This window comes from Enteroscipio rubneri, from assembly GCF_002899715.1.
Classification (GTDB): Bacteria; Actinomycetota; Coriobacteriia; order Coriobacteriales; family Eggerthellaceae; genus Enteroscipio; species Enteroscipio rubneri.
In genome coordinates this window covers 1-57671 of record NZ_PPEK01000011.1, presented here as the reverse complement: position 1 = coordinate 57671, position 57671 = coordinate 1, and the positions used below count along the sequence as shown (strand labels likewise).

Genomic DNA, 57671 nt, shown 5'->3' with positions numbered 1-57671 from the left:
CTGATAGTCAGGCTGTTGCCCGTCTCGTCCTCATCCAAGTCCTCGTTGTCCTCCGTGAACACGACCGCTCCGCTCGAGCCGTTGCCGCCCGGGCTTTCCAGCCACGTTTTCGGGACCTTGAACGTTATGTCCTGCACGGTCACTTCGCGGTCCAGACTCGCTCCGCAGCCGGCGAGCGCGCAGGCGGCAAACGCGGTCAAGGCGAAAGCGGCTGCCAGGGTGCCTATCCTCTTCATGTTCATCGACCTCTTCTCCCTTCGAAAACCCTTGGAACTTAGTTAATGTACTTATGTACACTACAAAGCATAGCAGCTGGAGAGTTAATGTTCAAGTGTACATTAAGAAAAATTTCGATTAGAATGGGATCACGGAGACAGCAGTAAGACAGCGGACGGCACAGGAGGTTGCCCGTGGAAGAAGACACGACGAAGACAGAGAGGTCCGGGAAGAAGCCGAAGAAGCGCGCGCCGCGAGACCCTGCCGGTCGACGGCAGGCCATCATCGACGCCGCTGCCAACCTCATAGCACGCGAGGGGAGCAGTAAAATCACCAACAGGCGGGTGGCGGAAGAGGCCGGCGTGCCCTTGGGCTCGACCACCCAGTATTTCAAGAGCATCGACGAGTTGCGCCGCGAGGGCTTAGCCGAGGTCGCCCGCAGGATCGAGCACGAGTACGACGAGGCGTTCCGCGTCACCGAGCAGGGAATCCAGAACGCGACGGCGCTTGCCGATTTCATCAACGAGTATCTCTCGGACCAGCAGCGGGTGCACGCCGACGCCGCCCTCTATGCTGCGGCGATCGAGGATCCCGAGGTGGAGGACATAACAAGGAGCGCCTTCGAGTCGTTTTTGCGCAGGTGCGCGCCGTTCATGGACGAGCAGCGCGCGAAGATCCTCTGTGCGTTCATGGAAGGCGCCATCATCAACTCCTGCTTCATGGGGGTACCCTACGACCGCGAAACCATCCAGAAAGCCGTGAGCCTCATATTGAAGGACGCTGAAGTATCATCTTAGGCGTCGAAGGGCGCGCTCACGAGCGGCGCCCTTGCTCGCCCGCGGCGTTTGTGCCATCCTCTTCTTTTCAGCACCTTGGAAGGAAGCGGGCCTATGGTTGAGACGAACGGCAATCAAGAACAAGCCGCCGAGCAGCTTCCCAAGGAGCACGCCATCATCAAGCTGTCGAGGCAGTCCCTCGTCAACCATTTCGTGACGCGAAACATGGACGTCGCATTGGCGCACATGGCCGACGATGTCGAATGGCTGGGACCGTTCGCTTGCCAGACTGCCTCCAGCAAGAAGGCCATGCAGGACATTCTCCGCCCCGAATACGGCATCCGCCTGGCCTTGGCCGACGAGCGATGGCGCGCACGCAAGCGGGCGGGCACGTGGATTGTTTCGGCCTGCTACACGCTACTGGTCGTGTCGACCGACGGAGAGCGGAGCATTCCGTTCGAGCAACGCGCGACCTACGTTTGGGCCCCGACGCCGGACGGACCGCGCATCGTGCATCTGCACGTCTCGAACACCACCGATGCGAACACGCTTCTGCCGTCGCTCGACACGGGGAAGAACGCCATCGAGTTCCTCTACGAGCATTTCGATGACCAAGGATCGGGCACGGGGAAAATCAGCTTTCGCGACATCGGCGGAGACCTCCATGTCCTGCACCCCAACGAGCTGCACGCCGTCGAGTCCGAAGGCCCTCGATGCGTCGTCAAGCACGCCCACGGCGAGTTCACCGTGCGCGCGGCGTTGGCGGACATCGAAGAGGAGCTGCCCGCGCGAGACTTCCTGCGGCTTCACCGCAGCTGCCTCGTGCACCGGGGCCGCATCGTCAGCATCGAGGGCTATCGGGCCAAGCTCGACGACGGTTCGGAGTACCCCATCGCCGAGCGGCGCTATCGAAGCGTCAAGCAAGCGCTCGCCGCGCCGCGTGCGCAGTGCTAGAAAGCACGGCCCCTCCCCGCCTGTCGTCTCCGGTCGACAGCGGCACTCGGCCGTGATACCGTAGCGGATCTGCTTGCGCGAACGAACACCCGCCGAGGCGCAACGAATGACCGCGTCGAGCATGCGAGCACCGCGCGTCTCATGCAGGGAGCACCGCGTTCGTTTCGCAAGGCGGGGCGTTCGTGTTGCCGGCATCAAGACAAAGGTCGCTCGAACACGTTGCCCTTCTATACTGGACCGCATGGTCGAGCCGCTCGTCTCGAAGCGGTGAAGCAAGTGCGCGAAGAAGGAATCGCTCATGAAGAAGCCCTCCTGCAACCCGTTCGGCGCTCTTGGACGCGCCGCGCTCGCCCTCGCGTTCGCGGCGACACTGCTCCCCGTTCCCGCCTTCGCCGAGCCCGACAGCGCCGCCGATCCCGCCGGCACCGGCTCGAGCGCCAGTGTCGGCACGCTCCAGCCGCTCGGCCGCATGGTGGAAACCGAGCGCGGGCCTGTGTTCAGCCTCAACGACCCCTCCCTGCTGAACCCCGCATCGGGGGCCAACGCGCTTGCGGCCCTCCCCGACTCCTACGACCTGCGCACGGCGGGAGCGGGTGGGGCGAGCCTCTCGACCAGCGTCAAAGACCAGTACCCCTTCGGCGACTGCTGGTCGTTTGGCGCACTGTCGTCGCTCGAGTCGAACCTGCTGGTCACGGACCATGCCACAGGCGCTCCCAGCAGCCCCGACCTGGCCGAGCGCCATCTGGCATGGTTCGCGTACAACGGCGCGGACGACAGCGCCGACGACAGCCGGTGGGCGGGCGGCGACACGTTCCTCAACACCACCGGCCGATCCGACTACGACGCGGGCGGGGCTCGAAACCTGTCCGCCGCCACGCTCATGCGCTGGTACGGCGCCGTGGACGAGCAGAAGGCCCCGTACATCAACGATGCCAGCATGGGCGCACCGGACGCCGCCCTGCGCAACCAGTCCGACGTGCACGTGCAGAACGTCATGTTTCTTCCCGAGCCCAACGTGTACACCTGGCAGGAGCACGAAGGCGGGTCGCCCACCTTGGAGCACCGTCGCGATCCCAGCGCCGTCGACGCCATCAAGACGTGCCTCATGGAAAACGGCGTCGTGGACGTGTCGTTCTACGCCGACAACGCGATCACGAATAATATGACGGGGCGGGGCACGTGGAACCCCGCAACGAGCGCCTACTTCTACAGCAAGACGGCCGACAACGCCGAGATGCTGGCGAATCACGAGGTGAGCATCATCGGGTGGGACGACAGCTTCCCGAAGGAGAAGTTTTCCACCCAACCGGAAGGCGACGGCGCTTGGATCGTCAAGAACAGCTGGGGCTCCGGGACGAGCGGCCACCAGGACGGCTGCTTCTACCTGTCCTACTACGACACCAGCTTCTCGAATCCCACGTCTTACCAAGCAGAACAGGCAACCTACGACGCCGACGGCACCGACCACGCCTACGACGGCATCTACCAGTACGACGGGGTGGGCGTCGGCGAGACGGGGTTCAGCAACACCCAGCGCATCCAGTTCGCCAACGTATTCGAGGCGCGCGGCAGCGAGACCGTGCAGGCAGTCAGCGTGTTTCTACCAACGGCCTGCTCCCAAGTGGACATCACCGTCTATCGCAACCCCACCGGCCTGACCGACGGCGGGACGCTGAACCCGCAAAGCGGCACCCTGAAGTGGCATACGACGCTTACCGGGGCCAACGCAGGCTACACCACCATCGACCTGGGCAGCGATGCGTTTCCCGTCATCGCGGGCGACACCTTCTCGGTGGTCGCTTCCGCACAGGAGCCCAACGGGAACTACCTCATGCTCGCCGAAGTCGACGATGCGAGCCAAGAGTATGCCGCCATCGACTGCGCGGCCGGCCAAACCTACTACACCGAGGGGACGTCCGACTGGCACGACATGGCCCGCGAGAACCTGTTCGAAGACGGGGCCGGCTACACGGCGGGAAACGCCCTGCTGAAGGCGTACACCACCGAAACGCCCGCCGGGCCCGACACGCCCATCGCCATCCTGCACACCAACGACGTGCACTGCGGCGTCGACCAGACCTTCGACGAGGACGGCACGGCTACGAGCATCGGCTACGCCGGGGTTTCCCAGGCGCTCAAGGACGCGGAAGCGGCCTACGGCGCCGACAACGTCACCCTCGTGGACGCGGGCGACGCCGTGCAGGGCAAGCCCCTGGGAACGCTCTCGCAGGGTGCCGACCTGGTGGATATCATGAACCAGGTCGGCTACGACCTGGCCATACCCGGCAACCACGAGTTCGACTACGGGATGGATCAGCTGCGCAGGCTCGTCGACCGTTCGAACGCCACCTACCTGTCGTGCAACTTCGACAACCTGGAAACGGGCGCAACCGAGTTCTCGCCTTACACGATCGAAACGTACGGCAACGTGCGCGTGGCCTACGTGGGCATCTCCACGCCCGAGTCGCTGACCAAGTCGAACCCGGCGCACTTCAAGGACGCGAGCGGGACCGACGTCTACGGCTTCTGCGAAGACGAGACGGGGCAGATGCTCTACGACCGCGTCCAGCAAACCGTCGACGAGGCCCACGCGAACGGAGCCGACTACGTGGTGGCCCTCGGACATTTGGGCCAGTCGGGCGTCGCCGCCCGTTGGCGCTCGGACACCGTCATCGCGAACACCACGGGCATCGACGTGTTCATCGACGGCCACTCCCACGAGCAGTACGAACAGCGCGTCGCCAACAAGGCGGGCAGGGACGTGCTTCTGGCGCAAACCGGCACACAGCTGCAAACCTACGGCGAGGTGATCATCCATCCCACGACGGGGAAGATCGAAACGCGTCTAGTGAAGCCTCCCGTGGCGCAGGACCCCGACACCGCCGCCTTCATCAAGGACATCGAGGACAGGCTGAGCAAAACGCTGGACAAGGTGGTCGCCCGCACCGAGGTCAAGCTGGTGGCCGTGGAGAGCGACACGCAGCATAGCTGGGCCGTGCGCATGCGCGAGACGAACCTGGGCGACCTTGCAGCCGACGCCGTGCGCGCATCGCTCGGCGCCGACATCGGCTTCATGAACGGAGGCGGCATCCGCTCCGACGTGGCCGTGGGCGACATCACGTACGGCGACGCCATCGCGGTGCTGCCGTTCGGCAACACGCTCTGCAAGGTGGAAGCCACCGGCCAGACCATCGTCGACGCGCTGGAAATGGGCGCGCGCCTCTACCCCGAGCCCAACGGCGGGCTGCTGCAAACCTCGGGGCTCACCTACGAGATACGTTCCGATATCCCCTCGCCCGTGAAGCTGGACGAAAAGGGTGTGTTCGTGGGCATCGAGGGCGCGCGGCGCGTGCAAAACGTGCGCGTGGGCGGCGAACCCATCGATCTGGGCAAAACCTACACCGTCTCGTCCATCACCTACCTGCTGCAAGACAGCGGTGACGGGTTCTCCATGTTCAAGGATGCGAAGGTGCTCGTCTCCGAGCAGGGCTTGGATTACGAGGCGCTCATCTCCTTCATCAAGGACGATCTGAGCGGCGTGATACGGGCCGATTCCATCTACGCCGACGAAAACGGCACCGGCCGCATTCTGGTGAAAACGGGGGCGGCAGTCGAGCCCGAGCCCATCCCGCAACCCCAACCGACGCCCAACGCCACAGAAGGGGGCGCCACGCCGAAGCCCCTCGCACGCACGGGCGACACCGCAGCGCCGACGGCGGCGGCGACAAGCGCCCTGGCGCTGTCGGCCTTGACGTGCGCCGCCATCGCGACACGTGCTGTGCGGCGCCGGCGTCGCACAGCAGCCGAAACCCTATAGCTCCACCCAATCGGGGCTGTCTGCAAGAACGTTCAAGTAATAGACGGGGTCATTGACCGCCGGGTACACGTGCGCGATGTCGTTGAGCCCCCAGCTGTTGGTCGAAGAATAGAGGAACCGCCTGCGCGTATCCGAAGCAAGGTTCGGACCGTACTCCAAATCAACGAATACGCCCTGCGCGCACGTCACGATGCTCGAGACGTCCACGGCGGGCTCGCCGCACCTCAATCGCGTGAGGCATTGGCAATCGTCGGGATTGGCCAGGTAGAAGCCCGGCCCCATGCAGGGACAGTCCAGTATCGTGTCGCATGGCTCGTACAATTCAGGATCGCCCATCGAGCAGTCGCAATACAGCGACTCGTCGCTCTCGACAAGATGGCACCAGTCCTGGGGATCGAACCTGCTCCCTATCGACGAGTTCCAGTCGGACATGCCCCGGCGAAGGTTCTCCACCTCGCTGTTCAAAAGGCTCACCATGTCGTTTCCGAATTGCGACCAGCCCTCCTTTTTCTCGGGAAACTCCCCCTCGAAGACTCTGGTGAGACGCGCGAGAGAAGCTACCTGCATCTCCGACTGGGGAACGGGCAGACCGCTCCTGCCTTCCTCCTCGTTGTGCGTGACCGCGCGCCATAGGTCGAACATCACGCTGTTCAGCTGGGCGGGGTCGGCTGGAACCTCGGGGTCGGGGCTTCCGCCCACGTAGAGGTTTATCGCGTTGACCACCAAACGCTCGATATCGACGAAACTGAGAGAGTGGCAACGGGCTTCGGTCGGCGGGAGCGTGAGCGCTTCGATGACGCACCTGTCGAACGACGGGCGCCCACCCCTCGTCTGCACGACCACCGGCTCACCCGGGCTGATGCCCTGGAGCGGTAGCGTCCCGAACCCGAGGACGGCGGTTCTCAGCGCCACGCAACCCGTCGTGCCCGGCGCGCACAACAACGTGCGGTACGTGGAAGCGCTCACTCCCGCCACCGCGTCGGTCTTCTCCGACCCGAGGGAGAACGGCAGGCCGGTGGCGGAAACCCGCGCTCCGGAAGCATCGACCGGCTCGAGGTACGCGTCGTAGATGCGATCATGCGAGCCGTCTTTCACGCAGGTCACCGGGTAGGTTGCTGCGGTCAGCGAACGTTCGACCGCCGTCTCCCCAAGCCGGTATGCCGCGCGAACCATCAGGCCCCCCGTGCCGGCCAAGCCGCTCAACTCGGCCAGGCGCACCTCGGCGAGCCCTTCCATGCGTGCGAGCGCCAGCGTCAGGCCCGCCAAATCGAGCGCTCCCACGGCAACCGGGGGCGCGGCGTATGCCTCGAAGAAGGAAGCAATGTCGAACAGCAGGTTGCGATGCTGCTTGTCCCAGTGCACGAACGCCGGGCCGTCGGTCCAAGGCCGCCCGACCAGCTTCCCTGCAGCAGCTTCTGCGCGTACCCATGCGACGAACTGGCCGCAGAACCGCCGGCTTGCCTCCTCCTCAGTGCTTTCCTGCGCCTGCACCGCCTCGGCCATCCGGATGGCGGGAAGGGTCGGCAATTCGCCTTTCCCCGGCTCGTTCGACCACCGCGGCAACGGGCGCGCGGCCAGCACGTGCACCTCGTGCTTGGTGGAGCCCAGCAGCTTGTCGCCCGCGCGCCATTGGAAAAGCACGTTGTGGGACCCGAGGTCGGCGGCTCCCAGGGCATGGTGCGCCAGGGGGAAATCGACCGTCACGTCGCCCACGGCTGCAAGGGTCACGTTCTGCGCATCGAGCGACCCCAACAGCCCGTCGCCCTGGGCCGTCGCCTTCACCTGCACCGTCGTCGGAGCATCGAGCGCCGAGACGGCAAGCGTCAGGCGCAGCACCGGTCGGGCATCCGCGCCGACGCGCCAGTACGCCGACTGCGATGCGGTGCAGCCCTCCGTCCACTCGGGTAGCACGGGCGAGGCATCGAAGTCCGGGCGGATGCACACCGCGCCGCAATCCTTGGAGGCGTCCGAGTAGAAGGCGAGCGACTTCAGCGCGATCGTGGCCCCTTTCGTCTTGCTCTCCCGGGGGTCGGGAGAAGGCCGGGCGGCAAGGGTAATAGTGGCGATCGCGGCCGCTGCGGCGATCGCTTTCGATACCTTGCTTTTTGCGACGGGCGACAATATGCGCACGTATCTGAGAAAACGCGCGATCCGGTACGGGTTCTGCCAGCGCGCGCCCGATAGGTAGAAAGCCTCGAAAACGGGCCACAGGGCCGCCACGCCCGACACTGAGGCGAATATCCCTATCAGCACGTCGCGAGTCACGGAGCCCTCGTCCTCGATGGATTTCATGCGCGCATCGGCGGCAAGCGTCACGTAGAGCGCCTTCGCCATCGAGCCGTTCAGCTTGCCCTGGCCGCCGCCGCTGAACCCCGACACCGCCTCTTGGCCGGTGAGCGCCTTCACGGTTTCCAGCAGCACGGTGGCGGCCGCGCGGCTCTCCCATTCCTCCACGTCGGTCATGCCGGTGGCTACGTCGGGCAGGGCGAATGCGAGCGTGGGCGGATTCGGATCGAGCACCGTGTTCTCGCGCAGCGCCACGGCCGCGCCGCCCGCGTAGAGCATCTGGCCATCGAGCACGACTTCGCGCGGCGCTTCGTCGGAAAACAGCCACGACGCCGCCACGCCATCGTCGAAGCGATACGGCGCCACGTCGGCATAGCCGGCCAGCCGATCGGCGTCGAGCGCCCGATCGAACACCGTCACCGCATCGATGAACCCGGGGAAACCCATGACCGCAACGCCGGCAGCGTCGGGCGCGTTGCCAATCATCACGTCGGCAGGCTCCGTGCGCGCAAACGGCGCCGCCAACGTCGCGGTGCCCGTCGGAACGCCGTCGACGAAGAACGCGGCCTGCGCGCCCGATACGCTGACGGCGAGGTCGCTCCACTCGTTGACGGGCAATGTGGCATCGAACGCGAATCGCTCTCCGCCGATGAGGCAAAACGGCTTCGTCTGCTGCTCCGTCACGCCCAAGGCGAACCCCTGCGCATCGCCAAGCGCGCCGTTCGCGAACACGTAGCCGTCGCCCATCTCGGGCGAGACGGTGGGAAACACCTTCGCCAGAACCGTGAAAGCGCCCGTTGAAAACGCGCCCGGGTTCGCCGTCGTGCGCGGCGCCAGCACCGAGCCGGCCGTTCCCGTTCGCAGCGCCGGCACGAGGTTGACCACGTCGCAGTGGCCCACCAGCTGCAGCGGCAACGCGTGACGCCCTGCGTCTCGCGGGTCGAACGCGTCGAAGTCGGCGCAAAGCTCCAGTTCGCCGTCGGGCACCACGTGCTCTATCTGGTTGAACCGCACCTCGTCGTCGGTGAAGGAGCGCGCCGCCAGCGTGACTTCCTGCACGTAACCGTCCAGGTCTCCCATCTGCCAACGCGTCTCCCCATCCACGAAGCGCTCGCCCGTCGCGTTCGCCTCGTAGACGGGGATACCCTGGATGTACAGGCGCAACACCTCCCCATCGTACACGGCGTCGATGCGGTTCCACTCGTTCTCGAGCAGGTGCACACCGGCCGGATCGCTGCGATGCCGCCCCAGGTTCTTCGACTCGAACAGCACGGCGCCCCCGTCGTAGCCGAACCGGAACGAGCCCGGCTGCTCGACGACGGTCTTGTCGCTGCCATTGTGCGGCACGAACACCGTGGCGCCGAGCGAGAACGCGTCGCCGCCCGAAAGCGAACGATCGGGCACTGCGGCGCAGAAAGCCAAGTCGGGAGGGGCGCACTTCAGGGCGAAGAAGCTCCGGCGTTGCGTGCTCATGAGCGCCCCCCGTTCCAGCGGCGGTTCTTCTCCTCGCACTCCGCGAGGAAGGGGTTGTCGGCAAGCGCCTCCTTGCTCTGCCCCCAGGCGAGGAACGCCTGCATGTTGTTGTCGCCCACGAGGATGTTCTCGGCGAAGAACGTGCCGCCTTCGCGCCCGGAGCCGTCCGCCGCCTCGTCGAGGCACAGGTTGTACACCTCGTCGCCCGGCACGTCCCAAATGCCGTTCAGCACGAGCGCCTCGCCGCCCGGGCCGTACAGGCGGCAGTTGCCGCGCACCTGCTCGGCCGGCAGCGTTCCCTCGCTTGTGACCAGGGGATGGTTGCGCGAGCACACGAGCTGGCGCCCGTCCACCGTGCTGAACGCCACGAGGTTCTCCTCGAAGCCCCTCACCACGTCGCTCACTGCGGCAACGCCTCCCTGAGCGTCGCGTTGCACGAGATCGCCCACACGCACGCTTTCCACCGGACGCTGCGAGCCGTCGGCCATGAGCACGCGCGTGTCCTTGCGCAGGCAGCCCCACAGCAGATTCATCCAGTCCACCTTGCCGACGTTCGCCTGCGACCGATCGGCCATCGTCGTGAGCTCGATCGTCCCAGGGTCGCCGCTCTCGTGCTCGAACTTCACTTCCATCAGCATGTCCACGCGGTCGCGTGCAGGCCAGCGCCGCGAGGGCACGTTCGCTTTCCAGTCGGGATCGAGATCGAAGCTGAAGCCACTGGCATAGGTCTTGGCCGCGTCAGGCTGCGCGACGAAATGGTGCTCCACATTCGTCTCACGCCCTCTGATTTCGTAGCGGGAGATGCCGTTCTGGCAGTCCATCTTCAACTTGAACGTGGTGATGTCGATGCGTTTGAACGAATCCTGGCGCCCTTGCTCGTCCAGCTCGAACTCGACCCAGGCGGACACGGGAGCGAACAGGCGCTGCTGGCCGTTGTAGGGATCGAACACCTTGCCCTGGTACAGGTAGTCGACGTCCTCTTCGCCCAGCGGAAAACGGTTGTAGCAGATGTTGATCGGCGCGGCCTTGCCCTGCACCCTCTTGACAGGGCTCAGCACGTGCACGGCTTTGACCCGCGTGGAAAGATACGCTTCTTCATGCGCGTCTTTGCTGGTGAGCATGGTGTTCAGGCGGCGATTGCCGGCGGTCACCCAGTTGGAGACGTAATCGATCTCCAGCACGGTGGATGAGAACTCGGCCGGATCGAAATCCGTCTCGAACACCAGCTCGCTGTGGCACGTGTCCGTCGTGGACTGCGCGAAACCGCCCACGATTTCACCGGCGCCCGTGCGCACCTCCATGTGCTCGTCGATGAAGTAGGCTGGCTCTACCAACGAGGTGACGGCGCGCACCGTGAGCCTGTTGTCCTCGCGATTCCACGTCACGGCATCGATGAGCGCGCCGTCGACGAAGTCGGTGGGCTCGCCGAGCCGGTTGGGGGCAGGCAGGTTCTCGCAGGCTTCCTGCAAAGCCCGGTACAGCTGGGGAAAGCGCTCGCGCGCTTCGTCCTCTCCGCCGTACAGGGCGAGCACGCCGTCACGGTAGAACGCGAGGTCCGAAGCATCGAGCATCACGCTGTCATCGAGGTTTCTGCGGGAACGGAGAGCGTCGAGAGCGGTCATGCGTACCGCCTCCTTTCTCGGCCGCGAACGCGGGCCTCGCATTGCGACCGCTTGGCGAACGCGCATAGATATGCGTGTTCATCATCATAGTCTCCGGCGCGCCCGCATAACCCGCGCAATCGTGTGCACGAAACGAGTGCGGCTTTTCAAGTCACGAACGCCGTCTCCGAGCTCTGCGAGGATGGGAGGGGCAAGCCCGACGGCCGCGTCCAGGCGGCTTTTCCGTCGAGTATCGAAAGCACCTGCCCCAACCGGCAATCGGATGCGAACGAACGGGGCGCTATTGGCGCATCGAAGCCGGAAGCCTCCGCGCGATGGGCAACGCGATGTTTCACGTGAAACATGTGGCGAATCATTGTCGAGATCTCTTCCGTCGCAGAGGCGTGCGTGACCTGCGCGGAAATCGACATGTCCGACCCCATCGGCTGGACCGTGCGCATGGCCGGCGGCGGTACGCCGAGCGATTTGACACGCTCAAACACGCCCTGAGACGCTAGCGCGCCCCGCCTGCGCGCAGCAGCACGCGGATCGTCGCCGCGTGCTCGTCGGTTTCAACCCGTACTTCTCCCCGATAGCGCTTCGCCATCGTGGCTACCGAGGCCAGCCCGATGCCGTCGCCCTCCCGCTTGGCCGAGCGTGCGCCGCTCGACAGCACGCCGTTTGGCGCCGCGGCGGCCAACGCGCGGGCATCGGTGGACGAGCAGTTGTTGCGCACGGAAACCAGCACGGCGCTGCCCTCGACCCGCACTTCGGCGTCCATGAAGAGCGTGCGCGCCCCGTCCGGCAACGCCGATCGGCCGTCCGTCCCCGCCCGCGCGCTCCCCGAACCCTGCGCGCCCTCCGTCGCCGCGCGCTCGCAGGCCTCCACGGCGTTCTCCAGTAGGTTCGCCATCGCCATGCAGAAATCGGCTTCGGGCAGCGGCAGGCGTTCGGGCAGCGCGAAGGCGAGCGAGACATCGGCACCGCAGGCTCGAGCCCGCTCGGCGAAATGCGCGGCCACGGAGTCTAAAGCAAAGTTGAGCGCGTAGGCGCCCGACTCGCGTTGCGCCTGGCCAGCCCCTTCCTCGTCGAGGTATGCGCGCAGGCCTCGCACGTCGTCCTTTTCGGCGAACGACCGAATGACCAGCAGCTGATGGCGGAAGTCATGGCGCGCCTTGGCGGTTTCGCGCAGGGTGCGCCGCAGGTTCTCGTAGCGCTCATGCTGCAGCTCTTCCAGCTGAGCCGCCTCGCGCAGGCGCGCGTTCTCCATGACGGTGCGCAGAGCCGAGAACAGCATGAGGTACGACGCCACCATCAGAAACGCCAGCACGCCCACCGCCAGCGCGTACAACGCGTTGGCGCCGCTCGAGAGGAACTCCACCGCGTAGGCGAACATATACAGCGCGTTCGCCGCCACAAAGAACCCCGCGGGCACGGCGGCCAAGCGCCGCCAGAGCGCGGGGTCGTCCACCTGCTCGACGCCCCAGCGGATGGTTCGCGCGAACAGCGGCGCCAGCACGAGCGGGCCCGCGGAGCACACGACGGCGTCCAGCACGCGCCGCACCCCGAAGCTCCATTCCAGCGCCACCGTGCGCAGCAGCACGTCGTAGGTGAGGATGGCGATGGCGGCGGCGGTCGCAGCGCTGAAGAACACGAACAGGCGCTTGCCCCACGGCAGCTTCGTCAGCGCGGCCAGCGACAGCAGCGACACGGCCAGCACGGGAACCGTCGCCCAGACCCCTTCCTCGCCGGCGAAGGCAGCCACGCCGATGCCGCAGGCCAGGCTGACGGCGACGACGATGCCCAGCGCCATGCCCACGGTTGCCTTGAGAGAAAAGCGCAGCCGCCCGCGCACTGCCAGCAGCATGAGAAAGAACATCGCCAGGAACGTAGGTGCATTGCGCACGACGTACCACAGAAGCCCTCCGGCAACGTCCTCTCCCATGGAAGCCTACCTCCGCACGTGGGTGAACAGATAGTCGAAATAGCGGCTGCGTGCCTCGGCGCGCGACGAGCGGCGCACGGGCAGCTTTGAGCCGTCGTCCATAAGGAAGCAGCCGTCGTCGGTGAGGTCGTCTACGTGGGCGAGGTTCGCCATGATGCCGCGGTTGCAGGCGAACAGCTGCGGATATGGCGCCACCATGTCCGCGAGCCGGCCGAACGACTGGCGCCAGCGCAGCGGCCCGTTCGCGGTGTTGAGGTTCAAGTAGTGCCCGTCGGCGGTGATGGAGCGCACCTGCGACAGCGGCACGTTGATCACGGCCGATCCGTCGTGGATGCGCAGCATGGTCTCGTCTCCGGCGAGGCGCTCGATTGCCTCGTCCAGGGCGGCGGCGATGTCGTCGGGCGTGAACGGCTTGGTCAGGTAGTGGAACGCGCGCACACGGAACCCGTCCACGGCGTGTTCGCTGGACACGGTGGTGAAGATGATGAGGCCGGGGTAGTTCTCGCGCCGCAGCCGTTCGGCGATGTCGATGCCGTTGGCGCCGTCCAGGAACACATCCAGGAACACGAGGTCGAAGGCGAGCGCGTCGGCTGTCTCGAACAGGTCGTCGCCGCCGCGGAAGCGGCATATCTCGCAGGTGCGTCCTCGCTTGTCCAGGTGGGAGCGGATCGCGTCTTCGAGGGTTTTGGCATCGGGTGCGCAGTCGTCAACGATGGCGATTCTCATCGGTCTCTTTCTTCGATACATGCCGGCAGGGAGGGGTTCGCCTGAACGGCGCATATCGGTTATGCGGCGCGTCATGGAACCTCCTTTCCATTTTGGCGGTATCGTTGAAAAGCGACGGATGTTTTCGTGCCAGATCGGCGCGTTTCGTGCCAGCCCGAATGCCGAGCCGAGCGTGCTGCGCGACCCCAAGCGCCGCTCGTCCCCCAGTATACCGCGCCTCTTCGCGAAACCGCCGCCGATGTTCAACAGGCCAGCCATCGCCATCTTGAGCGGGCGGGAGAACGGCGGCGCACCTCGCGGCGCTTCCTATTGCAGGTCCTTCAGCCCCGGCCTGTGGCCTTCGTTCAGGGTGGCAGCGTCCCTGTCTTCTCCCGCCGCTCGAGGATGGCGGCGGATGCGTTTCATGCCAGGAGGATTCGTTTCGTGCCAGAAGGCAGTTTTCGGCCTTGTACCTCGGTAAACTTTGCTTGAAGTGTGCTTTCCTGCGAGAACGGGGTACGGTATGGGCCGGGTACTGAGGCGTGAACATGAAGACAAGCGGCTGGCGTTCGCCGCGCTGCTCACGACGGGCATGATCGCCGCGATCCTCGCGTTCGCCGCGCTTGCGGCTCCCTCGCCCGCCTACGCGGCCCAGCTGCAAGGAAAAGGCACGGCCGACGAGCCCACGCTTATCTACAGCACCGAAGACCTCATTGCGTGGTGCAACAGCCTGAACGGCATGAGCAAGGACCAAGAGCGCCAGCAGTACGCGCGCCTCATGAATGACCTCACCGCCCCTGGCCCCGATGGTGCGGAATACGGCGGGGTCGTCGACGACGCCGTCGTCGACAGAATGAACCATCCCGACTTGCAAGTGGCCAAGCTCGACGGCAACGGGCACTTGATCGAGCTCCAGCTTACCAGCCACAGCGCCCTCTTCCAGACCGGCGGCAAGGCTGGCGACACGGGCGTCACAACGATCAAGGACCTCCACGTCATCGGCTCGGTGAGTTACAGCGGCAACGCAGGCACGCTGTTCGGGAGCATCGGCACGAAGGGCGACTCTTCCGATGACCGCCGAATCGAGATAAGGGATTGCACGAACCAGGCGAACGTGCAGGGCGGTCCGAGTGCCGGCGGCTTCATAGGCTCGTATTTCGACAATAACAACGACAAAGGCGGTATCGTCATCGAGCGCTGCTCGAACTTCGGCGAAATCCTGTCCTTGGAGGGGCACGCTGGCGGCATGGTGGGCAGCCTTGTGAAGTGCAGCGATAGGATCCCGGCCCAGCCTAAGGCAAGTGGTTTGGAGTACTGCTCGAACAACGGCGAGGTCAAGTCGATGGGCGGCAGCTTCCCCACGGTCTATGACAACAATAATCAAGGCAAGCCAGAAACAATCGGGGGATGCGCCGGAGGCTTGGTGGGGTATCTGTCGTATATAGTGACCACTTTTAGCATTCATCACGACTACAACCAAGGGGAAATCTATAGCTCGAGCAGTATCGGATACTCCGGCGGTTTGGTGGGATTCGCCGACACCCTCGACGGTTATGCGCGTTCTGTTTCGTCCTGCTACAACTCAGGCGCTATCAAAACCGACGCCGCAGAAGCCGGGCATGCCGGCGGCCTTTTCGGGTACGCGGTGCCCTCGTCATTTAAGATTACCAGCTGCGAGACTCTAGAGGGCAGCGTGCCGGCGGACGCCATCGGCGGTAGCGCGTGCAACGGCAGCATCGTCAGCATGATTACTCTCGACATTACCCACGGGTATACCAATAGCGATCCTGAAATGTGCATAGGCGATGGCGGCAGGGTACTTGAGGGCGTCGGCGTCGGCAAGGACATCAAGATTACGTTGATAAACCCCATGAACAGCGAGCGCGCGAGGGACGCGTACGGCTACGCCTACTGGAACACGGTTTTTTCCAGCAAGAATGCCGATGCGCCCAAGGGCTACAGCCTGGCCTATTGGACGCTCGAAGCGCCTGACGCGAGCGGCACGTGGAGCAAGCCGCCGAAGGAATACAAGGCCAATCCGGACGATATACACGATCGCATCTACGGCGGCGACCCCATTTTCTACGCCTACTGCGTGCCCTCCTCGGCTACTGTGAAGTTCAACCTGAACGAACCTGCCGGTAATACCTGCTCCATGGATCCGAAAGACGTGACCAAGACCTTCGTGAAAGGCGAACCGGTAGGCGCGCTGCCCACGGCTACGTGCGTCAACAGCGAGGACAAAAACGACACGCGCGCGTTTTTGGGCTGGGCGACCATGCCCGATGGGAACGACTCGAAGGCCGAGTGGATCAGCGAAAGCTCCGATAACCTGTACGACTTCGTAAAGAGCGGGACCGTCACGCTGTACGCGCAGTGGGCCGATACGAGCCTGCCGTTCGATATTACCATCCAGCCCGAAGATTTCTTGGCTTCCGCTCTTGCCAAGGACGTGAATCAGCGGATTTCCTTTGGTTTCGCCACCCTCTACCCGTTCGACAATTGCTACCGCTATTCGGTGCAGCTGCAGTACAGGGAGGACTCGGACGATAGCTACAAAGAGGTTACCGACCTCCTCCATTCTGACTACAGGAGCCGAGTTTATTTCTTGCTCGAATCCCCAAAGCAGGCCATAGGCGACTACCGCCTCAAGATAGACTACTACGAGCTGGACAACCTTATGGGCACCCTCTATACCAGTTCTGCGAACATCGTGCTGCAAATTCCGCAATCGGAAGCGAACGTGACAGTCGTCGGGCTGGTCAAAGACGACGAGTCCAGCAACAACAGTGAAACAGATGAGATCTTGGGTACGAGAACCTACGACGTATCCGGGATCATACAGGGCGACATCCCGTTGCTCATAGGCGACGCCCCGTCGCCCGAGAGCAATCTCATTCCGAACGACTACGCCTATAACGTGTGGATCGAGGGCGACGATACCGTGTCAAAGAAGGAGTACGTTGCGGACATGCGCTCCTTCAATTTGGCGGACCAGCATTTGAAGGAGGGGCAAACCTACCAGCTGTGCGTGGCCCGCACGTTCTATCGTTCCTACGGGAAAGACACCTACGAGGGGGAAAGCGAGCCGTACCGCATACCGTTCGTAGTTCCCTACGCAGATAGCGTGCCGGTCAGCATCACGGTGCCGAAGATGACGGTCGATGACGTGGTGACGCTCGACAATAAACCGTGCTCTTTTGAGACCTTCAGCAAGATACCCCTTAACAAGCCGTTCAACCTGGTCGTGGACGCGAAGTACGAGCAGCCGCAGCCCGAAAGCCGTCCGGTGCAGGTCCGATGGCAGTATAGTGACAGCTGGGACGGCGTGAATTGGGCCGACCTGCCCGTGGACACCCGTGTTGCGTGGAGCGACGACCGCAAGACCGCGCGCCTGTATACCACGCTGAATGCCGATATAGCGTTTGATGAAGCGATCTTCCGGGTGAGGCTGTCCTCGCCGCCGTCACCCGACAGTGTGATAGGCAATAACTCGAAAGAACTGTCGGTGTACCTTGCCGAGCCGGAGATGGCACAGCCGAGGGTGACAGACGATACGCACGTGAAACTTGAGTGGACGTGGTTAGACGGCGGCGGGAGTCTCATGACATCCGAGGGCTTTGCCGTGAGCATTGAGCGCAAAGAACCGGGAGGAGGGGACTGGGTAGAGGAGAAAACCGATTGGACGACCGAGTACTCCTACGAAACCACCCTTGATCCTCAGGTGGAGTATCGCGCGTGCGTGCGTGCCGAAACGGCGGGTTTGAAGAGCGATTACTCGAATTACCGTACCTTCAAAACGACGGGCGCGACAGGGCTTACGTGGAACGATGCCTATTGCACGGCCTACCTCCCCTCCGAACAGCGGAACGACAAAATTTCCGTGGATTACGATTGGGCGAACTACAACGACGGCAAGCATGCCGTCCAGTACTCGTGGTATCTCAATGAGAACAAGGACAGCAAAGGGGGGTACTCGCACTTCGCCACCACGGAATCCGACTCGATGAACTTCCCGGAGGACTTCGTGACCGAGAAGCAATGGGATCCGATGAAAGCGTGGTGGGTGAAGGTGGAGGCCCGGGTGTGGGCCCTTACCGACGAGGGAGAACTGGACTACGTCGTCACTGGTACAGCAAAGACGTCATCGCCCCTTCCCGTTGTCCACAACACCACCGCGCCGCAGAACCTGAAGGTGAAGGATGTGGGGTCGTACCATGCAACGGTTTGCTGGGACGCGCCTGCCGAGGGCACGGTGCGCGAATACGAGGTGAAGGCGGGGAGCTACAAGCAAATCGTCCCGGTGGAAGCGGGCAAGACGAGCTATGAGGCGACGATAAACCTGTCCCCCTCTACGTACTACAGCGCGTCCGTGAGCACGGTCGACTCCCGCAAGAGAAACAGCACGATCGCCACAACGCCGGAAACGGTCGAAGTCCATACGCTGCCCAGCCCCGAGGTGGGCACTTGGACGGTCACGGCCGACAAGACTGCTGCCGACCTGGGCGACAAGGTTACGCTTTCGGCCTCCTATGTAGCGAACAGCGGGAAGTTCCCGACGGCTGCCGAGTTGCAGTGGTACTCCTGGTGCGAGGGCGACCCGGATTGGCAGCCCGAAGGCGAAGCGGTTACGCTTAACGATGCTAGCAAGGATTACACGACGACCCTGATACATGAGGTGACCTCCGAAGATTACGGGCGGCAGTGGAAGCTGGGCGTGAAGGCGACCTCGCCCGACGCGTCGGTCACGGGCAGCTCGAACGTCGTGACGGTGGCCATCATGCCGCCCACGCCGACGAACGTCGCGTGCGGCGCGCCGACGCCCACGAGCCTCCCGGTTTCGTGGAAGCCGGTTGAGGACGCGGAGGGGTACCAGATCAAGTGCGTGAAGCTGGATACCGACGGCAATCCGGAAAACGCGACCACGTACTCGGTGACTGCGGACGGCTTGAAGCCGGATGCCGGCGGCAAGCTGTGCTACGAGGTGCTGAACCTTCAGCCGAGCACGACCTATCAGGTGAGCGTTGCCGCGTTCGTGCGCGGCGTGACCGGCAAGTTCTCGGCTGCGCTCGACGCGACGACGTTGGCGGAGCCCACCATCGAGACGCCCGTATTCCAGCAGGTGCCCAAGACGGCATGGGTGGAAGCTGGCGATGATGCAACGTTCACGGCGCAGGCCAGCGTGAGCGACGGCGGCGCGATCGCGTACGCCTGGCAGCGCAAGGGCGCAGGCGAGCAGGACTTCACCCCGATTGCGCAGAGCGACAAGTACGCCATGAGCGAGAATGCCGGCGTGGCGACGCTCACGGTGAACAAGGTGGGCGCGGACGATGTGGCTGCGGCGTTCCGCTGCGTGGCCACGAACAGCAAAGACAATCAGACGGCGAACGCTGCCAGCACGGCGGCCTACCTGACGGTGGCTCCCGTTGCGCCGACGGACGTGCAGGCGCAGGCGACCAGCGCGACTACGGGCGAGGTTACCTGGAAGGCGAGCGGTGCAATCCATCGCTTCGCAGTGACGTGGCGACAGTTCGACGAGGACGGTTATAAGGGGTCCGAATACTCCAAGGTCGTCACCATCCCCAACGATGAAACGCAAGGCAGCTGCCAACTCGAGGGGCTGCTGCCCGAGGCGAGCTACGAGGTGGCTGTGTATGCCGCGCCGGAAGCCGGCTTCCGGTCGGAGAAAGTGAGCGCATCGCTCTATACGCCGGCTGCAAGCGCGCTCGATTCGGCCACGGTGTCCTCGGACAAGACGCTGGTAAAGCCCGGCGAAACGGTGACGTTCAAGGTTGAAACGAACGTGGACGGCCTGCTGCCGGAGCGGTTGGAGTACCGTTGGCAGCGCAATTCGTCCGGTGAGTTTTGGTTCGACGTCGAAGGCGAAGCCGGTACGAAGAAGGAGCTTTCCATCGTGGCGCCCGAGGGCGGATCGGTCGAGAGTTATCGCTGTATCGTGACGTCCACCAGGACGACGACTGGCGTGGGCACCGACACGAAGAGCGTGACCAGCTCCGTCGGCTTGCTGCTGACGAGCGTTCCCGTGGCGCCGCCCGTGCAGCTTGCGGCCGAGCCGGGTACTACCTCGGTGCATCTGACGTGGGCAAGCGGCGACCCGCGCGATGTCACCTACCAGGTCCAGTACGCGGAGGGCTCCACGCCGAATGATGACGCTTGGCAAACCGTCGACAACGTGGGCTCCAGCACGTCGTGCGACGTGGAGGGCTTGAAGGCGAACACGGTGTACTCGTGGCGCGTTCAGGCCGTGGTGCGCGATCAACTGTGGTCCGAGTGGGCTCAGGCCGATACGTTCATCACGCTTGAAGAGCCCAGCGCGCTGGCTACGGTGTTGGTGACGCCGCGCTGGGGAGCGGCCGTGGCGGGCAGCAGCAAGGGCGTCACGTACACGGCGGTGACGAATATTGACAATGCCCTTAACGGGGAAACGCTGTCCTACCAGTGGCAGGAAAGCGCGACCGGTGTCGAGTGGAGCGATGTGCAAGGCGCAACGGAGGTAACGTACGTTGCGGATGCGGCGAATGCGAAACCGCGCTCGTGCCAGTACCGCTGCGTCGTAACGGCCAGCAAGGACGGCGCCCCGCTGAAAACCATAACAAGCGAGTCGGTCAACTTTAGGACTACGGCGACGCCTCCCACCGACTTGGTGGCGGAGAGCATTACGGCAGCCACGGCGAATCTGTCGTGGAAGGGCTCCCTCGTTGAGGGGCTGTCCTACCGCGTGTTCTGGCGCGCATCGGGAGCCGATGCATGGATCAGCACGTCCGACCTGACGGAAGCGAAGTACACGCTGAAGAGCCTCATGCCCGCTACCACCTACGAGTGGTACGTGCAGGTGATGGACAACGGCGAGCCGTCGGTGCGCTCGGTCACGTCGCTGTTCGTGACGCAATCGTTGTCGCCGATCCCCCAGCTCACGCGTGTGGTGGTGGGCCCGCTGGATCAAACGCCCAGCGCAGGCGAGCGGGCAACGTTCACGGCGTACACGAACGTGGACGACATGCCGGACGAGACAAGGGCCTACAAGTGGGAGATGCGGGATCTGGATTCGGATGAGTGGAAGACGCTCGAGGGCAAGACGACGCGCGAGATAAAGCTTGATCCGGGCGCGGACGGCTACGTGCGCTGCACGGTGACGTATACGCCGCCCACCAGCGCGCTTGTGCAGTCGCTGGCCAATGCCTCGGTTACCAGCACCAACGAAGCGCGCGTGCGCGTCATGCCTGGAGCGCCGAGCGGCTTGACGGTTAACGCCGTGGGCAAAACGACCGCTGATATCAGCTGGACTGGCGACGCGAGCGGGGCTACGTTCGACCTCGTGTATCGCGCGGTCGGTTCGAGCGAGTGGGCCAGCGTACCGAGACTGAATTCGGCCTCCACCAATTTGGCTGACTTGAATCCGGGCACGGTGTACGAGTGGAACGTGCGCTCCGTTGCCTACGACGCAAGCGGCGATCCGTTGTACAGCGACTGGGTGGCGGGTCCTCTGTTCACCACGCAGCCGGAAGAGATCGTGTTCTCGCGGGCCTGGGTCACGCCGAGCGCGACGAGCGTTCTGGCTGGCGCCGAGGGCTCCGTCACGCTGACGGCGAATACCGACGCCGACACCGCCAACGAAACCCTGACCTACCAGTGGCAGCGCTTCGACGGCACCGCATGGAAGTCCGTGGATGGTGAGACGGCTGCCACGCTGCAGGTTTCCGCGAAGGACCTGCCGGTCGGCGAGCACCCCTACCGCTGCGAGGTCACGGCTACGCGCGGCAGCAGCACAAAGACGTTCGACAGCAACGAGTCCGTCGTGACGGCGATGCCCGCTGCGCCGACCGATCTTACCGTCGGTGATGATTTTCCGTATGTTGACCCTGATAACCAAAGTGGCCAGGTGAGTGCCGTGCTCAGCTGGACGTGGGGCAACGGCGCTTTGCCGGAGGGCACTCGGTTCGAGGTGAGCTACCGAAAGCTCGCAGGAGCTGGTGCCATCAATGACGAGTGGCTGTCCGAAGGTCTTGAGATAGACGACGCGGCCAGGACGTGCCAGGCTGTGCTGGAAGCGAGGAATATCACGTACCAGTGGCGCGTGCGGGTCGTGCAGAACGGCGTGACATCGCCGTGGTCGGAGATCGACACGTTCATCACTGCGCAGGACGAGCCGGCCGAGGTGCTCAGCTCCGTTCAGGTAACGCCCTCTGACAGCTTGGTGAGCAACGATGAGGTGGCCACGGTCACCCTCACGGCATCCACGAACGTGACTGATGACGTCGCTCTCACGTACGCGTGGGAATGGTGCAAGCTTACAACGGAGGATCCGCGCAAAAGCGAAACCGTTTGGACATCAATGGACGACAAAACATCGAAGGAGATAACGCTTTCCGGGGATGAAAGGAACCGCTACGTGCGCTGCACGGTGAAGCAGACTGTTGGCGGGACGACCAAGACCGCGTCCAGCAATCCGGCACGCGTGCGCACCGAGCCCATGGCACCGAAGGAGACTTCCGCGAAGGCGGCCCGTGTCGGCACTTACGACTCTACCTCGTGCATCGGCCTGCGCTGGGAGTGCGATGATCCGCGTGCGCAAAATGATGCGCAGAAAACAGTCATAGGCTATGAAGTGAACTACCGCAAGATCGGTGAAAGCGAGTGGTCTGAAGAGATTTGCAACGAAAAGAGCTGCCGGCTGACTTCCTTGGAGTTTGACGCAACGTACGAGTGGCGCGTGCGTACGATATTGAGCAATAATATGAAAGGGGAGGGAGGTTATAATCCTACGGTGGATAAGGGCGGCCCGCATTCCGAGTGGGTGGACGGCCCCGTGTTCACCGCGCCGAAGGTCGAGGTCACCCCGACGAGGGCGGCGGCGGTCATCGGCAACGGCCGCACCCTGACGTTCACCGCCATTCCCAATGCCTCCATAATGAGCCACGAGCGCAATAAGGAGTACCAGTGGGAGCGTTATGAGGGCACGAAATGGGTGTCTGTGCCGGGCGAAACGAACGCGACGCTCAGCATCAAGGCGAACGAGGCGGCCACGGCTGGAGCGAGCAGGTATCGCTGCACGGTGACGTTAGAGGGCAGTGAGTACACTCGTATCGTCACGACAAGCAACGAGGTCACCTGCACGCTTGCGCCCGCCGCTCCGACCAACTTGACGGTATCGGACATCTCGTCCGACGAAGCCACGCTTTCCTGGACGTGGGAGAAGGGAGGTTTGCAGAAGGCCGACAAGTTCGAGATTCTCTATCGCGAAAGCGGTGCGAAGGTATGGGAGACCGCCACGGCTGCAGACCGTGCCTGCGAGTTTGTGCTCAAGGACTTGAAGCCCGAAACGATCTACGAGTGGCGCGTGCGGGCCGTGCAGAACGGCGTGGAGTCGCTGCCGTCGTTCGCGAACCTGTTCGTCACGGCGTCGGAGCATCCTGCCTTGAAGCTGGAGTCGGTGCTGGTGGATCCGAGCGACCAGACGGTGAAGCCGGAGGCGCAGGTCACGGTGACGGCGACCACGAACCTGGACGGGATGGTGGATCCGGGCGAGCTTACGTACGCGTGGGAGAAGCGCGCGCTCGATTCCGATCCCAACGCTTCTGATGCATGGACGGAGATCGCGGGCCAAACGGGCAGCAGCGTGACGCTTCCCGTCAAGACGAGCGGCTACGTACGTTGCACGGTGACGTATACAGTCAACGGCTCTGCCGTGGGCGACCCGGTTGTCAGCAACGAGGTGTCCGTGCGCGTGCAGCCTGATGCTGTTCCGACCGACCTGAACGTGAAGGATATCGGCGACACGACGGCGACATTCGCATGGGGCGGCACGCTGCCGTCCGGCGGCTCCTTCACGCTGCTGTACCGGCCGGCTGGCGAGGACGGATGGACCACGGTGCCGAAGCTCACCGCATCGCCCTATACCGTAGAAGGCCTTGCTCCCGGCACGACATACGAGTGGCGCATGTGCTCGGTGTCGGCCGACGGGGTGGCCTCCGAATGGGTTGACGGTCCTGCGTTCGCCACGACGTCGCCGGACGGCGTGCTCGGCAGCGTGGTCGTGGCTCCCGAGCGTGCGGAGGCGGTGGCGGGCGATAGCGCGCTGGTCGAGGACTTCTTCGCCACGGTTACCGGCACCGCCGAGGGCCAGTCGCTGGCGTACCAGTGGCAGGTCCTGCTGTCCGGCGGGTGGACGAACCTGCCCGGCGAGACGGGCGAGCGCACCCATCTGTCGGTTGCCACCTTGGAAGCGGGCGAGCACTCCGTGCGCTGCCTCGTGACGGCGACGGCGCCGGGCGGCAAGACGAAGACGGTCGAGAGCAACGCGGTGACGCTGGTGCTGTCGCCGGCAACGCCGAGCGGCCTTGACGTGCGAGAGGTGACGAGGGATGCGGCGACGCTTGCGTGGACGTGGGCGGGGCCGGGTGCGGTCGATTCGTTCAATGTCCGGTATCGCGAGGAAGGCGCCTCGGATGCTGATTGGGCAACCGCTCCCGCGGACAGCGTCGATCCTGTAAGCATGACCTGCATCATCAAGGTTCTTGCGTCCGGCACGTCCTACGAGTGGCAGGTGCAAGCCGTGCGAGGTGGTCAGACGAGCGCCTGGGTCGCCAGCGGGTTCGTCACGCTGGCGGACGGGCCGCTCAAGGTTGCGCGCATATGGCCGTCCGACGTGGTGCTTGCGAAGGACGAACAAGCCAGGTTTGTGGTATTCACGAACCGCGGGAATGCCGCAGACGTTTCGTACGAGTGGCAGCGCCGCGCGCTCGATTCCGAGGATGCCGACGATTCGTGGGAGACTATCCCGAACGCGACGGATAAGATCTTGACGCTCGCCGCCAACACCACCGGCTACATACGCTGCGTGGCCACGCAGACGGCTCCAAGCGCCGGGGCGGCCGAGGGCGCCGAGGTGTCTGAGGTTGCCGAGGCGGCTGAAACGCCTGAGACGCCTGAGGGGGCCGACGTGGCCGAGGGGGCCGAGACACCCGAGGGGCCCGATGTGGCCGATGTGGCCGACGCGGCCGAGGCTGGCGCGTCGAACGAAACGCTTGGGGCGAACGATGGTTCCGAGACGAACGAGGCGGGCGAGACGCCTGCGGCGAACGAGGCAGGCGAGGCGTCTGCGACATCTGAGGTATCCGAGGTTGTCGAGACTTTCGCAGCGTCGGCGCCGGTCGCGATCAGCAACCAGGCGCGCGTGCGCGTGACGCCCAGCGTTCCGAGCGGGCTCACGGCGGCGGCCGGCTACACGAACGCCGCGCTTTCGTGGGCGCCCGCCGATGTGGACGGCGTCACGTTCACGCTGGCGTACCGTGTTGCCGGTAGCCAGGATTGGACGGAGGTTCCGGGTTTGACCGCTCCCGAGTACGACTTGGGCGGCCTCGCCCAGGGTTCCTCCTACGAGTGGCGCGTGCAAGCGGTCGTGGGCAAGGGCGACGATGCTTTGAAGACGGAGTGGGCGTACGGCGATTCCTTCACCACGCAAACGATGAAAACCTACCGGGTGACGGCCGGTGCCAACGGCACGTGGCAGCCGGGGCAGGCGGGTCTGGCGTTCACCATCAACGGCGAACTCGACAAGTTCGTGTCGCTGGCGGTCGATGGCGCGGAGCTTAAGCGCGACAAGGACTACACGGCGATTTCGGGCAGCACGATCATCACACTCTCGAACGACTACCTGGCCACGCTTTCGGCGGGCACGCATACGCTGGTCGCGACGTACACCGACGGGACGGCCGAAACGACGTTCACCGTTGCCGAGGCCGACAAGCCGACGCCGCCCCCGCCAGGTGACGGCAACAACACGAGCGGAACGGACGGCGACGATAGCGGAGCCGGCGGTGCCGGCGCCAAGCCGCTGGCTCCCACCGGCGACCCGCTGGGCAACGCTGTGGGCGCCGCAGGTGTCCTCGGAGCCGTCTGCGCGGCGTTTGCAGCGATTGCAGCGGTCCGCCTGCGCCGCCGTCGCTAACCAGTACCGCCCAAGGCCCGGCGCCGCCCCCGCGGCGCCGGGCCTCCCCGTCAGTACCACCCTGTTCTAAAAGGGGACAGGCACTTTTAGGACAAAATGAGCGCCCCCGCTCGTCTCGAACTGAACGAGATCCCAAAATGTTGGACGGTCGAAAGTAAAATCTAAGCAGGGCCAGAGGGGCTGTATCAAAAGTGATGCAGCCCCTCTGGCCGAGGTTGAGCACGGATCTTCAAGTTCCCGCGCGAGGTCATAAACTACGTCCTCGAAAAAGACGACATCGCGAAGAACGTGGCGAAGGCGAAGTTCCTCACGCGGGTGTTCAAGAAGAACAAGCCGCTCATCGACCTGCTTATGGCTGACGATGCCGCACGGTTCCTCCACGAGGCTGAGTTGCTGGCTGTCGGATTCGTTATAGATGGATTATTCGCTGAAATTGTTCCAAGAAAGGGCAAGGTAAGGTTATAATTCATCGACAATGCGGGTGTCGCCAAGTGGTAAGGCCCAAGCTTCCCAAGCTTGTATTCGCGGGTTCGAGTCCCGTCACCCGCTCCATCGACATTCACGAAACCCGCTGCGGCGGGTTTTGTAGTATATGCCGACGCATCCTCGAGTGCGCACTTCACATCCAATGAAAGGCAGTAGACAATGAGCCAGCAAACCATACCCGTATACAATACGTTCGTTTTCGATCTGGACGGCACGCTGCTCGACACACTACCCGACCTCGTAGAACTCACGAACGAGGCGTTGCGCGAGCAAGGGTTCCCCAGCCGTACGCGTGACGAGATCCACAGCTTCGTCGGTGCCGGGGCCGAAGCGCTTATTCGCCTGGCTGTTCCCGCCACAGCAACATCCGAGCAGGCTGACGCCACCATGCGCCGCTGGAAGGAGCTGTACCCGATCATCGGCAATAAACTAACTCGGGCCTACCCGCATATGGTCGAGACGCTTCAGGAGCTGAAAGGGCGCGGTGTCCGCCTCGGCGTGCTGTCCAACAAGTTCGACGCGGGCGTGCATGATGTCATCAACCTGTATCTCCCGGACATTTTCGATGTGATGCACGGCGAGAGCGAGGAGATTCCGCGCAAGCCTGATCCGACCGGCCTGCTGCGCACGATTGCAGAGTTGGATTCGACGCCCGCTCAGACGGTGTATGTGGGGGACTCGGGTACCGATGTCGCGGTTTCGCGCAATGCGGGCGTGTTTTCACTCGGAGCTGCATGGGGCTACCATGGTGCTGCGGGCCTGCGGAAGGCCGGTGCGGATGCGGTGATCGAGGACCCGCGGGAGCTCCTTCGGTTCGCACCGGAATATGATTACACAGGGTAATTATAAGACTGACAAGTATGTATAAAACGTGAATGAAGTGCGGGGGGGGGGGACTCCATTCAGCGCTTTTTCGTTGTCAAACCGTAGTCTACCCAGTATGATATTTAAACGGGTGAATAACGTACCGCCATTGGCGCGCTTGATGCGTGTGCCTTATTGGCTGACGTTACGATAGAGAAAAACGGAGCCTTTTTTATTCTCATGTGCTGCATCACGCGGATAAACGATCTAAGTACCGCTCGAGCTTTTGCTGCCCGAGCGGTTTGCCTGTGCTCGGAATCGGTTTGTTTTGCTGCGGCCGCTCCGGTTCGCGCGATAGCGCCCGTACGACCGGACAGTCGGGGGGGGGTCCTCTAAATGAGAGAGAACTCCCGAATTCCCGGTCCCGAGCCTGCAAGACACCATCAACAGCATGATGTAATACCGCCTGAATCGCAGCCTGCGGCATTTCGTCCTGTGGTGCCGCCGCCGAATCAACGTTCCAGCGCTCGACGAGCCGCATCTGCGCCTACCGATTCACGCCTTATGGCTGCTCCCGATCTCTCGCGTTCCGAAGAGATCCTCCGCGTTCGCAAGAAGCGCAAAAAGCATTCGGCGCGCAAAGCCGTTCTTATCACGCTCGCGGCTATCGTGTGCGTGTTCGGACTGGTGGGCGGCGCGGCGGCTTTGTACCTCAATTCCATCAATCAGGCGCTTTCCTTCGACAACAAGCAGGAGGCCGATAATCTGAAGGCCGCTCTTCAGCCGGTGACCGCCGAGACGAAGGATAAGCCGTTCTACATGCTCGTGCTGGGTTCGGACGCGCGCGAGAGCGACGAGGCCTCTCGCTCCGATGTCATCATCCTCACGCGCGTCGATCCGCAGAACGGCACTATCACCATGGTCTCCATTCCGCGCGACACGATGGTCGAGCTACCTGGTCACGGCCGACAGAAGATCAATGCGGCGTATGCCTTCGACGGTGCGGCTGGGGCGGTGGATGCGGTGTCGAAATTTGCCGGCGTGCCCATCACCCACTATGCGGAAATACACTTTCAGGAACTCGAGACACTCGTCGATACGCTAGGCGGGGTGTGGGTGAACGTACCCGTCACCAACGATGAAACCGGCTCAAGCAATACCGGAAAGCGCATCGAAGCCGGAGAGCAGCTGCTCAACGGCGAACAGGCGCTCGCGTTTGCGCGTGAACGCTACGGATACACGCGCGGCGATTTCCAACGCGCCGACAACCAGCGGATACTGGCCCAGGCCATCGTCAAGAAGGTGCTCGATGTATCGCCGCTCGATCTTCCCGGCACCGTCCAGCAGCTTGCTGAATGTGTGAGCACTGACTATGGTCTCAACGAGATTATCGAACTGGCTCAGAAATTCCAAACAGCCGGGGCCGTGACGTTCTATTCGGGGCTCGTGCCCTCGTCCACAACCACGATCGACGGCATAAGCTACGTAGTGACGGAGTATCCGGGCTGGACGGAGATGATGCAGCGGGTTGATGCGGGCGAGGATCCGAACGCCGCACCCACTGCAGGCGCCGAGTCCTCCGATACGACCGATACAGCAAGCACGTCGGGCGAACCCCAAGAGGGCGACGGGCCAGCTTCAAATGCGACGGAGTCATTGTGATGGCTTCTGCGGTCAAGCTCAGGCAGGTAACCATGCGTAAAGGACGTTCATGACTCTTCTGGAATTGATAAAGCTTCTGCGAAAGCATCTGAAGCTCGTTATCGCGCTTCCCATTGCGTGCGCAATAGCGATGGCGGCCTTCGCATGGCTGTTTTTGCCGAACCAGTATTCAGCCAGCGTTTCGATGTATGTGCTGACGAAATCGGACAGCGAGTCGAGCGGCGTGTCGAACACTGACTTGACGGCCAGCCAGATGCTCACGAACGACGTGGCGGCCCTTATCGAGCGCGATCGCGTGCTCAGCGACGCCGCGTCGGCGCTGCATATGGACTCGCTCGCCGGATATGACATCAAGGTCACGAGCGCGACCACGACGCGCGTGCTCACGCTCACCGTCACGGGGGAGTCGGCGCAGTCCGTCGCCATCGTCGCGAACCAGCTGGCCGCGACCACTGACAACGTCGCGCAGGAAGCTATGGACGTGCGCGCGGTCAACGCCATCGACAAGGCGGTAGAGCCCGCCGCTCCTTCCGGCCCTCCACGCGCGATGTACACCGCCGTCGCGTTCCTCGCGGGCATTTTCTTGGCTGTTGCCATCGTTGTGCTCATCGATATGGTGAATACGCGCGTGCGCAGTGCGGAGGAAGCGGAAGAACTGCTCGGATTGCCGATTATCGGCCGGATTCCAACCATCAAGGGCTAGGAGGGGATCATGGCCAAGAAGAAAAAGCAGTCTTCAAACCAACTCGAGATACAGAACGCGGCGAAGACGCTGTTCGCGAACATCCGGTTCATGTCAGTTGACGAGCCCATCAAATCCATCGTCATTACGAGTTCGGTGCCAAACGAGGGGAAGTCGACCGTTTCAGTCAATCTAGCGCAAGCGATGGCGACGGCCGGAAAGCGCGTGCTGCTCGTCGAGGCGGATATGCGACGGCGCAGCTTAGCTTCGATGCTGAAGGTGCGTGCTTCGTCGGGTCTGTACGCGGTGTTGTCCGATGCTGCGCCGCTGGATGCTGCCGTGGTAAGCACGACGACAGCTAACCTGCAGTTTCTCGATACCGAGCCGAATATTCCGAATCCAGCCGACTTGATCTCATCGAAGCGCTTCAGCCGTCTGGTGAGTCAGCTGGAAAGAGGCTACGACTATGTGATCTTCGACATGCCGCCGGTTGGCACGTTCGTGGATGCTGCCATCCTTTCGACGCTCGTTGATGCGACGATTATGGTCGTTCGACCGAATCTGACGAAGCGTTCTGAGCTAATGGAGGCTTACGAGCAGCTGCAGAAGGCCAACGCTAAGGTGATCGGCGTATGCGCCACGTTCGTTGAGGGTTCTGGATCCGAATACTATTACGCGTACTACACCAATTCGGGCGAACGGGTGAAGCCCGAGGTTTCTCAGAACGTTGCTCCTGCGACGTCTGCCTCGCATGCGTCCATGTCGAAACAGCAGGCGTATCGCTCGAATCCGCATCCGACGACGGCGAGCGTCGTGCCGCCGAAACGGGGTTCGAGGAGATAGCCGATGCGCGATCTCCATTGCCATATAGTGCCGGGCGTCGACGATGGTGCCCCCGACCTGGCGGCATCGCTTGCGATGCTTGAGGCTGCGAAGGGCGCGGGCATTACGTCTATCGTATGCACGCCGCACGTACGCGATCCATATTTCGATTATAGAGCGATGCGAGAAGCGTTCGAGTTGTTGCGAGCACATGCCGACGGGTTTCCTCTGACGATGGGCTGGGAGGTCAACCACGCGAAGCTTATGGAGCTCGGAATGGAGTGGGCTGATCGGTTGCACTTCGATGGCACGAACGAATTCCTTTTGGAGCTGTCGACGCGCTGTCATAAGCACGATTTCGACGTGTACGAGCGAACGATCTTCGAACTGCAGGGCAAAGGCTATACGGTGATCATCGCGCATCCCGAGCGCTACCTTGCGGTGCAGGAGGACGTGGAGGTGGCGCGCGAGCTAGTGCGCATGGGCTGCAAGCTGCAGGCCTCGGCCGATTTCGTGGTAGGCGGGCGCATGGGCAAGGAACGAAAGCCGGCAAAGAAGCTGTTCGAGGAGAACCTGTACAGCTACATTGCAAGCGACGCGCATCGAGTGGAGCATTACGACTGCTTCGCTGAGGCGCGGAGGACATACCGATGCCGAGGAGCGCATGCGCGTATGTGAGAGTGAACGATGGGTCGGCTGAACGCTGGCTGCCCGCGCGACGGCAAGCTTTTTGCCGCTTGATCGCAGCAGAAGCGCTGTGACCAAGCGGCAGGAAACTGCACCTGTTGCGCAAATGCGGCTGACTCTCTTGCAGTAGGCCGTCGAAGCGTACGCATATCTTGAGGAAAGCGGGATCGTCGCTGGGTGCGCGTTCCGGATCGATCAAGAGGACTATATCGTTGTTGCGTTTTGGCCGAATGGCTCAAGCGAAGCCATATTCCCATTGGTCTTACTAGGGAGGTGATGGCATGTGGTACGTCGTGCAAACAGTCGGCGGTCAGGAAAAGCACGTGCTTGATCTGATCTATAAGCTTGTCGACGAAGAACTGATCCAAGAGTGCTTCATCCCCCAATACGAGGTAAAAAAACGTATCCGGGGCGTGTGGACCATATGCACCGAGGTGCTGCTGCCCGGTTATATATTCGTGATCACCGAACATCCTGGGAGGCTGCAAGAGGCGCTGCGAAGCGTCCCGAAGTTCACCAGACTTTTGGGCAACAACGATGTGTTCATCCCTCTTGACGATCAAGAAGCCGCCTTCGTCAACGCGTTCACAAAACCCGGCCATCGCGTGGTCGAGTTTTCGAACGGTGTGATGGAAGGGGACGAGATCGTGATCCTCAACGGCCCGCTTATGAATCAGACGGGCCTCATCAAGAAGCTCGATCGCCACAAGCGCCTTGCGTATCTGGAGATGGAGATTCTTGGCCGTAAGAAAACCGTCAAAATCGGATTAGAGATTGTTCGGAAAAGACCCTGACAACACAATAGACATGACCGCTACAGGTGCTGGCGCGCTGATTGACGACGATTTTGCGGGAGCAGGGGAAAGCGTTTCGGCGGACGGCGCTGAGACTTTTGCATATCCGATGCTTGGCAAGGATGGGTTTGAGAAAACGCTCGAGGAGGGCTGCGAGACGGCAGCCATGCTCGCGTCCGATGTGGCGTTCTTGGTTCCCGAACTTGTTTCCGAAGTCGAGGGCCCCGTGCCTGTTCCTGTGCGGCTTAATGATCGAGTCGTTTATCGTTTTGTTAAAAGAATTTTCGATATCGTATTCTCGCTGTGCGCGATCACGATACTGCTGGTTCCATCGATCTTTTTGTGCATTGCAATTCGTATCGAGAGTCCAGGAAACCCCCTGTATTCCCAAAAACGAGTGGGTCGGATCGGACGTAATGGCGAGGTGTGCACTTTCGACATGTACAAGTTTCGTTCCATGCATAAAGATGCCGATGAGCGTCTGGCCGAACTTCAAGAACTTAACGAAGCCGATGGCCCGCTTTTCAAGATCAAGGATGATCCGCGCGTCACGCGCATCGGCCGCTTCATCCGTAAACACTCGATCGACGAGCTCCCGCAGTTCCTGAATTGCCTCGCGGGTCAGCTTTCGTGCGTAGGTCCGCGTCCACCGCTTCCTTCCGAGGTCGCCCAGTATGATGAGCGCGCCATGCAGAGGCTATCCGTCAAACCTGGCCTCACCGGTTACTGGCAGGTGTGGGGTCGCAGCGACACCGGGTTCGACGACATGGTAGCCATGGACCTCGCTTATATCGAAGAGCGCTCGTTCGCCACTGACCTGCGGGTGATCGTGGAGACAACAAGTGTGATGATGTCCGGCAAAGGAGCTTGTTAGCGAATGCAGTCCCCTAAAGTACGAGATAGGGGTAGCTTGAGCATTCTCTATTTCTCTCAATTCTATCCTCCAGAAAACATCGCCAGTGCGTTCAGGGCTGACGAGCACTCGAGAGCATGGGTCGAGGATGGATCTGATGTGACGGTGTTCACCGGATGGCCCAATTATCCTACCGGCTCGGTGTTTCCTGGCTATAAGGTCGAAATGCTCGCAGAGGAACGTCGCTACGGCGTTCGCGTCCTTCGCAGCAAGCTCGTCGCAAAGCCTAACACGAACATCGCGCGACGTATTATGAACGGCATGAGCTTCCTTGTGTGCGGTGCGATCAACATCGTGCTCAACGGAAAGAGGATCGGCAAAAACTATGATATCGTTTTAGCTTCATCTGGCACCGTATTCGCCGGATGTCTAGGGCTGCTTTACGCCAAAACTCACGACTTACCCTTCGTCATCGAATTCAGAGACATCACGTTCGAGCAGATGGTAGCTACGGGGACGTCGGAAGATAGCTGGAAGGTCAAGATAATGCGGACTATCGAGCTTTATCTTGCGAGATCCTCCGCGCACGTCGTCGTGCTCACGAAGGGGTTCAAGAGGCTTCTCTGCGAGAGTGGGGTCGATGGCAACTCTGTTTCTGTGGTGCCGAACGGTGCCGATGCGGCTGTTTGTGCCAGCAGCGACGTTTCAGATGAACTGGTTTTAGGCTACTACGGCACCATGGGAATATCTCAAGATGTGCCGAGAACGCTAAAATACGCCGAAGCGGTCAAACGACTGGGCATACCCCTGCGATACGTTATCGTCGGCGAAGGTGCTACGCGCTCCGATGTCGAGAAGGCTATAGCCACGAATGAATATCCCTTCGCTCGGCTGCTGAGAGGCATGCCAAAAAAAGAGCTCGAACATTATTACCAGGTGACCGACGTATGCGTCGTATCGCTCCAGCCGAGCGCTTCGTTCAATGCGACGCTACCTTCGAAGATTCTCGAATCGTTCGCTCGCGGGATTCCTGTACTCTTCATCGGGCCCGAAGGAGAAGCGGCGGAGCTTGTGAGGGAGAGTGGCGCGGGTATAGCCCTTACAGGAAGCGATGAAGAAAATATCGCTACTCTAAGAATATTCTTCTCCAATCCTGATTATCGCGACGAATTGCGTGCAATGGGAGATCGGGCTGTCAGAACCATAGAGTGTCGTTTCTCGCGAAAGAAGCTGGCCAGCCAAATGCTCGACATTTTAAAAAGCGCTGCGGACAGGGGAAATCGGCATGATGATTAACGTTATAGGACTCGGCTATATTGGCCTTCCAACCGCACTCATGTTTGCGGCTCATGGGGTTGAGGTCGTTGGAACCGATTACGACAAAAACCTTGTGACTACGCTTAATAAAGGAAAAACGACGTTTAAGGAGGAGGGTCTAGACGATCTGTTCTCCAATGCGATGAAGGCTGGAGTCTCATTCACGACCGAGTACCAAACCTGCGATACCTACATTGTGTCGGTACCCACCCCTTATGACAAATGCTCAAAAAAGATCGATCCGGCTTATGTAGTTGCTGCAGTCGAATCGGCTCTCGACGTATGCCGACAAGGATCGATCATCGTTGTCGAATCAACCGTCTCTCCGGGCACAATCGACAAGTACGTGCGCCCGGCGATAGTTGGCAAAGGGTTTGCTATTGGCAAGGACGTCCATCTCGCCCATGCCCCCGAGCGCATCATACCGGGCAACATGATCCACGAACTCACGAGCAACAACCGTACGATCGGGGCAGACGATCCGCAGATAGGTGAACGGGTGAAGGAGCTGTATTCGTCTTTCTGTGTGGGGGAAATCGCGATTACCGACATACGGACGGCCGAGATGACCAAAGTGGTTGAAAATACGTTCCGTGACATCAACATTGCATTCGCGAACGAACTCGCCAAGATTTGCCATTCGGACGGCATGGACGTCCATGAGATCATCCGAATAGCCAACAAACACCCCCGGGTGAACATCTTATCGCCAGGGCCAGGCGTGGGCGGGCACTGCATCAGCGTCGACCCCTGGTTTCTTGTCGGGGACTATCCGGAGCTCGCGCGTCTCATTCGCAACGCGCGCGAGACTAACGACTCGATGCCCGAGTTCGTACTCGCGCGCGCAAGCGAGATTATGAAGGAAAACGACATAGAACCCTCCGAGGTTGGAGTCTACGGTCTCACTTACAAAGAGGATGTCAACGACGTGAGGGAGTCGCCCACTCTGCAGATGGTCGACAGCATGAAGCGCCACCTTTCCAGCGAACCCTGCAAGGTCTACGATCCGTGGGTCGAGAACGACATCGTGCCCAATCAGGTGCATTCAATGGACGTCTTCCTTGAGAACCTCAGGATGGTGATCGTCATGGTTGGGCACTCACAGCTGAAACGCGACCTCTCTGTCTTCGATGGACTTATAGTGCTCGATACGCGCAACGTGTGCGGAGACGGAGAGAATGTGCACAAGCTATAGCATGACCGTCTCGAACGAATTCAAAAAGAAGGTTATGCTCGTCTTCGGTACGCGTCCGGAGGCGATCAAGATGTGTCCACTCGCAAATGAGTTGAAAAGCCGGCCTGACGAGTTCGAAGCTGTCGTGTGCGTCACGGGCCAGCATCGTGAGATGCTCGACCAGGTCCTTCGCGCATTCTCGGTCGAGCCGGATCACGACCTCGCCATCATGAGACCAGGGCAAACACTTTTCGATATTACGTGCGACGTACTGCTCGACATAAGGGCGGTGCTCGAGAAGGAGCGTCCCGATGTAGTGCTCGTCCATGGCGATACGACGACCTCGTTTGCGGCAGCGCTCGCATGCTTCTATCTCCGCATTCCCGTCGGCCACGTCGAGGCGGGACTTCGCACACGTAATCTGCTGTCCCCCTGGCCCGAGGAATTCAACCGTCAGGCGGTCGATGTTCTGGCCGAATATTATTTCGCTCCGACCTACCGGTCTAAGCAGAACTTGATCGATGAAGGAAAGCCTTCAGAAAAGATCTTTGTGACAGGGAACACTGGGATAGACGCGCTTCGAACAACGGTGCGAGACGGATATCGAAACGAACACCTCGACTGGGCGCACGGCTCCCGCCTCATTCTGATCACCGCGCATCGACGCGAGAACCTGGGCGAGCCGATGGCGCGGATGTTCCGGGCCATCAGGCGCGTCATGGACGAGCACCCTGACGTGAAGGCCATCTACCCTATCCACATGAATCCTCAAGTGCGGGAAGTCGCCGAAAGGGAGCTATCGGGCGAGGATCGCATTAGAATCATCGATCCACTGGAGGTCGTAGATTTTCATAATTTCATCGCGGCGAGCTATCTCGTGCTTACGGACTCGGGCGGGATACAGGAAGAGGCTCCGAGTCTCGGCAAGCCTGTGCTTGTCATGCGCGATACCACTGAAAGGCCTGAAGGAGTGGTCTGTGGCACTCTAAAGCTCGTCGGGACCGAGGAGCAGGCGGTCTATTCGAGTTTTAGCGAGCTACTTGACTCGGACAAGGCCTACCGATCGATGTCACGAGCCTCGAATCCGTATGGGGACGGGCATGCAAGCGAGCGCATAGCCGACGTGCTGGGAGGGAAGGAGCCGGCGTGCCTGCTTTGACGAAAGCACGGCTCTATCTCGACACAGCTCGGCACCTCAAGCTGAGCCAGATGCTCTACAGAATGTGGAGGAAAGCTGGCGGCGTCACCCCTTTGAAACTTGGATATATTCCACGTACCAAGGCGGGAGATGCCGATATCTCTCGGATAGCCCTTCTCCCGGAACTCGATTTCGACCCGGTGTTCCTAGCCCGTTTTGACTGCGAGGCAATCTTGTGTGACGAGCTGACGCTACTTCATCACACAGAATCAATTGATTGGAAGACATGCTGGAGTGCCGATCTGTCGACCCCACTCTGGCGCTTCAACCTGCATTATCATGAATACCTTCTTCCTCTTGCGAAGCGCTACCTTGACGGTGACGGCGATCGCTACCTACGCAAGGCGATGGCCATTATGGAATCGTGGATGTGCGCCAATGCGAAGCCGGGAGACGGGATAGGTTGGGATCCCTACACTATCTCCATGAGACTTGTGAACTGGCTCGCGTTCTACGGAGAGCTCGAGGATGTTTTGGGTGAGGATCGCGCATTTGTGGAGGGCATGAATGCGTCTTTGGCAAGTCAGTACTCTTATCTGGCACGTCATCTTGAGAAGGACCTTCTCGCGAACCACTACTTCGAAAACCTTAAGGCCCTTGTCTTGGGCGCGCTATACTTCGGCGATGAGGACACCCTTGCAATAGCTTTCCCGCTCCTCGAGAGTCAAGTATGTGAACAAGTGCTCCCTGATGGTATGCATTTCGAGTTAAGTCCGATGTACCACAAGATCATTCTCGAAGACGTGCTGCGGGTTGTCGCGTCGCTCGAGAAGAATGGAAACGACTTGGGAGAGCTGGGGATCTGCGTCCAGCGGATGTGCGACTGCCTTTACTCGCTCGAACGTAATACGAATCGTACCCCCCTGTTCAACGATTCAGGCGACAATGTCGCAAAGCACAAGGATGCTCTCCTCGCCTGTGCGAAAGAGCGCTTCGGAACGATCCCCCGGTATCGTGAGGACTTTCCGGATGCCGGCTATTATCTTATGGAGCGCGATTGCGGAGGCCGTGTTGTCAAGATGGTGTTCGATGCCGGGAACCCTGGGCCTGAGTATGCGATGGGGCATGCGCATTGCGATGCGCTTTCCTTTGAAGTGTTCATCGATGGCGAACCGTGGATAGTTAACTGCGGAACCTATGCGTATCAAGATCCACTTAGGCTCGAACTCAAGCGTACGGCTTCGCACAATACTGTCATGGTCGACGGATGCGAGCAGTCGGAATGCTGGGCATCTTTCAGGGTGGGCAGACGTTCTTCTTCGGTCTTCGCAGCCCGAGAGGATGGTATCCTTTCCGGCTCGATAGTCGATGCACGAGGATGGACCGTCTCGCGATCCGTTTCACTCGACGGCGAGATTCTCTGCGTAGTCGACAAGGTTGCAAGCGGAAAAGATTTGGACTGCTTCTGGCATTTCGCATTCGGCGAGCCTCCGAGCATTGGCGATGGGGCCCAAGCGAAGGCAAGGTCCTCTTTGTCGAATTATTCCCCAGATTTCGGATGCTTGGCCGAGATCGAAAGTTGTTCATATCGAGGATCGGGAACGTTGACCTCCCAATGGTTGGTGCCAACTCCGAAAGTGTTTTCAAAGGAGGAATCGTGAAACAACTGTTCTTAATGGTCGACGACGGCAGCGTGAGATTGGTGGACGTGCCCGCGCCAACCCCCAAGCACGGTTACGTGATCGTCGAGACACTCTGGTCGGTGGTAAGTGCCGGCACTGAGCGTACGCTCGCCTCGTTCGGGAGCAAGAATCTGCTATCGAAGGCACTTGAAAGACCTGATCAAGTTAAGAAAGTACTCGAAAAATTGTCGACGGACGGTCTTGTCGCCACGATGGAAGCCGCCTTCAACAAGCTTGGAGAGCCTATGCCCATGGGGTATTCCGCGGTAGGCCGCGTGCTGTCGTGTGGCAAAGGGGTCTCGGACCTACTTCCCGGCGACTTAGTCGCAATGGCCGGGCAGGCGTACCATGCTGAAGTAAACCGCGTTAACCGGAATCTTGTGGCGAAACTGCCGGAAGGCTTCGCCGACCCGCGTCAGGCGGCGTTTTGCGCGCTCGGCGGCATTGCGCTCCAAGGCATACATCAGGCGGACGTGCGACCGGGTGAGACAGTGGCTGTCATCGGCTTGGGGCTCATTGGACACATCTGCGCTCGGATCCTCGATGCGTATGGATGTGACGTCCTCGGATACGACGTGGTCGACAAATCGATAGAGGGCACCCGGCTCAAGGCGTTCATCAACTCACTTGATGACAATGCTGCCGAACTGACCCTGGGGCAGACGCAGGGCCGAGGAGCCGACAAGGTTATCATCACTGCCGCGACTGATTCGAACGCCCCCATGGACCTCGCCGCTGCCATAGCTCGCGACAGGGCGACCATCTGCATGATAGGCGTCACAAAGATGGATATCGACAGGCGCCTCTACTATCAAAAGGAGCTTACGTTCACGATAGCCCGGTCCTACGGCGCCGGTCGCTACGATTCGACGTACGAAGAACAGGGTGTGGACTATCCAATAGGCTACGTTCGCTTCACTGAAGGGCGCAATATCGAGGAATTCATACGGCTCTTGCATGCCGGGAGACTCAATCTTTCCGATCTCGTTACGCACGAGGTTCCGTTCGAGGATGCCCGGATCGCTTACGAGATGATCACGACCAACAAGACAAACGAGCGCTACATTGGGATACTCCTCGGGTATGCCGAGCGGGAAGGGAAGCTCGACGCTACTGCTCGCGCCTGCCTTGCAGGGAAGAAGCCTGTAGATGGAACGGTGAATGTGGGGCTCATCGGTGGAGGGAGTTTTGCGCGCAGCACAATCATACCGGGCATGAAAAGCGATGGCCGATACGCCATCAAAGCCTTGGCCACAACAGGAGGCGTGAGCACGGGGCAGACCGCCGCAGAAGCCGAGTTCTCCTACATTACAAGTGATTACCACGAGATCATTGAAGATTCTGAGATCGATCTCGTGATTGTTTCCACCAGCCACAGCTCTCATGCCCGCATCGTCGTTGAGGCCCTAGAGGTGGGGAAGAGCGTGTATTGCGAGAAGCCGTTGTGCCTCACGCTCGATGAACTTGAAGCCGTCGAGCGTGCTTACCGCGAGAGCGAGGGGCAGTTGTTCTGCGGGATGAACCGCCGGCACGCCCCGTGCATCGTCCAGATTCGAGAAGACCTGCATACCGATAAGCTTCCTGCGGTGTACGACTACATTGTTAACGCTGGCGATATACCTGCGGACCATTGGACTCAAGACCCCGCTATCGGCGGCGGGCGCATAATCGGAGAAGCCTGCCATATGGTAGACGTAGTGCAAAGCCTCGACGAGAGCGGGATCGAATCGCTTGACGTGACCTTTGCGAACGTCCCCGTCCATCCATGCGGAGACAATGCCCTCATCACTATGAGGATGCGTTCGGGGGCGATCGCAAATATCGTATATACGTCTGCAGGTTCGAAGAAGTATCCCAAAGAACAGTTGCGCGTGTTCAGCGCGGGCAACGTCTACGAGATGAACAACTATGTTGGACTGACGCGCTACAGCAACGCGAAGAAAAGCTCCCCGAAGATCAAACAGGACAAGGGCTTCGCTAACGAGTATGACTTCATGTTGAAAGTGCTGCGAGGAGAAGTCGAAAACAAAGCCATTGAAGATGCTTTCGAGGGTCACCGGATGCTGCTTGAGGCATTGCATGGATAAAATGGCCATCTACAACCGGCTGCCGATTTTCATGCAGAATTGGGCATGCTCTTTAGAGGGCGCGCATATTGTCACGACGAGATTCGGATCCTCATTTCGCAGGTTATTACAGGATTATGAGATGAGAGTCCGGTGGAGTCCCGAACAGATTGCGGCATACCGCGATGAGCGACTTCGCATTATGGTTAAACATTGCTACGAGACTGTTCCTTATTACAAAAACGTGTTCGATGAAGGAGGGATTAACCCCGTCTCCATTAAAGGTCTTGAAGATTTACCTAAGCTCCCATTGCTCACAAAAAAAGAAGTAAACAGAGCCCCGGATCAATTTCTATCTTCTGCTTACGTCGGCAAGAGGATAAAACACCACACAAGCGGAACAACGGGCTCGGGTTTTGTCTTTTACACTAGCCCTGAAGCAATTAGCGAACAATGGGCTTGTTGGTGGAGATTTAGAAGATCATTGGGTATCGAATTCGGTACTCCTCAGGCAATGTTTGGTACCCAGAAAGTTGTGCCAATTACACAAACGACACCGCCGTACTGGCGAGAGAACAAGCCGAGCAGTCAGGTGTACTTCAGCGCTTTTCATGAACGTGAAGAAAACCTCGCAGAATACTGTAGGGAAATCCAAAGAAGGCACATTCCCTGGATTCATGGCTATCCATCATTACTTACACCGTTGGCTTCTTTTGCTGAAAAAAACGGCATGCTCTTCCCCGATATCCGTTTCGTAACCACCGGGGCGGAAAACCTCTACGAGCATCAAGCTGAGCTTATCGAGCGCGCTTTTGGAATTCGTCCGCATCAGCACTATGGAATGTGCGAAGGTGTTGCGAATTTCTCTCAAGACGACAAATACCGGATGTTCGTTGACGAAGACTACGCGGCTGTTGAATTCATCGACGAAAGAAGAGTTGTCGGAACAACTTTAACGAACATGGCCATGCCCCTGCTTCGGTGGGATACTGGAGACGTAGCCGAAGTGAAAACACTTCCCGATGGCAAACGTGAAATCGTTTCGCTGGATGGGCGGACCGAAGACAGCGTGCTGCTTCCAGACGGCACGACAGTGGGAAAGCTAGATCACGTGTTCAAAGATACCGTTCATATAGCAGAAGCTCAGATCCATCAAAATTCCGACCTCAGTATCACGGTGTACGCAGTTAAAACCCAAGAGGACGTTTCCGCAGACGAACGAAAAGCTCTCCAGCAATTTGAAGCGAGCTTTACGTGCGCTGTTCCTATCAACTTCAAGTATGTTGCCGAGATACCGCGAGCGAATTCGGGCAAGCTACGCTTTGTTGTCTCAGAGGCCCGGAGGGGTTGCTAATGACTGAAGTGACCGCACTCAACGGCATCGCGCAGTATGGTTGCATCCTCCGTCCTTCGCAAGAGATAGCTGTGGGTCTAGCCGATGTTTTTTCTCCCATTCGGCATTTAGTCAAACCAGGTGAAACAGTAGTGATAAAACCGAATCTTGTTGCCGACTCGCGCATAGGCTCTTCTGACGAATGGGTGCAAGTAATTACGAATGGGGCGATTATCGAACGCGCGGTTCAGGAGGCCGTTCTCGGATTACAGGGCAAGGGTAAGGTGCTCATCGTCGATGCGCCTCAAACAGATTCTGATTACGAAAAAATTGCCAAACGTATTGATCTTGACGGAATCGTTGAAAGATGTTCGCGTGGTACCACGGTTGAAATCGAGCACTACGACTTGCGGGAGGAGCAATGGATAACGCGAGAAGGGGTTACCGTCGGCAAAAAAAAGCTTAGAGGTGACCCATTGGGGTACAGAGAAGTGAACCTTGGGACGGAAAGCGTTTTCGCCTCAAAAAAGAATAAGCATTACTACGGTGCTGATTACGATCAGAAAGAGACGTCTCGATATCATAATGACGCGGATAACATTTATGTTATGTCTAACACCGTTCTGTCTTGCGACACTTTTATCAATCTTCCCAAGCTCAAACCCCATAAACTTGGAGGGATTACCTGTTGTTTAAAGAACATTGTCGGAACGTGCGTTGTTAAAAACTCACTTCCGCATCATACGACAGGTTCGCCCGAAGCATTCGGGGATCAATTTCCTCTCATGTCTGGAAGAACTCAGGCTGAGGGTACCTTGAAGAAGATAGCCGCAAGTTTACTTAAATACAAGAATCCTCTTATTAGCTATCCAATAGGATTGGCGAAAAAAGCTACGGGAAACATACTTGGTGAACAGACATCAGCGACAGTTCGAAATGGATCATGGTATGGCAACGACACTATCTGGCGAACGATACTTGATCTAAATAGAATCCTATTTTACGCAGACAAACAAGGGACTATGAAAAATACACCTCAGCGAAAGTACTATGCGATAGTAGATGGTGTGGTTGCCGGTGAAGGAGACGGTCCGATGGACGTCGATGCAAAAGAAGCTGGCATTCTCATTGCGGGGAGCGATCCCGTCGCCATTGATGCAGTGGCCTCGACGCTCATAGGTTTTGATTACCGCAAAATTCCCACAGTAATTCAAAGCTTTGCCATGATGCGCTGGCCTTTGACTCGAGATACTCCAGATGACATAAGGATCAAAAGCAATAAAGCGAACTGGAATGGAGCTCTTGGCAACATTGCACTCGATAGTACTTTATCGTTTAAACCGCATTTTGGCTGGCTGGGCCACATCGAAATGGAGAATCGGGAATGAAGTTAGCCCAGATCAACGCTTACTCGGCTGGGTCAACAGGAAAATTGATGCAAAAAGAGCATATGGATGCGCTGTCTCGTGGCGATGATTCGTATGTGTTTTGGGCTCGAGGCGATGAACCGCACTATGCAAATGCAATTAGAGTCGGAACGATATTTGATGTATACGTTCATGCAGCGTGCGCGCATGTTACAGGGCGAGTTGGATTTTGCGGTTCGAAACGCGCAACTGAGAAAATGGTACAGCAGCTACGGCACATTGAACCCGACTCCATTCATTTGCACAATTTGCATGGATACTCGTTTCACCTGCCAACTTTATTTGGCTATCTTGAAGAGACTTCTGCGCGGATAGAATGGACCTTGCATGATTGCTGGTCATTTACAGGTCATTGCGGGCATTTTACTGCAGTAGGCTGTTCGCAGTGGAAGAAGCATTGCGGACGTTCCATGCGCTGCCCTATGCAAAAGGTTGTTCCCTGGTCGCTATTCGATTCAAGTGAGCGAAACTTTGCCGATAAGAAGCAGCTTTTCTCTTCGTTGCAGGATGTGAATCTCATCGTTCCTTCCCAGTGGCTTGCCGATTTGGTGAGCCAATCTTATCTGGCAAAATATCCGATCTCCGTTGTTCCCAATAAAGTGGACGAGAATGTGTTCAAGCCGACGTGCAATAATTTTAAAAAGAATCATGGTATCGAGGACAAGATTATGGTGCTGGGTGTTGCCTCCCCATGGAACGAACAAAAAGGACTCAGCCTTTTTTTGAATCTCGCTCAACTGCTGGATGATAGATTTGCTTTGGTGTTGGTTGGCCTGGATGGCAAGCAACGAGCGGCAATTAAGAAGATGGCCGTTACAGATGCAACCCTCATCCCCCTGCCGGTTATTGCCGACGGTATTAAACTAGCGAAGATTTACACGGCTGCAGATTTTTTTTGGAATGCCAGTATTGAGGAGACTTTCGGAATGACCACATTGGAGGCCATTTCGTGTGGAGCGTTCGCCATTGTATGCACGCGAACACCTGGAGAGGAAATCATTAGCGCCGAAACTGGCATTGCTTTACCGGCAGACGCAGAGCTTGTCGCATCGTATTTGACAGACCGTTGCATGAACGGTGGCAAATCATCGTGATGGATTTCGTATCTCCGTTCGCTATCGTATTCTTAGTGATTCTCGCGCTGATTTTTGCGCGTTCCCGTAAGCATACAGATTTCGCGCTTGCTCTGTTTGCCATCGTGTGCATCATGGATATGAATATGATTTCTGCGCCGCTAGTTACCATAAGCGGTCAGGAAATATCTTGTTCTGACATCGTCCTTGTACTTTTCGTGCTGTTTGCGCTCAGTGCAGCCGCAAGGGATCGAGTTGCGCTCAATAAGCTGGCCCTCTTAACGGCCCTCGTTTTAGTAATCGTGTTTATAGGTTCGTTGTTATTCAATTTCTTCTTCCCCTACGGTAAAGCCATCATCGCCTCCGGAACCTCGTGGGACATGTTCGTGCTTGGATGGGCTACACAATCTGCACAGGTTATTGGCGAGCGCAACCTACTGGTGCTTGCTCGCTACACACTGTTTGCTTTTTCTGGAGTTCTTGCAGTCTCCCTGTTTAAGGGGGATGATTTTATAAGGGTTGGTCGATGGGCGGTTACGGTAGGCAAGCTGCACATTTGCTATGCGCTGTTCGAACTTTTCACTAAGGCCTTCTTCGGTTCGAACATCGCCTCGCAGTTAACTTCGCTTCTTTTTGCTGATAGCCATGTATATACTACTTACATTATGAGAGACTCTTTGGTCGCACTCTGGGGTCTCACGCGCGAGCCTTCTCATTTTGTTTTGGCGCTTGGTTTCTTCGTCATCGTGTTTCTGCTTCTTAAAGTTTCTGGTCGAGCACCAAGCGAGAAGATGGTTTGGCCGGCACTTGCAGTTGGGCTCATGTGCGTTTCCGCTGCATCTTCGACAGTCGTGTTATTGCCTATACTTGCTCTTTTTGCTCTTGCCTTGTTCCAGATAAAACGTAGAGGTTTCGTTCGTTGGCTGCCTATCTGCATCGTTCTTGTTGTGCTTGCAGCAGGCGTGTATGTTTTCGCTGGTACAGAGCTCGGTCAATCTCTACCATATTTTGAGAAAGCCCATGGTGTTTTCGTTTCTATCGAGAGCGCTTTTCGTGGTGATTATTTCGCTTTGCGCGCAACTATGGGTTCTCCTCGTCTAATCAGCGTGGTCGAATCCATTCGTACTTGGGCTGGAGCGCCTCTACTCGGTATAGGCGTAGGCTCTATCAACCCATTTAGCGGCGTGTTCGCACAACTTGCAAATACCGGGATAGTTGGATTTGCTGCATGGTTGGTATATCTACGCTCGTTGCAAGGCCGTGCGCCAGCTCGTTTCTCCTATTTGATGCTTGTGTTTGTTGTGGCAGGTACGATGCTTTTTTTGGGACAAGAGGGATCGATGTATTCTTTCGCGCTGTTGCTAATTGCGCCCTTGAGTTCTTATTGCTTACGGTCGGCTTGCATCAATCGTAACGAACTCGAAAAACGAGGCACATCAAAGCGACTTCGACCGAAAAGCCCGAAAAGAGAAAAATGCAGCTTCGATGTCGAGTTGGTGCATACGGCATCCGCTGCACCGCGGCGATAAGGATAGATGAAGGACAGACTCTATGCGCGCAGTTGAACGCAAGAAATTTAAGTACGACATAAAACGTAACAAGTGTTCTCCCTTGAAGAAAAAGTGGTGGATCCTATTCTGCTTGCGCAGCGAACAGAGTTGTGTGCACGTAATACCCCGCCGCCTGTTCGCTGCATGCAAGAAAATATTGCTCTTCGGTAGTGGTTGCGAACTGCCTGCGTCCGCGTTTTGTGGGGGAGGAGTGCTCATACCCCATCTGAATGGAATATTCATCAATCCAAGTGCAAGGTTAGGATCCGGATGCGCTATCTATCATCAGGTAACAATTGGTGCAGGCGAAAAGGACGAGACGTTCGGAGCGCCATGCTTGGGTGACAACGTGGTGGTTTACGCAGGAGCGAAGGTCATAGGACCCATTTCTGTAGGAAATAATGTGGTTATCGGTGCCAACGCAGTGGTTACAAAGAACATCGCTTCAGATGTTACGGTTGTCGGTGCAAATCGTATTGTCGTTAATCACAGCAACAAAGAACTGCTTGAAGGGCAAGCGCATGGCTTCAATGCGAAATAGGAGTACTCTGTGAAGATTCTTTACGTGGCAACGGCATATGCAGGACTGGATTCATTGCTGTTCAACAGTGCTACCAAAATTGACGGATTGCCTCCGCAAACAAAAGTATTAAAGGCTCTCGTCGAACGTGGAGACGAGATCGACATGATTATCCATAGCGATGGGGAAGTTCGACAACTAAACATTGTATGCGATTGGCTCAAAGGAATCAAAACCATCAAAACGGTATTTCGGAAGCAAGGGTTGATGGGAAAGCTTTCATTTATTAATAGAATGAACGCAATTGTCAAACGGTATCTTTCAGAAGGAAACTATGATTTTGTGTATCTAGTGGGAGATGCCTGTGCTCTGGGCGCGCGATATGCACGACTTGAAGGGGTTCCATGTGGCCAACGGTTATTTGGCAGCTATGCAACGTGGATGCTCGAGCGTCATAGCAAATCATGGTGTTTTATTCGACACTACCCACGAATGATCCCTTTCTATGCGCCAAAAAAGTTTCTTCTTATGACCGAAGACGGTTCGGATATGGAGAAGACACTCGCTCTGCTCGATATAAAAAGGACACATTTTGATGCTTACCAATGGACAAATGGAGTTGACTTTCCGTCAGAAGCGTCCGCGGAGCCGATTCTTGGCGCTCCTGATACCTATTTGTTTTGCGGTTCGCGCCTGGAACGGATGAAGGGGCAGAAAACCTGCATCGAAGTGCTGCACGAATTGGACTTGCGTGGGTATCGAGATATTCATCTTGTTTTTGCGGGGCGAGTTAGCGAACCGGGTTTCGACGATGAACTTCGGAAAGACGCAATCAATTACAGTTTGGATGAAAGAGTTCATTTTCTTGGTTCCGTGCCACAAGAACTAGTCGGGCGTTGGGCTGTCAATTCCTTAGCTTCGTTGACTTTCAATCCCTATTCAAACCGCGGTAATGCAACCATCGAAGCTCTCGCGTCTGGTGCGGTCATGATTGCGCCCCGGGCGGATAAGTGGATAGACGATTTGATCATTGATGAAATAACAGGTTTTCGTGTTGAAGGGGTTTTCGAGGCGGCTGACAGGATCGAGTGGCTGTTGGCTGACGAAGCTCATTCGGACACGATCCGAGAAAACGCTCGAAAAAATACCAGAAATGTCGTTCGAACGTGGGAGGAGCGGGTCCAAATGGAACTCGATCTTATTGATTCGTATGTCTACCCCGATATGGAGTCGTTGCGCTCTTCTCTTCCAATACTAAGGCGCTCTGACGGTAGCTGATGGACGCTCTCAAACGTATCTTGCATCCAGTAATGGCGGGAAGGATCTCTAACGTATGAATAGCAATAGGCTCAAAGAACGAATTGCTGATCACAACCTTGTCTGTGGCACGGTTGGTCTTGGGTACGTGGGGTTGCCGCTTGCAGTTGAGAAGGCAAAGGCGGGCTTCAAGACTGTCGGCTTCGACGTGCAAGTGGAAAGGGCGGACATGGTCAACCGTGGTGAGAACTACATTGGCGATGTGGTCCAGGAGGATCTCGCCGCGCTTGTGGAAGCCGGCATGCTCGAAGCGACGACCGACTTTTCTCGTGTGTCCGAGTGCGACTTTGTTGCCATTTGTGTGCCGACACCGCTCGATGTTCATCAGATGCCCGACACCTCTTACATGGAGGCTTCCACGCGCGAAATAGCTCCGCATCTCAAGACTGGCGTCATGGTGGTGCTCGAGTCCACCACTTACCCCGGCACCACTGAGGAGCTCATCCTGCCTATCCTGGAGGAAGGCTCGGGCTTGAAGTGCGGTGAAGGTTTCTATCTCGGGTTCTCGCCTGAGCGGGTCGACCCGGGCAATCTCATTTACAAGACAAAAAATACCCCGAAGGTTGTCGGCGCTGTCGGAGCCGATGCGCTCGAGTGTATCTCAGCACTCTACGAGGCCGTGCTAGAGGGCGGTGTCACGCGGGTGTCGAGTCCGGCTGTCGCCGAGATGGAGAAGATACTCGAGAACACCTATCGCAACGTCAACATTGGCCTTGTCAACGAGTTGGCGATGCTATGCGACCGCATGGGCATCGACGTATGGGAGGTCATTGACGCCGCGAAAACCAAGCCTTATGGCTTTACGCCCTTCTACCCCGGTCCTGGCCTCGGCGGTCACTGCATTCCGCTCGACCCCTACTACTTATCGTGGAAGGCGCGTGAGTACGGCTTTCATACGTCCATGATTGAAGCATCGATGACCGTGAACGATGGCATGCCGGAATGGGTGGCCTCGCGCGCTGCGCGTATCCTTAACCGAGCGGGTAAAGCGATGATGGGAGCCAAGGTGCTTGTGCTCGGCGTGGCATACAAGCAAGATATCGACGACTACCGCGAATCGCCCGCATTGCGCGTGATCGAACGGCTGGAGGAGCGGGGAGCGGAGGTATCGTATTATGATCCCTGGGTGCGGCGCTGCTGGTACAAAGGTACGGAAAAAGAGTCCATCCCGGAACTGTCGGCCGAGGCGATCGCCTCGGCCGACTTGATTCTGGTTGCCTGCGCGCACACGAATGTCAACTACGCCTTTGTGCAGAAGCATGCGAAGGCCGTGCTTGACACGAAGAACGCCATGAAAGGTGTGGCTAATCGCGAGAATGTGGAGGTGCTGTAGCATGAAGGTGCTTACCGTGGTCGGAGCGAGGCCGCAGTTTATAAAGGCGGCCATGGTTTCCCATGAATTCCAGCAACGAGACGACATAGAAGAGATTCTGGTTCACACCGGCCAGCATTTCGATCGCAATATGTCAGAGCTTTTTTTCGAGCAGATGACCATCCCTCGACCTAGATACAACCTGGGCGTTTCGGGTGGAAGCCATACGGTCATGACTGCCAGGATGATGCTCGGCCTCGAGACGGTTATCCAAGAGGAAAGCCCCGACTTAGTACTTCTTTTCGGAGACACTAACTCCACCCTTGCTGCAGCGCTCACTGCCGTGAAAATGCGGATCCCGATAGCGCACGTCGAGGCAGGCCCTCGTTCGCGATCGCTGAAAAATGCAGAAGAGGCGAACCGCGTATGCACGGATCATCTCGGTTCGGTGCTGTTTGCTGCGACGGAATCGGGGCTTCGGAACCTTGCGGAGGAGGGGCTTGGTGAGCGGGCCTTTCTCGTGGGCGACCTGATGTACGATGCCTTTCTACATTACAGTGATGTCGTCGATTCCGAAACCTTTCAACCCGTATTGGTTTCGATTGACGGAAATCCGATCGAGATCCCGCCTCATTACTGCTATCTGACGTGCCACCGATCCGAGAACACGGAGAACTTGAACGCACTGTCCGAGATTTTGCTCGCCGCGTCGGCTCTTCCCTATCCCGTAATTTATCCCGTGCATCCTCGCGCTCTCGACCTCGCCCGCGATGTCGTCTCCTGCTGTAAGCTGGATTCGATTGTGCTTGCCGAGCCGGTCGGTTACCTTGAAAGCATCTTTCTCACCAAGCACGCCGCTCACGTGATCACCGACTCAGGTGGAGTTCAGAGGGAAGCCTTCTTTGCAAAAGTGCCTTGCACGGTGCCTATGACGATTTTTGTATGGCCCGAGATCATGGTTGACGGGCGTTGCGTTCTTGTGCCCCCTGAAAGGGGGAAAATCGAAAGCGTACTGAACAGGACGCAGAGGATAGATGACGATTACCTACCATTCGGCGACGGCAGGGCGGCAGGGAGGATCGTAGATGTCCTTTCGGGCTGCTCGGAAGAGGTGCTGTAGCATGAAGTGTGCGATTATCGGATGCGGTCGTATAGCGCTCAACCACATCAAGGCTGTCGAGACTAACGGGCTTGAGCTTGCGGCGCTCTGCGATATCGTTCCTGGCAAAGCCGAGGGTTTGCTTGAGCGGGCGGGTCGGAAAAGGCCGGCACCGAAAATGTACGCAGACTATCGCGAAATGCTGGTCGAAAACCCGGACATCGATCTCGTAGCGATCGCGACTGAGAGCGGCGAACACGCCCGCATTGCGCTCGACTGCATCGATGCAGGCAAAAACCTTATCGTCGAGAAGCCCATCGCGCTTTCGATAACCGATGCCAACGAGATCATCCATCGTGCCGACGAGCGGGGAGTGAAGGTGTCTGCTTGTCATCAAAACCGCTTTAATGTTGCCGTGCAGCATACGCGACGTGCCATGGAGGAAGGTCGATTCGGGCGTATGTCACACGGCTCGATCCATGTGCGGTGGAACCGCGGTAAAGATTACTACGATCAGGCGCCCTGGCGAGGCACCTGGGCTCAGGACGGCGGCTGTCTCATGAACCAGTGCATCCACGGCGTAGACTTGTTGCGCTGGATGATGGGCGGAGAGGTCGTCTCGGTCTACGCACAGACGCGCCAGCGTTTCCACAGGTACCTGGAGGCTGAGGACGTGGGTGTCGCCGTACTTTCGTTCGCCGACGGATCGGTGGCTATCGTCGAGGGGACGGCAAACGTGTTCCCCAAGAACTTGGAGGAGACGCTTTGCCTTTTCGGCGAAAACGGCACCGTGAAGATTGGCGGCGCCTCGACGAACAATATCGACGTGTGGGAATTCGCCGATGAGCGCGAGGAGGACCAGGCGATTGTGGGACTTGAGGAGCCCACTTCCAATGTTTATGGCAACGGTCACTCATCGCTTTATGCTGATGTGGTCGAGTCGATCCGCGAGAGCCGCGCGCCTTACGTGGACGCGCGCGCTGGACGTGACGCGCTCGAAATAGTACTCGCCATCTACAAGAGCCAGAAGACGAGCCTGCCTGTTGAGCTTCCGCTCGAGAATTTCGCGAGCTCCGACATGAAAGGTGAGTTTTAATATGGCGCCGTGCATGCAGATGCCCTTCACTTACGGCGCCTACCGGGATATGCTTAGAGCCTTGAAGACGCAGGGATATGCGTTCTGTGGGTACGAGGATTGGAGGGATGTCGAAAAGTCCGTCATATTGCGTCACGACATCGACTTCGACACGGCTGCTGCGCTCGAGATGGCCGAGCTTGAAGTACGGGAAGGGGTCAAGTCGACCTACTTCGCTCTGCTGCGAACGGGCTTCTACAACCCTTTCGAGAGGAACTGCACGGAGCATCTGCGGAGGATTGTAGGCCTTGGTCACGATGTTGGCTTGCATTTTGATGAGACCCAATACGACGAGGGAGAAAACATGCCTGCGGCGATCGAACGTGAGGCGGCTGCTTTGAGCGGGATCCTCGAGGTCCCCGTGCGATGCGTCTCCATGCACCGTCCGAGCAACGTCGCTCTCGAGGCGGATTGGGATGTTCCCGGCATCGTCAACAGCTACTCGAAAGAGCTATTCCATAGTTTTGAGTACGTTTCCGACAGCCACAGGCACTGGCGCAAGCCCGTCCTTGATCTTATCCGATCGAACGAGTGTTCGCACCTGCACATCCTCACGCATCCCTTCTGGTATGGCGAGATAGAAGCCTCTCTTAAAGAATCGCTCGATCGATTCTCAAAGCGCGCGCGAGCCGAACGCGTCACCTTCCTTGATAGCAACTTCACCAATCTCGATGAGGCGCTCGATCCCGCGTGCGTCATGGTATCCCGCGTCACCTTACTCCAAGGTGCGCGGCTTCGAACCGACAGGCTCGTCCTGCGTTCTCTGAGGCTGGATGACGCTCCCGATATGTTTGAGTACACTTCGGAGCCAGAGGTCAGTCAGTTTCTGAATTGGCATCCCCACCGCGAGACGGAGGAGGCGAAGTCGTGGATAGCCTCCAAGCTCGCCCGCGCGGAAGTCGATGACTTGCTGCTGGGGATGGAGCTGCGCGAATCCTCCAAGCTCATCGGCACCGTTCGCGCATACCACTTCGATGCCGTTACGAGTTCTTGCGAGATATCCTACGCGCTCAACCCTCTCTACCAGGGATGCGGCTATATGGGAGAGGCGCTGCGGTGCCTGGTGGACACCTGCTTCGAAGCAGTGGGCGTAAAGAGGGTCGTTGCTTGTATCGACTGCGAAAACGCTGCTTCGGTGCATGTGGCGTGCCGCCTGGGCATGGAGAGGGTATCCGGCGGAGACTTCTTCACCTCGATCAAAGGTGAAGAGCGCCTCCAGCATACCTATTCCCTTAAAAGGAGGCTGCAATGAAGGTTGTCGCCATGCACCAGCCGCACTATTTCCCCTGGCTCGGATACCTTGACAAGATGGTGAAGACGGACGAGTTCGTCGTGCTTGACGAGGTGCAGTTCACTGACGGCTCTCCCATGCACAGGAATAGGTTTCTGCAGATCAACGGAGATGCGAAGCTGCTGTCCGTGAGTGTCCAGAAGAAAGGCTATCTCGAGAAGTCGACTAAAGACGTAAGGCTTTCCAACTGGCCGAAAATCAGGAAGAAGCACCGTGGCTTTATCGAATGCAACTACGGAAAGACTCCATATTTTGACGAGGTGATGCCGCTTGTGTCAGAAGTGCTCGAAGTGGATTATGACACTCTTCTTGATCTCGACATGGCGAGCGTCGGGATGCTTCGATCGGCATACGGCATCGAAACTTCTTTGGTGATGCAAAGCTCGCTTTCCTATGATCTCGAAGCCAGAAACAACGAACTGGTGCTGGGACTTTGCGAAGCCTGCGAAGCCAGTGTGTACCTTTCGGGTCGGGGCGCGCGGGCGTACATGGACGACCGGTCGTTTTTTGAGAAGGGTATCTCGGTGCAGTACCAGGTATTCTCCTATCCGGAATACCCGCAGTACCGCCAGGACAAGTTTGTCTCGAATCTCACGGCGCTCGACCTGCTCTTCCAGTGCGGTATCGATGGCGCCCGTGATATCTTCTATAGCAATATGAAGAAGGAGGAGATCAGATGAGCGTTCCGTTCGTGCATGAAAGTTCGTACGTCGACGAGAGCGCCTTGATAGGCGATGGGACCCGCATCTGGCATTTCTGCCACGTTCAAACTGGGGCCGTCATCGGGGAGGGGTGCACGCTCGGTCAAAACGTCAACGTGGGATCGAATGTGAGCATCGGCAACGGAGTAAAGGTGCAGAACAACGTTTCGATATACGAGGGCGTAGAACTTCGGGACTTTGTGTTCTGCGGGCCGTCATGTGTGTTCACGAACGACCTGACTCCTCGGGCGAAGTACCCCAAAGGCCCTGCTGGATACAGGCATACCATCGTGCACGAAGGAGCGTCGATCGGGGCAAACGCCACTATTGTATGCGGTGTCGAAATAGGGGCATGGGCGATGGTTGCTGCCGGTGCCGTGGTGACTCGCGATGTTCCTGCCCATGCGCTCGTCATGGGGATTCCGGCTAGCGGGGGGGGGTGGGTTTGTCAATGCGGAGCGAAACTTCGCGACGACCTACTCTGTCCGGCATGCGGGAGTGGATATCGTCGAAGTCACGAAGGGCTGGCATTAGCTCATGAGGGCGGCGATTTTAACGTACACCATCCCGCACAAGAAAACTTACGACACCCTTTGTCTTCTGAAGACTAAAGGATATGAAAACGTTGAGGTGTTCTCTTCTCCCATGACGTATAAAAAGAAGGTGCGTCCGCTGGTGGCGCATCGTCCCGACATGGGGTACCTCGTGCCGACGACGGAAGAGACCTGCCGTATGTTCGACTATGGCTATAGCGAAGTGTTGGATGTTCGTGAAGCCAACGGAGCCGACGTCTATCTCGTATGCGGTGCGGGGATCATTCCCCAAGAGTTCGTAGATACTCATCGAATCGTGAATGCGCATCCAGGCTTTATCCCCTTCGCGCGCGGGCTCGACGCCCTCAAATGGGCTATCCTCGAAGGCGCGCCTGTGGGGGTGACCACCCATTTTCTCGGTTCGGAGGTCGATGCGGGCGAGGTGATCGAGCGCAGGGAACTAGAATTACGCGCCGAGGAATCGTTCTTCGAGCTGGCGATGAGAGTCTATAGGACCGAGGTGAGCATGCTTGTGGGGGCGCTGGAGAGGCTCAACGAGCCACATGAGTACGTTCCCGCAGGGGACTCCGTACTGCACCGTCGAATGCCGGGAGAACTGGAGTTTGAAATGTTGAGAGAATACGAGGTCGCCATTTCGAGTCTGAGGGAGGATCGATGCAGTTCAGGGATCTAAACGCGCAGTACGCCATGCTGAAGGACGACATTGGCGAGAGAATCGCGCGCGTTCTGGATCATGGGCGCTATATCAGCGGCCCGGAGGTCTCAAAGCTCGAAGAACGCCTCGCCTCGTACGTCGGCGTCAAGCATTGCATTACGTGCGGCAACGGGACCGATGCCTTGCAACTCGCATTCATGGCGTGGGGAATCGGGCCGGGCGATGCTGTGTTCGTGCCCGACTTTACGTTCTTCGCGAGTGGAGAGGCTCCAGCGCTGCTCGGAGCTATGCCCGTGTTCGTGGACGTGGACGGGCGCACGTTTAATCTCGATTCCGTTAAGCTCGAGGAAGCTGTGCGATTCATCGAGGAGCGGACCAACCTGAACCCCAAGGCGGTTGTGGCTGTCGACCTGTTCGGGTTGCCGGCTGACTATCTGGCGATTCGCGAGGTCTGCGAGCGCCACGGCATGCTGCTCTTGGAAGACGGCGCGCAAGGTTTTGGCGGTTCCACAAGTGATAGGCGGGCGTGCTCGTTCGGGGACGTCTCCACCACAAGTTTCTTTCCGGCCAAGCCGCTCGGCTGCTACGGCGATGGGGGCGCGGTTTTTACCAACTCCGACGAATGGGCGGCGCTCGTCCGAAGCTTTGCCGCGCACGGCAAAGGGTCGATGAAGTACGACAACGTGCGCGTTGGCGTCAATAGCCGCCTCGACACGATCCAGGCGGCTGTACTGCTCGCTAAGCTCGACGCGTTCGAGCAATACGAATTCAGCGCTGTGAACAGGGCGGCGTCACTCTACAACGAGACTCTCGCGGGAAGCGGCCTCGTCCTACCGAAGATCCCCGAGGGCTTTTGCAGTTCATGGGCCCAGTACACCGTGCAGCTGCCGGAAGACTCCGATCGTGATGCGCTCCAGGGTGCGCTCAAAGAGAAGGGGGTTCCCACCATGGTTTACTACCCCAAGCCCATGCACGAGCAGAAGGCTTTCGAGGGCGTACATCTATGTCCTGACGGCTGCCCCGTGGTGAAGCGCTTGTGCGATACCGTGCTCAGTCTGCCGATGGGGCCGTATCTGATACGGGAAGACTTAGAGTTTTCCGCGCGAACTTTGATGGGCTTACTGTAAGATTGCGCCGCTGTGCTGCTGGCAATCGAGGATATTAAACACGTTTTCGCTTCTCTTAAAGCCAAAGGGGCCTTCGCTATTCTCTCCGGCGCTTTCCTAACGAAAGTCGCGGCGTTTCTTGGATCGTTGATCTTGGTTCGGATCATGTCGAAATCTGAGTACGGCGTGCTTGGTTACATGGAAAACCTCTACACTTACGCTTGTCTTTTCGCAGGCTACGGCCTCAACAACGCCGTATATAGATACCTTGTTCTGAAAGAAACCGAAGCAGAAAAAAAGGGAATTTTCGACTACGTTGTTTCGCAAGGGACGAAGTTCAACATAGTCTATGTTGCCGTTCTTTCCTTGCTGGCTTTTCTGTTTCCCCATTCGGAAGAGTTTTCGACGGCCCATCTGCTCCTTCCCCTCATGTTGCTTGCTCTTCCACTTCAGTTCTTGTCAGACACATGCTCTTTTTCTCTCAGAGGTTTGTTCCGGAATCGGGCTTTTGCTTTTACGGCTGTTCTGACCGTTGTGTTAGTTTGGGGCGCGAAAGCGGCAGGGGCAACGTTGTCCGGTTTGGAGGGCGTCGCGGCTTCGTGGCCGATTGCATATTGCGTCGTTGCGTTCGTTCTTCTTCTGTACTTTCGAAACAACATTTTCTCCAGCGTTCCCGCAATCGCCCCCGAAAAAGAAGAGCGGCGAGGAATTCGATCGTACTCGCTCCAGTACATGGTTACCAATAGTCTGTGGGCCTTGTTTTTGCAGAACGATCTGTTGATGATAAGCTTGCTTACCGGTGATGCATCGGCGGTTGCTGACTACAAGGTCGCTTTCGCTATTCCCTCCGTAATCGCGATACTTAGCTCATCTGTCGGTATCTTTGTAGCTCCCTACTTCATCAAACAAGAAAACGACAAGGCATGGGTGTGGTCTAATTATAAGAAGACATTTATTGGCACTGCCGTACTTGTTGGCGGGGCCGCGATTCTTGTGTGTTTGGTTGCCGAGCCGGTGGTAGGGTTTTTCTACGGCGAGCAGTACCTGAACATCGTCCCCCTGATGAATTTGCTTCTCGTGACTGCGTTCGTTACCAATGGACTGCGCTATACGACAGCTAATTTGCTGGCTGCGATGGGCAAGATACGCGTGAACATGTTTGTTTCGTTCAGCGGCATGGTTTGCCAGATAGTATTGAACTTCATTCTTATTCCCCTCTTCGGCGTTTACGGTGCGGCCTATACTTCCATCATGGTGTATTCGTTCATGGCTATCGCTGTTTTCGTTCCGTTTGTCATGATGTATAGGGCGCATTAGCCAAGGTGCAGCTCAATTCATCGATTGCTATCGCTTCGCGCCCATCCGCAAAACGAACTGCGCGTTTCAGTCGATCGAGGAAATCGGCGGTACTGAGTACATGATTTCAACGCATTTCGGAAAGCTCTATCGATGCAGTCACTAAGGGCTGGAGAAATGGGGTTTGCCGCTCTGCACGATAGAAGGGAGAGAGGTGCTTGAAACTGGAACATTCAAGCCCAGCAAGTACGACCGCATAAGCCGCGGCTTTCACCTTGCAGGTCATCGGCTCCGTATGCTCGCGAAATGCACAGTGCAGAATGTCAGAAAGATGAAAGCGAGTCAATAAGGCTTCCGTCCTATCGCAACTGTGCGTGACGTGTCTCTCCGTCAAGCGGCTCGCGCCTATCGCTCTTGCCACACCGCTCTCTCGAGTCTTTCAAGAGATCGCCCGGTGTCGTTTCTAGGGCGTCCGCCATTTTCACAATGACCGATAGACGCGGGTTGGCGGTGCCGTTCTCGATCTTGTTGAGAAACGGGCGTCCGATTTCCACCATGAGTGCGAATCTTTTCTTGTTGATATTCGCCTGTTTGCGAAGACGTTTTACGTTCTCCGCTAAGATCGGAGCATACCGTGTGTGAATGGCATCGTCTTCGTCAAGCGAACTATGTTCAGGCATGAAATCCATACGTTACAGAGTAGCGTCTCGCGAGTGTAAACGTGTAACCGCACAAATACGTTTTTAAGCATTTTGACAGATGCAGTTTTGCCGTTTACGCGGACTCAATGGATCGGTGATACAATAAATCAAACGTGTGATCTTGCATCCTCATGGGGAAGGCGCCATGCGACGAAACCGTCCGCCTCAGTCGAATCGGGGAAGCTCGCGCTCAGCCATCGAAACCGTAGAACAAACATCCTTATCGAAGGCAGCAACGGGCTGATGCGAGCACCGTGCGGTATTGCATGCGATGCTGTCGAGGAGATCCATATGACACCGAGAAACGCCCGAACGAACCGACCTGCGGCACGCTCGTCCCGCAGTCCTCTGTCGGCTCGTGCCGTCCGTTCCGCTCGCGCCGCCCAGTCGGGGCGCATCGCATCGCGCCGCGATGCCGCTTCGTTCCCGCATGCAAACGGCGCGTCAGCGGACGGCTATCGGCCTGCATACACGTCCGGCAGCCAAGGCTCGGCAGCCAACAGAGCGTACGCGCGCCAGGCGGGTGCCAGCCAGTACTCACGCAGCAATCCGGCGTACTCGCAGGCGGGGTAACGTACAATTTTTTGCGCACTTTGACAGCAGGATAGCGTCCAGATAGGAAGGAGGGCACGGCCCGCCCCGGTATGATTCGAGTTGTCGAGACAAGAAGCATATTGGAGGAGAGCCATGCCC

Annotated in this window: 39 protein-coding genes and 1 tRNA gene (1 of these 40 running past the window's edge); 34 read left to right on the top strand and 6 right to left on the bottom strand. The window is 58.7% G+C overall.

Annotated features, from left to right (window positions below; genetic code table 11):
• Positions 1 to 242, bottom strand: the start of a protein-coding gene (locus C2L71_RS09055) for a hypothetical protein (protein WP_103265447.1). 406 nt of this gene lie to the left of the window's left edge; the window shows 242 of its 648 coding nt (coding positions 1-242); its start codon is at positions 240 to 242; its stop codon lies off the left edge, out of view.
• Positions 243 to 410: 168 nt separating this feature from the next.
• Here C2L71_RS09055 and C2L71_RS09050 point away from each other — a divergent pair, with 168 nt between their 5' ends.
• From C2L71_RS09050 to C2L71_RS09040, 3 genes are all read left to right on the top strand, one after another.
• Entirely contained in the window at positions 411 to 1013 is a 603-nt protein-coding gene (locus C2L71_RS09050) for a TetR/AcrR family transcriptional regulator (protein WP_103265446.1), read from the top strand.
• Between the two features lie 93 nt (positions 1014 to 1106).
• Entirely contained in the window at positions 1107 to 1946 is an 840-nt protein-coding gene (locus tag C2L71_RS09045; protein ID WP_103265445.1) for a LytTR family transcriptional regulator DNA-binding domain-containing protein, read from the top strand.
• Between the two features lie 298 nt (positions 1947 to 2244).
• Positions 2245 to 5763: a 5'-nucleotidase C-terminal domain-containing protein gene (locus tag C2L71_RS09040; RefSeq protein ID WP_103265444.1), complete on the top strand. Its 3519-nt coding sequence runs from the start codon at positions 2245 to 2247 to the stop codon at positions 5761 to 5763.
• Here the strand turns inward: C2L71_RS09040 and C2L71_RS09035 are convergent.
• Complete coding sequence (locus C2L71_RS09035; RefSeq protein ID WP_103265443.1) at positions 5758 to 9522, bottom strand: LamG-like jellyroll fold domain-containing protein; 3765 nt, start codon at positions 9520 to 9522, stop codon at positions 5758 to 5760. The two genes, C2L71_RS09040 and C2L71_RS09035, sit on opposite strands and share 6 nt — an antisense overlap.
• Positions 9519 to 11144: a Hint domain-containing protein gene (locus C2L71_RS09030; protein ID WP_103265442.1), complete on the bottom strand. Its 1626-nt coding sequence runs from the start codon at positions 11142 to 11144 to the stop codon at positions 9519 to 9521. Before C2L71_RS09030 ends, C2L71_RS09035 begins: the two co-directional genes overlap by 4 nt.
• A gap of 342 nt (positions 11145 to 11486) precedes the next feature.
• Here C2L71_RS09030 and C2L71_RS12045 point away from each other — a divergent pair, with 342 nt between their 5' ends.
• Entirely contained in the window at positions 11487 to 11633 is a 147-nt protein-coding gene (locus tag C2L71_RS12045; protein WP_157938960.1) for a hypothetical protein, read from the top strand.
• Between the two features lie 4 nt (positions 11634 to 11637).
• Here C2L71_RS12045 and C2L71_RS09025 read toward each other — a convergent pair whose 3' ends face one another.
• Positions 11638 to 13068: a sensor histidine kinase gene (locus C2L71_RS09025; RefSeq protein ID WP_103265441.1), complete on the bottom strand. Its 1431-nt coding sequence runs from the start codon at positions 13066 to 13068 to the stop codon at positions 11638 to 11640.
• 6 nt (positions 13069 to 13074) lie between these two features.
• Complete coding sequence (locus C2L71_RS09020) at positions 13075 to 13794, bottom strand: LytR/AlgR family response regulator transcription factor (protein WP_103265479.1); 720 nt, start codon at positions 13792 to 13794, stop codon at positions 13075 to 13077.
• Positions 13795 to 14296: 502 nt separating this feature from the next.
• Here C2L71_RS09020 and C2L71_RS09015 point away from each other — a divergent pair.
• From C2L71_RS09015 to C2L71_RS08875, 30 genes are all read left to right on the top strand, one after another.
• Entirely contained in the window at positions 14297 to 25741 is an 11445-nt protein-coding gene (locus tag C2L71_RS09015) for a fibronectin type III domain-containing protein (RefSeq protein ID WP_103265440.1), read from the top strand.
• A gap of 288 nt (positions 25742 to 26029) precedes the next feature.
• Complete coding sequence (locus tag C2L71_RS12040) at positions 26030 to 26206, top strand: hypothetical protein (RefSeq protein ID WP_157938959.1); 177 nt, start codon at positions 26030 to 26032, stop codon at positions 26204 to 26206.
• 12 nt (positions 26207 to 26218) lie between these two features.
• Positions 26219 to 26293, top strand: a tRNA-Gly gene (locus C2L71_RS09010).
• Positions 26294 to 26386: 93 nt separating this feature from the next.
• Complete coding sequence (locus C2L71_RS09005) at positions 26387 to 27070, top strand: HAD family hydrolase (protein WP_239926562.1); 684 nt, start codon at positions 26387 to 26389, stop codon at positions 27068 to 27070.
• Positions 27071 to 27595: 525 nt separating this feature from the next.
• Positions 27596 to 28693, top strand: a complete 1098-nt coding sequence (locus C2L71_RS09000) for an LCP family protein (RefSeq protein WP_103265439.1) — start codon at positions 27596 to 27598, stop codon at positions 28691 to 28693.
• Between the two features lie 49 nt (positions 28694 to 28742).
• Positions 28743 to 29396 carry a YveK family protein gene (locus tag C2L71_RS08995; protein ID WP_103265438.1) on the top strand — a complete coding sequence of 218 codons (654 nt, stop codon included), beginning with the start codon at positions 28743 to 28745 and terminating at the stop codon, positions 29394 to 29396.
• A 9-nt stretch (positions 29397 to 29405) separates the two neighbouring features.
• Complete coding sequence (locus tag C2L71_RS08990; protein ID WP_103265437.1) at positions 29406 to 30218, top strand: CpsD/CapB family tyrosine-protein kinase; 813 nt, start codon at positions 29406 to 29408, stop codon at positions 30216 to 30218.
• Positions 30219 to 30221: 3 nt separating this feature from the next.
• The gene (locus tag C2L71_RS08985; RefSeq protein ID WP_103265436.1) at positions 30222 to 30875 is read left to right on the top strand and encodes a tyrosine-protein phosphatase; all 654 of its coding nucleotides are present in this window, start codon (positions 30222 to 30224) and stop codon (positions 30873 to 30875) included.
• Between the two features lie 290 nt (positions 30876 to 31165).
• Entirely contained in the window at positions 31166 to 31678 is a 513-nt protein-coding gene (gene loaP / locus C2L71_RS08980; RefSeq protein ID WP_103265435.1) for an antiterminator LoaP, read from the top strand.
• 13 nt (positions 31679 to 31691) lie between these two features.
• Entirely contained in the window at positions 31692 to 32552 is an 861-nt protein-coding gene (locus tag C2L71_RS08975; RefSeq protein WP_239926560.1) for a sugar transferase, read from the top strand.
• A gap of 36 nt (positions 32553 to 32588) precedes the next feature.
• Positions 32589 to 33827 carry a glycosyltransferase family 4 protein gene (locus tag C2L71_RS08970; RefSeq protein WP_170042478.1) on the top strand — a complete coding sequence of 413 codons (1239 nt, stop codon included), beginning with the start codon at positions 32589 to 32591 and terminating at the stop codon, positions 33825 to 33827.
• On the top strand, positions 33817 to 35043 hold the full coding sequence (locus tag C2L71_RS08965) for a nucleotide sugar dehydrogenase (RefSeq protein ID WP_239926558.1): 1227 nt from the start codon (positions 33817 to 33819) through the stop codon (positions 35041 to 35043). Before C2L71_RS08970 ends, C2L71_RS08965 begins: the two co-directional genes overlap by 11 nt.
• A 1-nt stretch (position 35044) precedes the next feature.
• Positions 35045 to 36181, top strand: coding sequence for a non-hydrolyzing UDP-N-acetylglucosamine 2-epimerase (wecB, locus tag C2L71_RS08960; RefSeq protein WP_187143318.1), 1137 nt, complete (start codon positions 35045 to 35047; stop codon positions 36179 to 36181).
• Positions 36169 to 37821, top strand: a complete 1653-nt coding sequence (locus tag C2L71_RS08955) for a heparinase II/III family protein (RefSeq protein WP_103265433.1) — start codon at positions 36169 to 36171, stop codon at positions 37819 to 37821. The genes wecB (C2L71_RS08960) and C2L71_RS08955 overlap by 13 nt, the downstream gene beginning before the upstream one ends.
• Positions 37818 to 39929, top strand: coding sequence for a bi-domain-containing oxidoreductase (locus C2L71_RS08950; RefSeq protein WP_157938958.1), 2112 nt, complete (start codon positions 37818 to 37820; stop codon positions 39927 to 39929). The genes C2L71_RS08955 and C2L71_RS08950 overlap by 4 nt, the downstream gene beginning before the upstream one ends.
• Positions 39922 to 41262 carry a phenylacetate--CoA ligase family protein gene (locus C2L71_RS11940; protein ID WP_129588496.1) on the top strand — a complete coding sequence of 447 codons (1341 nt, stop codon included), beginning with the start codon at positions 39922 to 39924 and terminating at the stop codon, positions 41260 to 41262. Before C2L71_RS08950 ends, C2L71_RS11940 begins: the two co-directional genes overlap by 8 nt.
• Positions 41262 to 42629, top strand: coding sequence for a DUF362 domain-containing protein (locus C2L71_RS08940; protein ID WP_103265430.1), 1368 nt, complete (start codon positions 41262 to 41264; stop codon positions 42627 to 42629). Before C2L71_RS11940 ends, C2L71_RS08940 begins: the two co-directional genes overlap by 1 nt.
• Positions 42626 to 43762, top strand: a complete 1137-nt coding sequence (locus C2L71_RS08935; protein ID WP_103265429.1) for a glycosyltransferase — start codon at positions 42626 to 42628, stop codon at positions 43760 to 43762. Before C2L71_RS08940 ends, C2L71_RS08935 begins: the two co-directional genes overlap by 4 nt.
• The gene (locus C2L71_RS08930) at positions 43759 to 45270 is read left to right on the top strand and encodes a hypothetical protein (RefSeq protein ID WP_129588495.1); all 1512 of its coding nucleotides are present in this window, start codon (positions 43759 to 43761) and stop codon (positions 45268 to 45270) included. Before C2L71_RS08935 ends, C2L71_RS08930 begins: the two co-directional genes overlap by 4 nt.
• Before the next feature lie 22 nt (positions 45271 to 45292).
• Entirely contained in the window at positions 45293 to 45832 is a 540-nt protein-coding gene (locus C2L71_RS08925) for a serine acetyltransferase (protein WP_103265427.1), read from the top strand.
• A 9-nt stretch (positions 45833 to 45841) separates the two neighbouring features.
• Positions 45842 to 47089, top strand: coding sequence for a glycosyltransferase family 4 protein (locus tag C2L71_RS08920; RefSeq protein WP_103265426.1), 1248 nt, complete (start codon positions 45842 to 45844; stop codon positions 47087 to 47089).
• A 55-nt stretch (positions 47090 to 47144) separates the two neighbouring features.
• The gene (locus C2L71_RS08915) at positions 47145 to 48461 is read left to right on the top strand and encodes a nucleotide sugar dehydrogenase (RefSeq protein WP_103265425.1); all 1317 of its coding nucleotides are present in this window, start codon (positions 47145 to 47147) and stop codon (positions 48459 to 48461) included.
• A gap of 1 nt (position 48462) precedes the next feature.
• A complete protein-coding gene (gene wecB / locus C2L71_RS08910) occupies positions 48463 to 49560 on the top strand; it encodes a non-hydrolyzing UDP-N-acetylglucosamine 2-epimerase (protein WP_103265424.1) in 1098 nt (365 codons plus the stop codon).
• Between the two features lies 1 nt (position 49561).
• The gene (locus tag C2L71_RS08905) at positions 49562 to 50635 is read left to right on the top strand and encodes a Gfo/Idh/MocA family protein (RefSeq protein ID WP_103265423.1); all 1074 of its coding nucleotides are present in this window, start codon (positions 49562 to 49564) and stop codon (positions 50633 to 50635) included.
• 1 nt (position 50636) lies between these two features.
• A complete protein-coding gene (locus C2L71_RS08900; protein WP_103265422.1) occupies positions 50637 to 51926 on the top strand; it encodes a GNAT family N-acetyltransferase in 1290 nt (429 codons plus the stop codon).
• Positions 51923 to 52645: a WbqC family protein gene (locus C2L71_RS08895; RefSeq protein WP_103265421.1), complete on the top strand. Its 723-nt coding sequence runs from the start codon at positions 51923 to 51925 to the stop codon at positions 52643 to 52645. The genes C2L71_RS08900 and C2L71_RS08895 overlap by 4 nt, the downstream gene beginning before the upstream one ends.
• Positions 52642 to 53277, top strand: coding sequence for an acyltransferase (locus C2L71_RS08890; protein ID WP_103265420.1), 636 nt, complete (start codon positions 52642 to 52644; stop codon positions 53275 to 53277). The genes C2L71_RS08895 and C2L71_RS08890 overlap by 4 nt, the downstream gene beginning before the upstream one ends.
• On the top strand, positions 53204 to 53893 hold the full coding sequence (locus C2L71_RS08885; protein WP_103265419.1) for a formyltransferase family protein: 690 nt from the start codon (positions 53204 to 53206) through the stop codon (positions 53891 to 53893). The genes C2L71_RS08890 and C2L71_RS08885 overlap by 74 nt, the downstream gene beginning before the upstream one ends.
• On the top strand, positions 53875 to 55002 hold the full coding sequence (locus C2L71_RS08880) for a DegT/DnrJ/EryC1/StrS family aminotransferase (RefSeq protein WP_103265418.1): 1128 nt from the start codon (positions 53875 to 53877) through the stop codon (positions 55000 to 55002). The genes C2L71_RS08885 and C2L71_RS08880 overlap by 19 nt, the downstream gene beginning before the upstream one ends.
• 12 nt (positions 55003 to 55014) lie before the next feature.
• Positions 55015 to 56298 carry an oligosaccharide flippase family protein gene (locus C2L71_RS08875; protein WP_103265417.1) on the top strand — a complete coding sequence of 428 codons (1284 nt, stop codon included), beginning with the start codon at positions 55015 to 55017 and terminating at the stop codon, positions 56296 to 56298.
• 338 nt (positions 56299 to 56636) lie between these two features.
• On the opposite strand, the gene C2L71_RS12440 is transcribed toward C2L71_RS08875, so the two are convergent.
• Entirely contained in the window at positions 56637 to 56957 is a 321-nt protein-coding gene (locus C2L71_RS12440) for a helix-turn-helix domain-containing protein (RefSeq protein WP_275664971.1), read from the bottom strand.
• Positions 56958 to 57671 lie beyond the last annotated feature (714 nt).

Excerpts from the sequence above, each read along its gene's own strand:
- C2L71_RS08940 (WP_103265430.1), top strand. The coding sequence starts at position 41,262 with ATGACTGAAGTGACCGCACTCAACGGCATCGCGCAGTATGGTTGCATC.
- C2L71_RS09035 (WP_103265443.1), bottom strand. The coding sequence starts at position 9,522 with ATGAGCACGCAACGCCGGAGCTTCTTCGCCCTGAAGTGCGCCCCTCCC.
- C2L71_RS08985 (WP_103265436.1), top strand. The coding sequence starts at position 30,222 with ATGCGCGATCTCCATTGCCATATAGTGCCGGGCGTCGACGATGGTGCC.
- C2L71_RS09025 (WP_103265441.1), bottom strand. The coding sequence starts at position 13,068 with ATGGGAGAGGACGTTGCCGGAGGGCTTCTGTGGTACGTCGTGCGCAAT.
- C2L71_RS12045 (WP_157938960.1), top strand. The coding sequence starts at position 11,487 with ATGTGGCGAATCATTGTCGAGATCTCTTCCGTCGCAGAGGCGTGCGTG.
- C2L71_RS09000 (WP_103265439.1), top strand. The coding sequence starts at position 27,596 with ATGGCTGCTCCCGATCTCTCGCGTTCCGAAGAGATCCTCCGCGTTCGC.
- C2L71_RS08890 (WP_103265420.1), top strand. The coding sequence starts at position 52,642 with ATGAGCGTTCCGTTCGTGCATGAAAGTTCGTACGTCGACGAGAGCGCC.
- C2L71_RS08905 (WP_103265423.1), top strand. The coding sequence starts at position 49,562 with ATGAAGTGTGCGATTATCGGATGCGGTCGTATAGCGCTCAACCACATC.
- C2L71_RS08880 (WP_103265418.1), top strand. The coding sequence starts at position 53,875 with ATGCAGTTCAGGGATCTAAACGCGCAGTACGCCATGCTGAAGGACGAC.
- C2L71_RS08900 (WP_103265422.1), top strand. The coding sequence starts at position 50,637 with ATGGCGCCGTGCATGCAGATGCCCTTCACTTACGGCGCCTACCGGGAT.
- C2L71_RS09020 (WP_103265479.1), bottom strand. The coding sequence starts at position 13,794 with ATGAGAATCGCCATCGTTGACGACTGCGCACCCGATGCCAAAACCCTC.
- C2L71_RS09015 (WP_103265440.1), top strand. The coding sequence starts at position 14,297 with ATGGGCCGGGTACTGAGGCGTGAACATGAAGACAAGCGGCTGGCGTTC.
- C2L71_RS08995 (WP_103265438.1), top strand. The coding sequence starts at position 28,743 with ATGACTCTTCTGGAATTGATAAAGCTTCTGCGAAAGCATCTGAAGCTC.
- loaP (WP_103265435.1), top strand. The coding sequence starts at position 31,166 with ATGTGGTACGTCGTGCAAACAGTCGGCGGTCAGGAAAAGCACGTGCTT.
- C2L71_RS08990 (WP_103265437.1), top strand. The coding sequence starts at position 29,406 with ATGGCCAAGAAGAAAAAGCAGTCTTCAAACCAACTCGAGATACAGAAC.
- C2L71_RS09045 (WP_103265445.1), top strand. The coding sequence starts at position 1,107 with ATGGTTGAGACGAACGGCAATCAAGAACAAGCCGCCGAGCAGCTTCCC.
- C2L71_RS08965 (WP_239926558.1), top strand. The coding sequence starts at position 33,817 with ATGATGATTAACGTTATAGGACTCGGCTATATTGGCCTTCCAACCGCA.
- C2L71_RS12440 (WP_275664971.1), bottom strand. The coding sequence starts at position 56,957 with ATGCCTGAACATAGTTCGCTTGACGAAGACGATGCCATTCACACACGG.
- C2L71_RS09030 (WP_103265442.1), bottom strand. The coding sequence starts at position 11,144 with ATGACCGCTCTCGACGCTCTCCGTTCCCGCAGAAACCTCGATGACAGC.
- C2L71_RS08975 (WP_239926560.1), top strand. The coding sequence starts at position 31,692 with ATGACCGCTACAGGTGCTGGCGCGCTGATTGACGACGATTTTGCGGGA.
- C2L71_RS11940 (WP_129588496.1), top strand. The coding sequence starts at position 39,922 with ATGGATAAAATGGCCATCTACAACCGGCTGCCGATTTTCATGCAGAAT.
- wecB (WP_187143318.1), top strand. The coding sequence starts at position 35,045 with ATGACCGTCTCGAACGAATTCAAAAAGAAGGTTATGCTCGTCTTCGGT.
- C2L71_RS08925 (WP_103265427.1), top strand. The coding sequence starts at position 45,293 with ATGCGCGCAGTTGAACGCAAGAAATTTAAGTACGACATAAAACGTAAC.
- C2L71_RS09040 (WP_103265444.1), top strand. The coding sequence starts at position 2,245 with ATGAAGAAGCCCTCCTGCAACCCGTTCGGCGCTCTTGGACGCGCCGCG.
- C2L71_RS08935 (WP_103265429.1), top strand. The coding sequence starts at position 42,626 with ATGAAGTTAGCCCAGATCAACGCTTACTCGGCTGGGTCAACAGGAAAA.
- C2L71_RS08915 (WP_103265425.1), top strand. The coding sequence starts at position 47,145 with ATGAATAGCAATAGGCTCAAAGAACGAATTGCTGATCACAACCTTGTC.
- wecB (WP_103265424.1), top strand. The coding sequence starts at position 48,463 with ATGAAGGTGCTTACCGTGGTCGGAGCGAGGCCGCAGTTTATAAAGGCG.
- C2L71_RS08895 (WP_103265421.1), top strand. The coding sequence starts at position 51,923 with ATGAAGGTTGTCGCCATGCACCAGCCGCACTATTTCCCCTGGCTCGGA.
- C2L71_RS08885 (WP_103265419.1), top strand. The coding sequence starts at position 53,204 with ATGAGGGCGGCGATTTTAACGTACACCATCCCGCACAAGAAAACTTAC.
- C2L71_RS09005 (WP_239926562.1), top strand. The coding sequence starts at position 26,387 with ATGAGCCAGCAAACCATACCCGTATACAATACGTTCGTTTTCGATCTG.